The sequence below is a fragment of the Microcoleus sp. POL10_C6 genome (genome assembly GCF_036701585.1).
In the GTDB taxonomy this organism is placed as follows: Bacteria; Cyanobacteriota; Cyanobacteriia; order Cyanobacteriales; family Microcoleaceae; genus Microcoleus.
The window spans coordinates 1-41570 of the sequence record NZ_JAUBRB010000043.1 but is presented as its reverse complement, the minus strand read 5'-3'; the positions used below and the strand labels follow the sequence as shown (position 1 = coordinate 41570).

Annotated in this window: 33 protein-coding genes and 1 pseudogene; 20 read left to right on the top strand and 14 right to left on the bottom strand. The window is 46.4% G+C overall.

From position 1 onward, the window contains the following. The 9 genes and pseudogenes from QUA34_RS21490 to QUA34_RS21450 form a co-directional block, all read left to right on the top strand. A pseudogene (locus QUA34_RS21490) lies at nucleotides 1-400 on the top strand (ATP-binding cassette domain-containing protein); the annotation flags it as partial. Nucleotides 401-449: 49 nt separating this feature from the next. Next, on the top strand, nucleotides 450-1241 hold the full coding sequence (locus tag QUA34_RS21485) for an ABC transporter permease (protein WP_333389178.1): 792 nt from the start codon (nucleotides 450-452) through the stop codon (nucleotides 1239-1241). A 178-nt stretch (nucleotides 1242-1419) separates the two neighbouring features. Continuing rightward, nucleotides 1420-2322, top strand: a complete 903-nt coding sequence (locus QUA34_RS21480) for an Rpn family recombination-promoting nuclease/putative transposase (RefSeq protein ID WP_333328621.1) — start codon at nucleotides 1420-1422, stop codon at nucleotides 2320-2322. Nucleotides 2323-2367: 45 nt separating this feature from the next. Beyond that, nucleotides 2368-4461 carry a Gldg family protein gene (locus QUA34_RS21475; RefSeq protein WP_333389177.1) on the top strand — a complete coding sequence of 698 codons (2094 nt, stop codon included), beginning with the start codon at nucleotides 2368-2370 and terminating at the stop codon, nucleotides 4459-4461. Nucleotides 4462-4617: 156 nt separating this feature from the next. Then, nucleotides 4618-5283, top strand: a complete 666-nt coding sequence (locus QUA34_RS21470) for a DUF4340 domain-containing protein (RefSeq protein ID WP_333389176.1) — start codon at nucleotides 4618-4620, stop codon at nucleotides 5281-5283. A gap of 256 nt (nucleotides 5284-5539) precedes the next feature. After that, nucleotides 5540-6670: an ABC transporter ATP-binding protein gene (locus tag QUA34_RS21465; protein WP_333085091.1), complete on the top strand. Its 1131-nt coding sequence runs from the start codon at nucleotides 5540-5542 to the stop codon at nucleotides 6668-6670. 186 nt (nucleotides 6671-6856) lie between these two features. Beyond that, nucleotides 6857-7987, top strand: coding sequence for a spermidine/putrescine ABC transporter substrate-binding protein (locus QUA34_RS21460; protein WP_333389175.1), 1131 nt, complete (start codon nucleotides 6857-6859; stop codon nucleotides 7985-7987). A gap of 155 nt (nucleotides 7988-8142) precedes the next feature. Further along, entirely contained in the window at nucleotides 8143-9054 is a 912-nt protein-coding gene (locus QUA34_RS21455; protein WP_333389174.1) for an ABC transporter permease, read from the top strand. A gap of 135 nt (nucleotides 9055-9189) precedes the next feature. Then, entirely contained in the window at nucleotides 9190-10035 is an 846-nt protein-coding gene (locus QUA34_RS21450) for an ABC transporter permease (protein ID WP_333085094.1), read from the top strand. Between the two features lie 111 nt (nucleotides 10036-10146). On the opposite strand, the gene QUA34_RS21445 is transcribed toward QUA34_RS21450, so the two are convergent. Continuing rightward, nucleotides 10147-10962, bottom strand: a complete 816-nt coding sequence (locus tag QUA34_RS21445; protein ID WP_333085095.1) for a fatty acid desaturase — start codon at nucleotides 10960-10962, stop codon at nucleotides 10147-10149. 361 nt (nucleotides 10963-11323) lie between these two features. Continuing rightward, a complete protein-coding gene (locus QUA34_RS21440; RefSeq protein WP_333085096.1) occupies nucleotides 11324-12136 on the bottom strand; it encodes an acyl-CoA desaturase in 813 nt (270 codons plus the stop codon). A gap of 80 nt (nucleotides 12137-12216) precedes the next feature. Here QUA34_RS21440 and QUA34_RS21435 point away from each other — a divergent pair, with 80 nt between their 5' ends. Then, nucleotides 12217-13449, top strand: coding sequence for a methionine gamma-lyase family protein (locus tag QUA34_RS21435; RefSeq protein ID WP_333328639.1), 1233 nt, complete (start codon nucleotides 12217-12219; stop codon nucleotides 13447-13449). A gap of 189 nt (nucleotides 13450-13638) precedes the next feature. Here QUA34_RS21435 and QUA34_RS21430 read toward each other — a convergent pair whose 3' ends face one another. Together QUA34_RS21430 and QUA34_RS21425 are read right to left on the bottom strand one after the other, a co-directional pair. After that, complete coding sequence (locus tag QUA34_RS21430; RefSeq protein WP_333328642.1) at nucleotides 13639-13959, bottom strand: DUF2834 domain-containing protein; 321 nt, start codon at nucleotides 13957-13959, stop codon at nucleotides 13639-13641. Between the two features lie 46 nt (nucleotides 13960-14005). Beyond that, nucleotides 14006-14638, bottom strand: a complete 633-nt coding sequence (locus tag QUA34_RS21425; RefSeq protein ID WP_333328645.1) for a Vat family streptogramin A O-acetyltransferase — start codon at nucleotides 14636-14638, stop codon at nucleotides 14006-14008. 231 nt (nucleotides 14639-14869) lie between these two features. Here QUA34_RS21425 and QUA34_RS21420 point away from each other — a divergent pair, with 231 nt between their 5' ends. Together QUA34_RS21420 and QUA34_RS21415 are read left to right on the top strand one after the other, a co-directional pair. Beyond that, nucleotides 14870-15331 (top strand): GNAT family N-acetyltransferase, encoded by a 462-nt coding sequence (locus QUA34_RS21420; RefSeq protein ID WP_333389173.1) that lies wholly within the window; start codon nucleotides 14870-14872, stop codon nucleotides 15329-15331. A 49-nt stretch (nucleotides 15332-15380) separates the two neighbouring features. After that, entirely contained in the window at nucleotides 15381-15752 is a 372-nt protein-coding gene (locus tag QUA34_RS21415) for a DUF2237 domain-containing protein (RefSeq protein WP_333041417.1), read from the top strand. A 119-nt stretch (nucleotides 15753-15871) separates the two neighbouring features. On the opposite strand, the gene QUA34_RS21410 is transcribed toward QUA34_RS21415, so the two are convergent. The 3 genes from QUA34_RS21410 to QUA34_RS21400 form a co-directional block, all read right to left on the bottom strand. Next, nucleotides 15872-16987 (bottom strand): leucine-rich repeat protein, encoded by a 1116-nt coding sequence (locus tag QUA34_RS21410; RefSeq protein WP_333389172.1) that lies wholly within the window; start codon nucleotides 16985-16987, stop codon nucleotides 15872-15874. 215 nt (nucleotides 16988-17202) lie between these two features. Beyond that, the gene (locus QUA34_RS21405; protein WP_333389171.1) at nucleotides 17203-18237 is read right to left on the bottom strand and encodes a M28 family peptidase; all 1035 of its coding nucleotides are present in this window, start codon (nucleotides 18235-18237) and stop codon (nucleotides 17203-17205) included. A 98-nt stretch (nucleotides 18238-18335) separates the two neighbouring features. Next, complete coding sequence (locus QUA34_RS21400) at nucleotides 18336-19538, bottom strand: Coenzyme F420 hydrogenase/dehydrogenase, beta subunit C-terminal domain (RefSeq protein ID WP_333389170.1); 1203 nt, start codon at nucleotides 19536-19538, stop codon at nucleotides 18336-18338. Between the two features lie 404 nt (nucleotides 19539-19942). Between QUA34_RS21400 and QUA34_RS21395 the strand changes: the two genes are divergently transcribed. Beyond that, nucleotides 19943-20494 carry a hypothetical protein gene (locus tag QUA34_RS21395; protein WP_333389169.1) on the top strand — a complete coding sequence of 184 codons (552 nt, stop codon included), beginning with the start codon at nucleotides 19943-19945 and terminating at the stop codon, nucleotides 20492-20494. 159 nt (nucleotides 20495-20653) lie between these two features. Here the strand turns inward: QUA34_RS21395 and QUA34_RS21390 are convergent, their stop codons facing one another. From QUA34_RS21390 to psbZ, 5 genes are all read right to left on the bottom strand, one after another. Then, on the bottom strand, nucleotides 20654-20914 hold the full coding sequence (locus QUA34_RS21390) for a hypothetical protein (protein WP_333389168.1): 261 nt from the start codon (nucleotides 20912-20914) through the stop codon (nucleotides 20654-20656). A gap of 279 nt (nucleotides 20915-21193) precedes the next feature. Continuing rightward, nucleotides 21194-22660 (bottom strand): DEAD/DEAH box helicase, encoded by a 1467-nt coding sequence (locus QUA34_RS21385; protein ID WP_333389167.1) that lies wholly within the window; start codon nucleotides 22658-22660, stop codon nucleotides 21194-21196. Between the two features lie 775 nt (nucleotides 22661-23435). Beyond that, entirely contained in the window at nucleotides 23436-24746 is a 1311-nt protein-coding gene (gene rimO / locus QUA34_RS21380) for a 30S ribosomal protein S12 methylthiotransferase RimO (RefSeq protein WP_333389166.1), read from the bottom strand. 316 nt (nucleotides 24747-25062) lie between these two features. Then, a complete protein-coding gene (gene ribH, locus QUA34_RS21375; RefSeq protein ID WP_333094553.1) occupies nucleotides 25063-25653 on the bottom strand; it encodes a 6,7-dimethyl-8-ribityllumazine synthase in 591 nt (196 codons plus the stop codon). A 220-nt stretch (nucleotides 25654-25873) separates the two neighbouring features. Then, nucleotides 25874-26065, bottom strand: coding sequence for a photosystem II reaction center protein PsbZ (gene psbZ / locus QUA34_RS21370; RefSeq protein ID WP_190735314.1), 192 nt, complete (start codon nucleotides 26063-26065; stop codon nucleotides 25874-25876). A gap of 316 nt (nucleotides 26066-26381) precedes the next feature. On the opposite strand from psbZ, the gene QUA34_RS21365 reads away from it, so the two are divergent. Together QUA34_RS21365 and QUA34_RS21360 are read left to right on the top strand one after the other, a co-directional pair. Next, nucleotides 26382-29381 (top strand): CBS domain-containing protein, encoded by a 3000-nt coding sequence (locus QUA34_RS21365; protein WP_333389165.1) that lies wholly within the window; start codon nucleotides 26382-26384, stop codon nucleotides 29379-29381. A 308-nt stretch (nucleotides 29382-29689) separates the two neighbouring features. Further along, nucleotides 29690-29971, top strand: coding sequence for a DUF2127 domain-containing protein (locus QUA34_RS21360; protein ID WP_333389192.1), 282 nt, complete (start codon nucleotides 29690-29692; stop codon nucleotides 29969-29971). Between the two features lie 767 nt (nucleotides 29972-30738). Here QUA34_RS21360 and QUA34_RS21355 read toward each other — a convergent pair. Continuing rightward, nucleotides 30739-31083 (bottom strand): DUF4870 domain-containing protein, encoded by a 345-nt coding sequence (locus QUA34_RS21355; protein ID WP_333161840.1) that lies wholly within the window; start codon nucleotides 31081-31083, stop codon nucleotides 30739-30741. A 103-nt stretch (nucleotides 31084-31186) separates the two neighbouring features. Between QUA34_RS21355 and prfC the strand changes: the two genes are divergently transcribed. Both prfC and QUA34_RS21345 read left to right on the top strand, forming a co-directional pair. Further along, a complete protein-coding gene (gene prfC, locus QUA34_RS21350) occupies nucleotides 31187-32815 on the top strand; it encodes a peptide chain release factor 3 (protein ID WP_333247360.1) in 1629 nt (542 codons plus the stop codon). A 545-nt stretch (nucleotides 32816-33360) separates the two neighbouring features. Further along, a complete protein-coding gene (locus QUA34_RS21345; protein WP_333328670.1) occupies nucleotides 33361-33633 on the top strand; it encodes a hypothetical protein in 273 nt (90 codons plus the stop codon). Nucleotides 33634-33868: 235 nt separating this feature from the next. On the opposite strand, the gene QUA34_RS21340 is transcribed toward QUA34_RS21345, so the two are convergent. Next, nucleotides 33869-36805, bottom strand: a complete 2937-nt coding sequence (locus QUA34_RS21340) for a hypothetical protein (protein WP_333389164.1) — start codon at nucleotides 36803-36805, stop codon at nucleotides 33869-33871. A 265-nt stretch (nucleotides 36806-37070) separates the two neighbouring features. Here QUA34_RS21340 and QUA34_RS21335 point away from each other — a divergent pair, with 265 nt between their 5' ends. From QUA34_RS21335 to QUA34_RS21325, 3 genes are all read left to right on the top strand, one after another. After that, a complete protein-coding gene (locus QUA34_RS21335; RefSeq protein WP_333389163.1) occupies nucleotides 37071-39641 on the top strand; it encodes a zinc metalloprotease HtpX in 2571 nt (856 codons plus the stop codon). Nucleotides 39642-39663: 22 nt separating this feature from the next. After that, a complete protein-coding gene (locus tag QUA34_RS21330; RefSeq protein WP_333389162.1) occupies nucleotides 39664-39807 on the top strand; it encodes a hypothetical protein in 144 nt (47 codons plus the stop codon). Between the two features lie 986 nt (nucleotides 39808-40793). Continuing rightward, nucleotides 40794-41363, top strand: coding sequence for an RNA-binding protein (locus QUA34_RS21325; RefSeq protein WP_333389161.1), 570 nt, complete (start codon nucleotides 40794-40796; stop codon nucleotides 41361-41363). Nucleotides 41364-41570: the final 207 nt, after the last annotated feature.

Sequence of the window (41570 nt, the reverse complement as noted above, 5' to 3'; positions counted from 1 at the left end):
TTCTCAACCAGAACTGGTTCTCGAAAATCTCGAAGTTTCAGAAACACCAAAGTCGAACCAACCTTCTCAACCAGAACTGGTTCTCGAAAATCTCGAAGTTTCAGAAACACCAAAGTCGAACCAACCTTCTCAACCAGAACCCGAACCGATTTTAGATGCGCCAAAGTCGATCGAACGTTCTCAACCAGAATCCGAACCGATTTTAGATACACCAAAGTCGATCGAACGTTCTCAACCAGAATCTGAAGCAGTTGTAAAAAAACGGCCACTTAAAAAAAAGCCACAACCAACTAGCGATTCTCGACCAGAACAGCCAGCTATTACTAGAAAGCGACAAATAGAAAGAAAGCAACAGGATAGCGACGGCAGCGAAACACCACCTGCAGGCGACTCAGAATGAACCAATTACCAATGGCCAATTACCCATTTCCAATTCCTAAAGGTTAGTAATGCTTAGTAATATTATCGCAATTTACCGCAAAGAACTACAAAGCTATTTTGCCTCGCCATTAGCCTATGCCATCGCAGCAGTCTTTTGGCTAATCACCGGCTACTTTTTAATAGCTATCCTCCTCGCCCCCGACGGGTTAATTCCCCAAATCGGCCAGCGAGACCAAATGGGAATTACCGAACCTCCCATCGACGTAGCCTACGAATTCCTACAACTATTCCTGCGAATCATGGGTTCCCTTTCGTTGTTCGTACTACCCGCACTCTCAATGGGACTTTACGCAGAAGAACGCAAACGCGGCACCTTAGAACTATTAGCCACATCGCCCTTAACAAACTGGGCAGTTGCTACCGGCAAACTCCTGGGAGTTTTAACATTTTATACCACAATGTTGCTGCCCCTGCTGTTCTGCGAGGCGATCGCCCTCAGTTCCTCAACCCCGCCCGTACCCCCCGGAGTTCTTCTGCTAGGACACGGCGGCTTAATATTACTAGCAGCAGGAGTATTGTCGCTCGGAATGTTTATTTCCTCCCTCACCGATAGCACAATTTTATCCGCCATCCTCACCTTCACTCTAGTATTATTTCTGTGGGTGCTCGATGCAGTCGCCGTCAGTATCGGTGGCCCCTTCGGCACAGCATTAGGACATTTGTCGCTCCTAACAAATTACACCAATCTTGTCAAGGGAGTTTTCGATACCAGCAGTTTAATTATGTTTGCCAGTTACATCATTTTAGGAGTATTTCTGACCGCCCAATCCATCGATGCGCTGCGATATCAGCGTTCTTAAAAACATCAGGGAAGGCTTCGGGGAATAAAGAGGAAAGAGTGGGAAAGTAGGAGATTTGGATAGTTGCACATTAAAGGAAACACCACCAATTCCCAATTCCCAATGCCCAATTCCCAATGCCCAATTCCCCATTCCCATCCCCAATTAATGTTAGTTATTCCACTAATTTCTTGAAATAATGAGATTTATCAATCCAAAAATCGACTTTGCGTTCAAAAAAATATTCGGTTCCAGCGACAGCAAAGACATCCTGATTAATTTTTTAAACGCCATCCTTTATGAAGCACAGCCGGTCATCGAAGACTTAGAAATAATCGACTCCCAACCAGAACCTCAAACTCTAGCTACCCAAGACACACACCTAGATGTCAAAGCCACAATTAACGGCGGCAGAATCGCCCTAGTTGAACTTCAACTGATAAACGTGCCTTCTTTTGGGAACAGAGTTTTGTACAACGCTGCCAAAAGCTACAGCCAACAATTAACAGGCAAAGAACGTTACGAAAGACTAAAAACAGTAATTTCCTTGAAAATTGCCGACTTTGAAATGTTTGAAAATCAGCCGGAATTTATGTCACGGTTTGTTTTTCAAGAAAAAGAGCAACAGTTTGAGTGTCCAGATACTGCAATAGAATTAGTATTTATCGAACTGCCAAAATTTAACAAGGAATTAGCAGAATTAGAAACAACCGCAGAGCAATGGATTTACTTTCTCGAAAATACCAGCACTCTGGAGACAGTACCAGAAACACTCAGTGCCGTTCCCGAAATTCAGAAAGCTTTTAGAATTGCCAGCAAGGAAAACTTCACTCAGGAAGAATTAAATGAATTGCACCAGCAAGAACTGTGGATAGAAGACCAGCAGATTGCCATAGAGATAGCAAGAGAACAGGTGACAAAAACCGCTCAACTCTCGTTAATATTGCGTCAGCTAGTGCGGCGTTTAGGCACAATACAACCGGAAACCGAAAACTGCATCCGTCAATTAGGCGTAGAACAATTAGAAGAACTAGGAGATGCCGTGCTGGATTTCAACAAGCCGTCAGATTTAACAGCATGGTTGCAGGCTAATGCGATATAGAATAACATCCTCGACCCGGAAATTTTCCCCTCAATTATTTACGTTATGAAAATTAGCAAAACAAATTGGAAATATGTTTTTTTGCTGGGCCCCCTCCTCATCGCAGCGGGGGTAACAGCAGCACTTGTATCTGGAGTATGGGACCCCCTGACAGTCGGTTTAGTTATTGCCGGAGCAGTGACGATCGCACTTTGGCTGCTATATTTGAGTTACGAACAAAGCTTTTGGGGGCAGCGTTCCACTCAAGCCAGCACCAACGCGCTGATTGCCACCCTCGCCGTCTTTGTGATTCTCGGAGTAATTAACTTCATAGCCGTTCGCTATCCCGTCCGCATCGACTTAACCGAAAGCCAACAATTTACCCTGGCCCCGCAGACTCAACAAATACTGCGCAATTTGCAACAAACAGTCAAAGTTTGGGTATTTGACCCCATCCAAAACCCCCAAATTAAAGAATTGCTGCAAAGCTACAAACGCGAGGGAGGCGAAAAATTCCAATTTGAGTTTGTTGACCCGCAGGCCCAACCTGGAAAAGCGCGAGAATTTAGCATTACCAGCATCGGAGAAGTTTACCTGCAATCCGGCGACAAAAAACAAGTTCTGCAAAAAGGTGGCACTGCTTTTGGTAGCGACCCAAATCAAGGTCTTTCAGAGATCAAACTGACCAATGCCTTAGAAGAAATCCTGAGCACTCGCGTTGCTACAGTTTACTTTTTGCAAGGCAAAGGAGCCCGCCCGATAAAGGAAGGTCAAGGCGGAATTCAGCAAGCTGAAAAAGCTTTGAAAGATAAATACTACAACGCCCAAACGCTGAATTTGACCGAACGCAAAGAAGTTCCAGAAGATGCAGATGCTTTAATCATTCCGGGGCAGGACAAACCGTTTTCCGATACAGAAATTAAAGCACTAAGAGCTTATCTCGATCGCGGCGGCAGTTTATTGTTAATGGTAGACCCGGCAATTGATACGGGATTGGACAAATTGCTGCAAGAATGGGGCGTCAAACTAGACGCCCGTTTGGCCATTGATGCTTCGGGCACTGGTCAAAGATTTGGCCTGGGCCCCACGGTTCCCACAGTCAGGCGCTACGGCGAACATCCGATTACTCAAAGTTTTGGCAACGGTATTTCATTTTATCCATTTGCGCGTGCTTTGGAAACCTCGCCAGTACAAGGGATAGAGGAAAAACCACTGATTTGGACGAGTCAGGAAAGTTGGGCGGAAAGCGATTTGACGACTAAGAAATTGGAGTTTGATCAGAAGACCGATCAACAAGGCCCGCTATTATTAGGTGTAGCTTTAGTTCGATCGTCCACTGACAGCACTCCCTTAAAGCCCTCACCTTCACCAACACCAACTTCGCCCTCGCCTTCACCCCAAGCATCACCGGCAACGCCATCGCCTTCACCCCAAGCATCGCCGACAGATTCACTATCGCCGACCGACTCGCCATCGCCGACAACTTCACCATCGCCGACAACTTCCCCATCACCGACAACTTCCCCATCACCGACAACTTCCCCATCGCCAACAACTTCCCCATCGCCGACCGACTCGCCATCGCCGACAACTTCGCCATCACCGACAGATTCACCCTCACCGACAACTTCGCCATCGCCGACAGATTTACCATCACCGATAGATTCACCATCACCGACAACTTCGCCAACAGCTTCCCCCATCAGCTATTCGGTGATTGTCTCGCAAGAAGCAACGCCTCCAGCATTACCGACGACTTCGCCAACACCGGCAGCATCTCCCACAGCATCTCCCACAGAACCGGCAGAAAGTTCGCCAACACCAACACCCGCAGCATCCCCCACAGCATCTCCCAGTCCAACCGCAACTCCTTCCGCGCCTTCAACTCCTAGAAAAACATCGCGAATGGTAGTAATTGGCACATCTCAATTTGTGACTAACGGTTGGTTTGACCAACAACTCAATAGCGACGTGTTTCTCAATTCAGTCAGTTGGTTGAGTAAACCAGACCAGCAAAGCTTTTCTATCAGTCCGAAAAAAGCTACTAACCGCCGCATTAACATGACTGCCCTCCAAGTAGGATTGCTGGTGTTAGCTTGGCTAATGTGGCCTTTACTCGGACTGGGAATTGGCGGCGCTATCTGGTGGAAGAGAAGATAAGTTAGTTGACTGTTGACTGTTGTCAGTTGGCAGTTGTCAGTTGACTGTTGTCAGTTGACTGTTGTCACTGGTCATTTGTTAATCCTTTGCTGTGGCTAATAACAAATAACCAATAACATTAATCAACAGTCAACAGTCAACAATGCCCAATGCCCAATGCCCAATGCCCAATTCTCAGTTATTATGAAATTGCAGAAAAATACATTAGTATTGATAGCCGTCGCGTTGAGCATGACTGGGCTGGTTGCTTTATTCGAGATGCAAGTATCTCCGAAACAGGAAGCAGCTAAGGAAGAAAAACAGAAAATTTTTGCTTTTAACTCCGATCGCATACAATTCTTTACAGTCAAAACTCCCGAAAAAATATTGACTTTTGAGCGAGTTTATGCTACAAAAGGAGGCAAGTCTAGCTGGGAAATGAAATTGCCAGTGCAAGCACAGGCGAGTCAGGCATCGGTGGATTTTTTGCTAGACAGGCTGGCAACAGGAAAGAGCGATCGCACGATTAATACTACTGCTGCTCAACTGCCAGAATTCGGTCTCGACCAACCCCAAGCTACAGTCACAGTAAAACTGGACAACCAGGAAACTCACCGCCTAGTTTTAGGCAAAACAGACTTTAGCGGCCGCTTCTTGTACGCTCAAGCCAATCCGCCGGAAGCGCCCCCTCAAAATTCCGCCCAAAATTTGCCCGTGCTGCTAGTGCCTTTTGACTTTAAAAATGCCGTCCAGCGACCTTTGTCAGAGTGGAAAAAAGCAGAAGAACCCAAAACAGAGAAACCGCAAAAACCCTCTCCCACGCCAAGTCCAGAGAATAAATAGATGCCCAGTTGATCTGAGATGTTGCACCATTCTCAATAAGCCTTTTATGAACAGGCAAGATGCCTGTTTCACAAAGAGTGAATTTTCTTCTGAAACAGGCCCGGAAGCCTGTTGCTGACAATGGTGCACTCTGGGATAGAATTTAAAGAACAAATCCCAAAACCTGTTACATCCAACATTCCTCACCTAAAATACAGAAAAGTCTAAACTTAAACTGTATTTAAGTGGCGTGCATTACCCCCAGGAAAGGGCGAATATGTTTCAGACAGCACTCAACCAAGGTACGACAGCAACGGATACAGCGCTTGACGTTGAACTCCGCAAGGTATTTAAGGTATTTAATGGCGAAACCGCAGTCCGCGGAGTAGACCTCAACATCCGCCAAGGAGAATTTTTTAGCATCCTCGGGCCGAGTGGCTGCGGCAAGACTACGACCCTGCGCTTAATCGCTGGGTTCGAGACTCCCTCGGCGGGCGAATTGATGATTCGTGGCCAGTCGATGACCAACACTCCAGCTTACCGCCGTCCGGTAAATACTGTGTTTCAAAGCTATGCTTTGTTCGGACACATGAATGTCTGGGACAATATCGCTTTTGGATTGCGGATCAAAAAGCTGGGTAAAGCAGAAATTGAAGAACGGGTACGGGAAGTTTTGCAATTGGTGAAAATGGAATCTTTCGCCAACAGGTTTCCCGGTCAAATGTCGGGCGGCCAGCAGCAGCGGGTGGCTTTGGCGAGAGCTCTGGTAAATAGACCGGCGGTTTTGCTGCTGGACGAACCTCTGGGTGCCCTGGATTTGAAGTTGCGGAAGCAGATGCAGTTGGAACTGTCGAATTTGCATCAAGAATTGGGTTTGACTTTTGTGATGGTGACTCACGACCAAGAAGAGGCGATGAGTCTGTCTGACCGAATTGCGGTGATGCACGAGGGGAGGATTGAGCAAATTGGCTCTCCTGAAGAAATTTATGAGTGTCCGCAGACGGCTTTTGTGGCCGATTTTATTGGCGATACGAATTTGTTTGCTGGTACGGTAGAATCGATCGACCGATCGACTATCACAGTTCGCACATCAGCCAATCTGAAAATAGTCGTTCAGCAGTCGGATATGTGGAATGGTGTCACAGGCGACTCTGTTGTAGTAAGCGTTCGGCCGGAAAAAGTATATTTGAATCTCTACCAGCCGGAAGTGTCGGTCAACTGTTTTGAAGGGCGGCTCAAAAATACTATGTACATGGGCACGCACGTTCATTACGTGGTTGAGTTGGCGTCGGGCGATAAAATTACTGTGCGCCAGCCAAATACCGGCGGGTCTTTCCCAGATCCGCACACGCCGATTTACGCTTATTGGGGAACTACTGATTGTCTCGCTTTGACCGATCGGAATTAGTCAGTTGGCAGTTGGTAGTTGGTATTAGTCATTAGTCATTGGTTATTAGTTGGTGGTTGGTTTTCCTAACAAATAACATAGGACTATTCCCAATTCCCGATTACAAATTCCCAATTACCAATTCCCCAATCTTCAATCTCCAAATCTAAAATCTAAAATCTAAAATCTAAAATCTAAAATCGAACTGTGCCTCCGACTAACTTACCAATTTCCAGGATTTCCCCGGCTAATTCTACACGCCGTCAGTTCCTAAAAAATTCGGCGGCGACAATTTCCGGGTTAGCTGTTTCGAGTTGCGGCTGGCGACTTGCAGACGTACAATCCGCTCCTCCTGTCAAAGGTGCTGCCGACCAACTTTTCATCTATACTTGGGCAGGCTATACCGATAACGCTTTGCTTGATCGCTTTGCCGAAAAAACCGGCATTCGCGTAGTGGCCGACGTGTTTAGCTCCAACGAAGAGATGCTGGCGAGAGTTCAAGCTGGTGGTGCCCTCGCCTACAGCATAATTTACCCATCTGACTACATGGTGGTTCAAATGACGGAACTCGGGCTGTTGAGCCCATTAGACCACTCGGTTTTGGGCGGGCTCGATCGGCTCAAAAAACAGTTCCAAAACCCTGTTTATGACCCAGGAAACCGCTACAGCGTGCCTTTGAGTTGGGGAACCACAGGCTTAATTTACAACAGCGAACAACTCAAAGAAGAGCCAGAAGATTGGGACTATTTGTGGCAGCACAAACAGGAGTTAGCAAAGCGAATGACGCTGGCGAGTGATGTTCGAGAAGTCATGGGCGCTGCGTTGCGGATGCTGGGCTATTCTCTGAATTCTACGAACCAAGACCAAGTGAAACAAGCTTACGAAAAGTTGGTGGAACTCAAACCGGCGATCGCATCTTTTACTACTGATGCTTGGCGGCCTCAAATGCTGACGGGGGATTTGAAAGTAGCTATGTGTTATTCTTCTGATGCTAATGAAGTAATTGCAGATAACGATAAATTGAAGTATGTCGTCCCCAAAAGTGGTTCTTCTCTGTGGACTGACACTTTAGTAATTCCTCAAGGTGCTCCCAATCCCGAAGCAGCTTATAAATGGATTAACTTTTTGCTGCAAGCCGATGTCGCTGCTTCTTTAGTAGAACGGCTCAGTTTTTCAACTCCTTCGGAAGATGCTTTTAGTTTGTTGACGCCGGAAGTCCGCGAAAACGAGATTCTTTTCCCTTCGGAAGATATTTTGAAAAAGTGCGAAGGTGTGGCTCCGGTAGGGAAATTTATGGAAGTGTACGATCGCTATTGGACTCAATTAACCAGCGGCTAATCATCAAACCAAGGGCGGGTTTTACAGGATATCTCTAATTATAAACCCAATATTTACATAAACTCGCCCCCGCACAGCATATCGCCCTCTCTATCCGTATTATATCCGCGTTAATCCGCGTTCATCAGCGGTTAAAAACTCAAAAAAATTGATCTATGGCTGTTTCAACTAGAACTCCCCCTCCTATTCCTCCCAATTCTCCATTGAAGGCTGAAACTGTTTCCCCCTGGTCTGCTTGGGCGGGGCCATTGGCATTGCTCGGCCCTTCTGGCTTGTTGCTGCTTTTATTATTAGTCATACCAACCCTGGTGATTTTTCAGCTTAGTTTGGTGCCGAATATTAAGCCAGGAGATTTGGTGAATCCTTCGGGAATCGGCAATTACCTGCGAGTGTTTGAGCCGCTGAATTTACAGGTGATGGGTCGATCGCTCTATTTTGCAACGGGGACTACTATTCTGTGTTTGCTGCTGGGATTTCCCGTCGCTTACTGGATCGCCCTCAATGTCTCGAAAAAGTGGCGGAATTTAACTTTGTTAGGGTTTGTGTTGCCGCTGTGGACTTCTTCGCTGTTGCGATCGTATGCTTGGATTACAATTCTGCGTCCTACGGGGGTTCTCAACTCGCTGCTGGCACTTGTAGGCATTCCTCCTCTGGAATTGCTTAATCAAAGTTCCGCAGTTTTAATCGGCATGGCTTACAGTTATTTGCCTTATATAGTGACCATTCTCTACGCTTCTTTGGAAAAGTTAGACCGCAGGTTGCTAGAAGCATCTCAGGATTTGGGTGCGAATCCAGTGGAAACTTTCTGGAAAGTGACAGTACCTCAGACCATGCCGGGAATTGCTGCGGGTTCTTTGCTAGTATTTATTAGCAGTTTGGGCGATTTTGTCGATCCAGAGTTGCTCGGTGGAGCTTCGAGTATGACCGCAGCTCGTTTGATTTACAATCAATTTTTGGGGGCGACTCAAAATTGGGGGCTGGGTTCGGCTCTGAGTATGGTATTAATCTTTGCAGTGAGTATCGGAATTGCCCTTTTACTCAAATATGGCGATCGTAATGCAGTTTAGGATGTTTAAGGAAGAAGGAAGTTCGGCAACGGATTATATAACGGATGTAACGGATGTGACGGATGTCAGTCCGATGGAAGAAGGAAGAAAACAATCCTAACGAATTAACAATTACCAATTACCGATTACCGAGAAATGGAAAAGACAGCCGAAAATCCACAGGAGGAAATACAAGCCGATATGTACTTAAAACCTAAATTTAAGATTTCTTGGCAGGTGATATTTGCCGTTGTGATGTTTTTTTATATGTACCTGCCCATCCTGGTACTCACATTTTACAGCTTTAACAAATCGCGTTTTAGCGCCGGCTGGGAAGGATTTACTTTAGATTGGTACGTTAAATTATTTAGCGATACGCGGATTTTAGTTGCCCTGAGAAACAGTTTAACAGTTGCTGTTTGTGCAGTTGCAATCTCGGCCGTACTTGGCACTTTGATGGCCGTTGGTTTAGCCCGCTACCGCTTTCCTGGCAAGAGTTTATATCAGGGAGTCTCCTACTTGCCGATTATTATTCCAGATATTGCGACCGCAGTTGCTACTCTGGTATTTTTAGCGGCGCTGGCTATTCCTCTGAGTTTGTGGACAATTGTCGCCGCTCACATTGTGTTTTGTCTGGCTTACATCGCCCTAGCTGTTTCTACTAGATTGGCCGATTTAAACCCGTATTTAGAAGAGGCTGCCTTGGATTTGGGTGCAACGCCTGTTGAAGCTTTTATTCAGGTTTTGCTCCCTCAATTAATACCCGGAATTGTTTCAGGTTGTCTGTTGTCTTTTGTCCTCAGCATGGACGATTTTTTGATTGCGAGTTTTACCGCAGGTAGCGGGACTACAACTCTGCCGATGGAAATTTTTAGCCGGATTCGGACTGGAGTAAAACCGGATATTAATGCTTTGAGCGTGCTCTTGATAGTAGGTTCGGGAGGATTGGCCTTTTTAGCGGAATATTTGCGTGGCCGGGGCGAGCAAAAACGGGCTCATTAGGCAGTGGGCAGTTGACAGTTGGCAGTTGACAGTTGGTTATTTGTGAGTTGTTACCAATGCCCCATGCCCTATGCCCCATGCCCTATGCCCCATGCCCCATGCCCCATGCTGCTACTTGGCTGGTAATTTCACTTTAGTAGCCAAACCTAGTGCTTCCAAAACTTGAATTGTCATCCAAGTGAAGTCAATTTCCCACCATTTCATACCGTGACGCGCAGAGTATTGAAAAGCGTGGTGGTTGTTGTGCCAGCCTTCGCCGTAAGTCAAAACCGCAACCCACCAACAGTTAGTGGAACTATCTTCCGTTTCGTAAGTGCGATAGCCAAATTTGTGAGTGGCGCTGTTAACAAACCAAGTGCAATGATATACCGCAACTAAGCGGACAAAAATTACCCAAACTACAAAAGGCCAGCCTGCTGCTAAGTAAAGCAAGACGCCAAAGGCGATTTGAATTGGCAGAAAGTAATTTTGCAAAAATTGATAAAACGGGTCGCTTGAAATGTCTTTTGTGCAGCGAGAAATTTCAGCGTGAGCTGGACCTTTATATAGCATCCAGCCGATGTGACTCCACCAAAAACCCTTTTGGGCATTGTGAGGGTCGAGCGCATTTTGGTCAGAGTTGGTGTGGTGCAATCGGTGCAGCCCAACCCAATCAATTATTCCTCCTTGACAGGCAAGGGCTCCGCAAAATGCTAGAAAGTATTCTACGAATTTTGGTGTCTGAAAACTGCGGTGGGTGAGCATTCGATGCCATCCGAGAGTTATTCCCAGACCGCCGGTTATCCAGTGCATGAATACTGTTAAACCAACTGCTGTCCAATTGAAGTTACTGGGTAGCAGTGCGAACAAAGCGCCGATATGAAGTCCTGCTAAACTAATAACGTGCTTCCAATTGTATTGGAGTTTTTCTTGCGTTGCAATTGTCATTCTCTTTTTGATTTCTGATGAGATGCCGAGCTGAATTCACGCATACAAGTTTTGATTGAGGTAGTGAACTGTTTTGTTGAACACTTGCCCAAACTAATAAATAATGAATGAATGATAGATTTTGGATTAGAATTGAAAAAATTTACCGTTTTGTCTTAACAATAAAAATTTTGGATGCTAAACAAAATTTTTTGTTCCCAAATCTATTATAACTGATTCTGGTTTTGGTTGGGTCGATCGCACTAGATGATTCGAGCTTACTTCAACCCAACCTATAGCGCTCGCAAAAACAGGATGAGGCATTGGTCACGAGCCATTAGTCCAGAACTGATGACCGACAACCCATGACTCATTGCCCATGCTATTTTTCTGCTAATTTCACTTTGGTTGCCAAACCAAGTGCTTGCAGCAGTTGAATTGTCATCCAGGTGAAGTCGATTTCCCACCATTCGAGACCGTGGCGCGCCGAGTATTGAAAGGCGTGGTGGTTATTGTGCCAGCCTTCGCCGTAGGTGAGCAGGGCAACCCACCAGCAGTTGGTCGATCGATCGCCCGACTCGTAGGTCCGGTAGCCAAATTTGTGGGTAGCGCTGTTAACAAGCCAAGTGCAGTGGAACACCACCACGATCCGCATAAACACGCCCCAAACCACGAAAGACCAGCCGCCTAATAAATAAAGCAACACACCGAAGACGACTTGGATGGGGATAAAATATGCTTGGAGAAACTTGTATACTGGGTCGTCGCCGATGTCTTTAGTAAAGCGGGGGATTTCCACTCTGATCGGCAGATCCGAGAGCATCCAGCCCATGTGGCTCCACCAGAAGCCTTGATTGGAATCGTGGGGATCTGTTTCGGTGTCGGAATGTATGTGGTGTAACCGGTGCATTCCTACCCAGTCGATCGGGCCACCTTCACAGGAAAGGGTACCGCAAATAACTAGAAAATACTCTAGCCATTTCGGTGTTTGAAAACTGCGGTGGGTGACGAGGCGGTGATATCCGAGAGTAATTCCTAAACCACCTGTTACCCAATGCAGGAATACTGCTAGCCCAACCGCAGACCAGCTAAAATTACCCGGCAGCAAAGCAAATAAAGCACCGATGTGCAGAAAGGCCATAAAGCCTACGACAGGCCAATCAGGAGAAGTTTTTTTGGAAGTTGCAATCGTCATGAATATATTATGTTTACAAACTAGGGGCCGCATCTACGCCATAATGAACAGCGCGCACGCAAAGGGTGAGCGAGGTATAGATGAATAGCGTTTCACGGCTACAGGAAGCAGAACAGGCACTCTTTCAGATTTTTTCTGGTATTGACACTACAGTCAAGCAAAATCTTCAACGAGTCTTAAAAGCTTTTCGGAGCCACCGGGTTGGAGTCCACCATTTTGCAGGGGTTACGGGTTACGGCCACGATGATTTGGGTCGAGAGACTTTGGACGGGGTGTTTGCCGAAGTGGTAGGGGCCCAGGCCGCGGCTGTCCGGGTACAGTTTGTTTCGGGTACTCACGCGATCGCCTGTGCTCTTTTTGGCATCCTGCGTCCTGGTGACGAAATGTTGGCAGTGGCTGGTTCTCCCTACGATACTTTAGAAGAAGTGATCGGCTTGCGGGGGCAAGGTCAAGGTTCACTCATTGAGTTTGGCATTAGTTACCGTGAGTTGCCTCTAACTCGCGAAGGAAGTTTGGATTGGCCGGCATTGAGCTCTACTATTTCAGCAAAGACTCGCCTGGTTTTTATCCAGCGCTCTTGCGGCTATTCTTGGCGGTCGAGTTTGTCTATTTCTGAGATTAAAAAAATCGTCACCATAGTCAAACATCAGAATCCTAACACAATTTGCTTTGTTGATAATTGTTACGGCGAGTTTGTCGAGGATTGCGAACCTACTGCTGTGGGCGCGGATCTGATGGCTGGTTCTTTAATCAAAAATCCGGGGGGTACGATCGTCCCTGCTGGAGGTTACGTTGCTGGGAGGGCTGATTTAGTAGAGGCGGCAACTTGTCGCTTGACGGCGCCGGGAATTGGCAGCAGCGGCGGCGCAACTTTTGATTTGAATCGGTTGCTGTTTCAGGGTTTGTTTATGGCTCCCGGTTGTGTGGGGGAGGCGATGAAGGGCAATCATTTGACGGCTTATGTTTTTTATAAGTTGGGTTATCGAGTGAATCCTATGCCTTTGGCTAGAAGACGAGATGTGATTCAGGCGATCGAATTCGGTTCTGCTGATAAGTTAATTGCTTTTTGTCGGGCGGTTCAGCGAAATTCCCCCGTCGGTTCCTATTTAGATCCCGTGCCGGCTCCGATGCACGGCTATGAAAGTCAGTTGGTGATGGCTGGGGGTACTTTTATTGATGGGAGTACGTCGGAGTTTTCGGCTGACGGGCCTCTGCGGGAGCCTTACGTGGCTTTTTGTCAGGGGGGGAGTCATTGGACTCATGTATCGATCGCTCTTGAGGATGCGATCGAGGCTGTGGGCCCAGCTAAGTAACTGGTATGGGCGAGGCCTCTTGGGGTAGGGGGGCTCCCTGTTCTCCCCTGAGTTTTGAATTAAAGAGTAGATTTTTGCAAGAATCTGAGGATTTTTAACCGCAGATGCACGCAGATTGACGCTGATTTTGGGTTTTTAGATTGTGTAGGTTGGGTTTAGCGGAAGCCAAACCCAACAACTACAAAACTCTCAAGGTGTTTCTTCAAGTTTGCGCTGCCGCATTAGGAGAAATAAAGGCAAACCCAGGGAAACACCCACCAGTAAGTTACTGGCAATATAAATCCACAAGTTTTTCATTTTGAGACGCGAACCTTCGCTAAATACAAAAGTACCAAAAACTAGGGATGACACTATTACATCCATGCCGAAAAAACCGGAAATTTGATTGGCAAACAACTCACCGAAGAAAGCGTTAATATTCAACCCTTCTTCTAAAAGAAACGGGACAAACTGGGAGTAGGGCAAAGCCGTGCCTAGAATACAGAAAATTAAGTAGGCAATTTTCAACATTTTCCAACCTCCACTTTGTTAATTAAAAACCGTTGTATTTGAGAGTTTACTCAGCATTGCTGAGTGCTTGAATATCGTTTTGCATAATTATGCTCACATTGCGCGAAATCTTCTCGATTTCCCAATCCCACCACCGAATTTCTAATAGTTGTGCAACTTCAGAATCGCTAAAACGCTGTTTGATTGGATGGGCGGGGTTGCCACCGACAATAGTGTAAGGGGGAATGTCTTTTACTACAACGGATTTGGCGGCTATGACGGCACCGTCGCCGATTTTGACTCCGGGCATAATCAGGGATTCATAGCCGATCCAAACATCATTGCCAATGACGGTATCGCCTTTACTTGGCAGTTCCATTACTAAATTCATGGCTGTTTCCCAACCATTCCCAAAGACCGGAAAAGGATAAGTTGAAATTCCGTCGAGTTTATGATTTGCACCGTTCATTATGAATTTGACGTTGGTGGCGATCGCACAAAATTTGCCAATAATTAATCGATCGTTTCCGTAATTATAAAGTACATTTCTTTCAAAGTTTTCTGGTTCTATTGGATCGTCGTAATATGAGTAATCGCCGACGATAATGTTGGGGGATTTAATAAAGTTTTTGATGAAGCATACGCGCCGCTGATCGGCCATAGGATAAGGTCGGTTTGGATCGGGTCCAATTTCTGTCATAAATTTCAATATTTGTTAAGCTGCTGGATTAATGTAGTGTTAATTCGAGTGAGGTTTGCTTTTGTTTGACTAACATAGAGTAATAGAGTTTGTCAAGGGGTAGGGAAGAATTTTTTGGGCGATCGCCCTGCAAGAAATGAGACAAAATGGTAAAAGCCAACATCCATCCGCGTTGGGAAGCGCTTAAAATCCCCAATTAATATCAAAGAAGCGATCGCAGTGAGATAATTTATGAGAGTACGAACCTACGAAATCGGTGATACCCAACAAATTGTAAAACTTTTTTACGACACCGTACACGAAGTCAACATCCGCGATTACACACAAGCACAAGTAGATGCTTGGGCGCCAGCAGATATGGATATCGAAAGTTGGACTAAAAGTTTAAGCAGTAAATTTACTTTCGTAGCACAAGAGGGTGAGAACATTGCAGGTTTTGGGGAATTAGAAGCAAGCGGCCATATCGATTGCTTTTTCTGTCATCAACATTTTCAAAGGCAAGGAGTCGGCAGGCTAATTTTAAAACAAATTGAGTCAAAAGCCCAAGACTTAGGAATTAACAAGTTATTTACCGAAGCCAGCATTACAGCTCGACCTTTTTTTGAAAGCCAGGGATTTATTGTGATTCAACAACAGGAAGTAGAATGCAGAGGACAAAAATTAATCAACTTTGTCATGGAAAAAAATATATAAACAACGATTTGTGTAAAATTAGATCCAAGTGTTTTACTGAGGAGTTGCAATGGTGACGGAAGCTACAAATGTGCTGGGCGGAAAGTTAGAGACTTGCTGCACTTCGCCCATGACAGGATATTATCGGGACGGCAAATGCAATACAGGTGGTGGCGACTTTGGGGCTCACACTGTTTGCGCTCAACTGACAGAAGAGTTTTTGCAATTCACCAAGTCGAATGGAAATGATTTGAGCACTCCGGTTCCCGAATTTAATTTTCCCGGTTTGAAGCCTGGGGATTGCTGGTGTTTGTGCGCTTCTCGGTGGAAGGAAGCAATGGATGCAGGAGTTGCGCCGCCTGTGGTTTTGGCCGCGACTCACGCCTTGACTTTGGAATACGTTTCTTTGGATGAATTGAAGCAGCACGCTGCTGATTTGTAGGAGGATGTTGGTGTGCGATCGCTTTTAGTCAATAAGGGCGATCGGGTTTTTCTGATGAATTGCAAATTTATCCTTCGTAACTCAAATATTTAAGTGCGATCGGGCGTCACGGTAAAGTTTTATGGTTGAGTTTGTGGTTCCCACTTACAGATAGACTCTGGTTTGAGAGGGCAAGTTTTGGGAGCGATCGCATTTCCGCTAAGGTAGAGTTCTGTCAGTTTAGTGAAAGATGCTAGCGGTTTGATGTCGCCGATTTGATTGTTTTCGAGTGAGAGTAAAGTCAGCTTAGTCAAGGATGCTAGCGGTTTGATATCAACGATGTGATTGTTGTTGAGCCAGAGAGTCTCCAGTTTAGTCAAGAATTCTAGCGGTTTAAGGTCAGCGAGCTCATTCTTGTTAAGTGATAGCCCTTCCAGATTAGTCAAGGATGCTAGCGGTTTGATATCACCGATTTGATTCGAGCTGAGGTTAATCCCTTCTAGGTTAGTCAAGGATGCTAGTGATTTGATGTCACTAATCTGATTGCTGCTGAGGTCGATAAAAGTCAGTTTCATCAAAGATGCTAGCGGTTTGATGTCACTAATTTGATTGCCAGCGAGATCGATCCCTTCCAGGTTAGTCAAAGATGCTAGTGGCTTGATGTCGTCAATCTGATTGCTGCGGAGGAAAAGCCCTTTCAGGTTAGTCAAGGATGCTAGCGGTGTGATGTCATCGATCTGATTTTCGATGAGGACGATTTCAGTCAGGTTAGTCAAGGATGCTAGCGGTTTGATGTCGCGGATATGATTGTTCCCGATGTTGAGCACTTTCAGGTTAACCAAGGATGCTAGCGGTTTGATGTCACTAATTTGATTGCTGCTGAGGTTGAGCAAAGTCAGGTTAGTTAAGGATGCTAGCGGTTTGATGTCGCTGATAGAACAGTTGATAAGCCGGAGAACCTTCAGGTGAGTTAAGGATGCTAGCGGTTTGATGTCGCTGATTCCTTCCTTCGTAAAGCTAATTCCTGTGATACTAGAAAGTTGGCGATCGCCCTCATCGCACTCAGTAGTTCCTGCTATTTTTAACAGCATATCAACAGTATGTTTAGCTTCTGGACTCAAAGAATCTTTTTCGCGACACCATTGAGCAAATGTTTTGTTTCCCGATCGCACTTCTGCTGCTTTCGCGGACACTCCATTTCCAGATAATGCTAGAAGCACACAACAAGTAAGTGCGATCGACTTTGGTAACTTCATGTGTTTCTGTACAACTATGAGGATCATAATCTTGTACCTCTAATTTTTTCCACTATATACAACAAAGACACTGCCTTACCGTGTCCCTGCAAAACATCTATTAAAAACTCTCTTAATCACCTCACTCAGGCAACTTATACTAATTTATACGTGCGTCATTTTCCCTGATATTCTGTTCCGAGCGAGGATATTTCCCCGCTGGGCATCCTACGCAACTAATTAATATCAACTCCCACCAAATCTGCCACAACTTTCTCCAATCCAGCTATCACCTTCGTCGTCCGTTCCCAATCAACCTTATCGGGTGTATCTTGCGCCGTGTGATAGTAAGGATAGCGATAGGGAGCAGTATCTGTCACCATCAGCCCTGGATAACCATGTTGCCAAAAAGACCATTGATCTGACCAACCAACACCAGGAATGGCACCCGGAATTGCTGCACCTTCCGAGGGAAATTCAGCATGGCGGCGGAAAGATGCGATCGCCTCTCTAACCAGTTTACTTGAGGACGTATTGCCAATAAATCCGATAAAATTTCCCGATGTAGGATAAAAAAGGTTTAATGGTGCTGGATATTTATGGCTGTTTTTGGCATCTGAGTAATAACCAATTGTTTCTAAACTGAGCATCGAAACAATTTTTTCATTACGCTCTCTGCATCTTTTGGCATAAACCAAACTCCCCATATCAGCAGTCCAGAAAAAAGGTGGCTCCTCATTCACAAACTCAACAAAACGCACAGTCTTTTCAGGCTTTTTACCTGCAAACATTCTCGCTAAAGCCAGCACTCCCGCCGCCCCAGTTGCGTTATCATTTGCCCCTGGACTCCCCACCACAGAATCATAATGTGCTCCAATTACAACTATTTCATCTGCCTTTTTTCCCCCTGGAATCTCCACTTCTATGTTATAATAAAATTTATCATCAATTTTATATCCTTGCCGTTCAACTTTATAGCCAGCAGCTTGAAAAGATGCTTCGAGAAAGTCAGCAGCTTCTCCAAGTTTTTGATATTGTATAAAATTGCGCTCTCCGATTTCACCAGAGAGCTTTTCTACATCGCGCTGTAAAGCATCTCGGAGCGAGATTTCCTGTGCTGTTAAAGGGGGAATTGTCCCGCTGTAGCTTTTCCCTGGCATTGCAATCATACTCAACCATATCCCACTAATCAGACTAATTAAGATCGTACTAAGGATAGCCAGTCTAGTTAACGTTCTGCGATTCCATAATTCGATGTTTCCCAAGTGCATTTGTTTTCTATCTTTTGCTATCCTTGAGTACCAGGGTGCGTCAGTTAGCGTTATTTTTTCAATAATCCAACAACTCCTGACTAACGCACCCTAGAAGTTTACACATCTGGTAACTTATACTGCCCGACAATCCGCTTAGCATATTCCGGCACATGAGCCTCTAATTTCTCCGGGTAATTCCGCTTCACGTACAGATAATTGCGAGTGAAATGAGAATCAATCGAAAACCGAGCATATTCCAAACCCTTCGGCCCAATTCTCTCAATAAAAACTCCCATTAACTTCGCCGCCCACATCGGCAATGTCACTCCTTTTTCATAAGCCGGAATGCTTTGCTGAACGGCTTCTTTTCGGTTTCCCTTAGACATCACGGGCTGAGTATTAAGCTGATCCGTTACCAAATCTAACATTTCTTGCCCGGTGTCATTTCGCACTACAATCCACTGCCAACCAAAAGGTGCGCCCATGTAGCCCACAACTAAATCTGCTAAAGAATTGACATAATCAAAACAGCTCAAACAAGAAGGAGCAAAAACATCTTTCAATTCTTTAGTATTCAAGCCAAAAAACGGCACTTTTTCTTCCGAACCATCTTCGTGTTTGAAGTGAACGTTAAAGTCTTGCATAAACTCATAAGATACAACTGTTTCGGGAGAACGGCTAGTCGTATCTAGGAATTTCTGCAAGCCCGCGCGGCTGACATTATCAACACAGGGAGTTCCCAAAACGTAGAGCTTTTCTAAACCGAGTTTTTTCTCGACTGTTCGCAAGGCTTGAATTTGACAGCCGACGCCAATTACTAACAGCCGCTTCATCCCTGATTGTTCAATTTGTTCTAATACTGAAAGATTTGGGGAGAGAGTGGGTTTGTTTACTTTTGCAGCCAGAATCTCTTCACGATTTCTAGCAATAATCGGCATCGGCTGAAAGCGGTCTTCCTTAGTATTTTGGACGCAAACAACGCCTTCTACAATTCCTTTTTCGAGCATTTCAATGGCAATTGTGCTGACGATTCCCGTCCACTGAGCGCCCTCGATCGGCTCTTTTTTACGAGCCGCCATCATGTTTTGACTGACTCCGAAATACCAATCGTCGGGATTATCGAGATTGCGCGATCGCCCGTGAATCTCTTCTTCCAGTTCTGCAATATGCTGTGTTAAGAAAGCACAAGATTCCTTGACATAATGAATGTAATATGTATCGCACAAACCGCACTCGCTGCAAAGTTCTTTAGCGGGGCGACGGCTACCCGGTTTGAGGGCTTTGGATTTTTGGTGCTTAGTAGAATCTGTTGCGGTCATCTAAATTACTTATTTTATGCAGATATGGCTTTTGTTAGGATATCACAGCAATTTCCGTTGTTACCTACTTTATTCTTTCTTTCAGTCCCGGCAGGCGGACGCAAGTTTGTACGGGAGCAAATTCGGTTCGCCCGAAATTGGCGGTTTTCACAAGTTAAAAAATATTAGTCAGGACTTACCTAGGTTGCGCTAGAAACGGGGTTTCTGGCTGAATACCTCATTGTTAAACCTAAGATTTAGGGTAAAAACCGAGTTTCTTTATGTAGTTTTGGTAAAAAAAATCCAGTTTCAAAGACTCGCAGTGCTTCCAGGAGTGTTTGTGTAAGTCCTGTTAGTATCAATCCGGATCTAGCGGGCGATCGCGCGAATACATTGCCAAATAAAGCTATAAAAAAATGGTAAAAATGTTTGTGACAACAGCCGTCGCTGGTATCATGATGAATCTCGCAATTTCGAGCTTAGGATTTGCTGCTTTAGTTCGTCCGGTTCCTGCTATGAATCAAACTGTTGTGACTCTAGAAAGAATGCTCAGTGCGACACAAAAGCCGGCGGCGATTAACTATTCGCGCCTGGGGATTGGCGGCGTTCGGTTGGGGATGTCTGTAGAAGAGGCAAAACGCAAGTTGGGAAAACCGCAGCGCGACGAAACTAAACCTGCTGGGTCTGGCATCGGCGGCAATATTCGCACGCTAACCTACTCAGGATTGACGGTAGCTGCATGGGATGGCAAAGTTTATTTAGTTTCTACTACCAATCCCAAGTTTCTGACAATTGATGGTGTGAAGGTAGGAGATAACAGCCAAAAAGTTGTTAAAACTTACGGTTATGGGTCGCAATCTGTGCAAGGTGGAGTGACTCGGTTGACTTACAGCAAGGACCAAAAGGCTTCTAATTTGATTTTGGAAATTAAGGGCGATCGCGTGCAAAAAATTATTGTGAGCACGCAGCTAAACTGAAATATTAAACAACAGTACAAAAGTCCCGGTTCACAAGTTTATAGTAAGGATTTTAGCCCTTATTTATAAGGTTTTTTAGCTCTTCGGTGAGTTGACAGGAGGGCTTTTTCCTAATGTGCGTGAAGCGTAGCTATCCCGTAGGGAATCGCCCGCATCTGCTTAATCCTCTTCATCATCATCCGACAATTTTGTCATTTCCTCAGCAACTAGCGTCTGAAAGTCCTCTCCGCAGTGAACGTTGAGATGGATTGCAGCACTCAGGAACTCTGCTAGAATTTCAGCTTTTTGTCGATCGCTCAAATCAGGTAACTGAAGCTGATGGATTAAAGTAATCACATTTTGACACTCAGTACCCAATTCATCAATTAACGTTCTCAGTGTAGAATTAGTTACAGAAATTGTCCGATCACTAACTTGCATCTTTATTTACCCAATCGTTTTAAAGCTTGCTGAATTCCTTTGTCAAAAGCTCGAATTTCACTTTCCCAATGCCGGATTAAGCCTTCATCGGGAAAATCCTTCTCCTATTCCAGTCTAATCTTTTCTTCATGTTCTGCAATCGGCTTGTTCAACGAACGAAGAGCTTTTTTGTGATTTTTATTCCCCATAGAGTCTCACACCCATAAAAAAAAGTAGAGGTGCGATAGATCGCATCTCTACAGTAATTCTAAATAAGGTGCACATTGTGCACCCTACCAATTAGCGGTTCTGGGGAACAGGAGCACTCGGTGCTCCAGAAAAAGTCGCCTCACCAGTCTTAGCCCGCTTTTTGATCAAGATAGGCTTGACGCTGTTTTCTCCACCAATCGGGGGATCTTCTTGTTGAGCGTAATCAGCGCCCATCCAAGCAGGACGGCTTTGATCGAAAGCCATTTGCAAAGCAGCAGCGGCGATCGCGTGGGAGTCGTACTCCTCGGATAACTGAGACACCAGAGGCAAGAAAGATGCCATCCGTTCGCCAGCCAAAGCTTCGCGAACTTTACCCTGCATCTTTTCCAACTGACGTGCTTCAATTTGCGCCCGTGTCGGAATGTTTCGCACCGTCAAGCTCGATCGCACGTGGCGTTCAATCAAGCGCAGTTTGCGGCGATCGACCGGTTGAATCAGCGTAATCGCCGTTCCTTCGCGACCAGCCCGGCCCGTGCGTCCGATCCGGTGAACGTAGCTTTCCACACTGTCGGGCAAATCATAGTTAATCACGTGAGTCAAGTGATCCACGTCCAAACCCCGCGCCGCAATATCAGTCGCCACTACCCAGCGCACCTGACATTGGCGGAACCGATGCAACAAACGTTCCCGTTGTGCCTGATTCAAATTACCGTGATACTCATCAACGCTGTGACCTGCTGCTTGCAGTTGGCTGGTGAGTTCTGCAGCCGACTGCCGAGTCCGCACAAAAATCAGTGCAGATTCCGGGTCTTCCATTTCTAAAATTGGCTGTAGGGCTCTTGCCTTCGACCAGCCACGGGGAATCATGTACACGCCTTGGCTGATGCGCTTTGGCGTTGCTTTTGGCTGTTCTACGGTGACGTTGACTGGGTTACGCAAATGCCGCGCCACCAATTTGCGAATGGAAGCTTCCATCGTCGCCGAGAAAAATGCCGTTTGACGTTCTTTTGGTGCAGCATCCAAGATTTTTTCCACATCTTGGATAAAGCCCATGCTCAGCATTTCGTCAGCTTCATCCAAAACCAGCCACTTTACCTTGTCTAGTTTCAGGCTGCCGCGGCTCAGCATATCCAATATGCGTCCCGGTGTACCGACAACGACGTGAACGCCGCGCTTCAAACGCTGCATTTGACGATCGATCGATTGACCGCCGTACACTGTCAGAACTTGCAGAGAGCGACCCACTTTTACCGGGCCCTCGCTGCTGATGCCGCTCAAATCACGGATGGCTTCAGTTACTTGCATCGCCAATTCGCGAGTCGGCGTCAGCACCAGTGCTTGCACCGCAGTCACATCTAAATCAATCCGCTCCAAGATGGGCAACGAGAATGCTGCCGTTTTGCCTGTCCCTGTTTGGGCTTGGCCCACAACGTCGCGACCTGCTAACAGGTGCGGAATTGCTTGTACTTGGATGGGAGTAGGTTCTGTAAAGCCTAGTGTTTCCAGATGGAGAACGAGTTCTTCCGAAAGACCTAAGCCTTCAAACAATAAATTCATTAATGCTCCTAATAACGAGTCTTAGCCTTCTAAGTTGCCCAACTCGGATGCGGATTTCTGCTCTAGGGCAGGAACTCATAAGAGTTCTTTATGGTGCTGCGCCTGCGCGCACCTTCTTAAATAGCAATCGAGTATAGGGCAGCTCCGTCGATGGTGACTAAATTTACCAATTCGACAGCCGTCTTTGATTTTGTGACATCGCCGATACCAACCGCCAGGGGTCGGGTTATAGGCTTCCAACATTCTTAAAACAGGACATTGGACTTCCTTTGAGGTACTTGCAAGCTTTCCCTCTTAGGCATTTTATAGTGAGGATCATGACCAGCCCCACTTCACTACTCATGTAGTAACAGGTTGTTTGGTTCAGGCGCTATCCCGCAATCCGTCGCCTGCGGGATTGAGCGGGGGATGGGGCGACCGTTACCGCCTATCCATCTCAACACTCTTTCGGGATACCGTTGTGGTGTAGGGCGGACGGCGAAGCAATCTCAAATTATCCCCGCTTATTTCTGGCTTGTTATCATCATAACTCTTTACATTCAGAAACAAAACATTAAATTCGTTAAAATTTTCCGATGTTCTGTAGAGATTACCGCACCCCGACGGGGAGGGTCGATTGCCAGAGAGGGGCTAAAAAAGTTTATAACCCCTTTGCTACATATCTTTGCACAATTGTGTACTAACCGTTACTTTTGTTGCACAATCCGCTAATCATTTTTGGCTCGTGTCCGGTTTTTGTTCGCCGCACCGCCGATCGCGACAGTTCCAGCAATACTTACACTTGACCGTAGAGGTCGTAGACATCTGCACCAGTAATTTTCACAGATACGATTGAACCCAGCCGCGCTTCTCCTGTGACATAGACGAGTCCATCTACTTCTGGGGAAAACCGAGCGGATCTACCAATCAACTCGCCTGTCTCTGGTTGTTCTTGTTCTATCAGGACATCAACTACCTGACCGACAGACTCTTGATTCTTCTTCAATGATATAGGTTGTTGTGCCGCCATTACCGAATTTCGCCGCATTTCCATTATTTCTGCAGGTATTTGCTGGGGCAAGCTGAAGGCTGGGGTTCCTTCTTCTGGCGAAAATACAAAAACTCCTACGTGATCGAATTCGTGGCGCTTGACAAATTCCAGCAAGTGTGATGCGTGTTCGTCGGTTTCGCCGGGGAAGCCAACAATAAAAGTTGTCCGCATCACAGCGCCGGGAAGTGCTGCTTTGAGCCGATCGACTATAGCATCATTAATCCCAGCTTGAAAAGGCCGATTCATCGCCCGCAGAATTTCCGGGTGCGAGTGTTGCAGGGGTAAATCCAAATACGGCAAAACGTTGGGTGTTTCGCGGATGGCTGCCACAACTTGCGGAGTCAAACCTGTAGGATAGGCGTAGTGCATCCGAATCCAAGGTACATCTACTTCGCCCAAAGCGCGCAGTAGTTCGGCTAGTTTCGGTTCGCCATAAATATCTTTGCCGTAGTTGGTGGTAATTTGAGAAATTAAGATAATTTCCTTTACCCCTTCGGAGGCTAATTGCTTAGCTTCGGCGACGATAGATTCGATCGTCCGCGATCGTTGATTTCCGCGCAAGTGCGGGATAATGCAAAATGCACAGCGGTAGTCACAGCCTTCTGCTATTCGCAGATAAGCGACACCTTCCGATGTCGTGCGGTAACGGGGAGTAGTTTCGTCAGCGATGTAAGTAGGTTCTGAAGAGACGAGGGAAACTCGATCGCCCTTTTCCACCTGCTGCATAACATTGACTATTTTGTGATAGTCACCAGTGCCGACAATTGCGACTGCTTCGGGCAATTCGTCCAGCAATTCCTGCTGAAAATGCTGTGCCATGCAGCCCGTGATCACTACTTTTTTATTAGCTTCTGCCAATTCTACCAAGGTGCGAACTGACTCTTCTCGCGCAGCTTGGATAAAACTACAAGTATTGACTACAACATAATCAGCTAATTCTTCATTAGAATCCACTTGATAGCCCGCTTGAGCCAGCAAGCCAATCATGTGTTCGGTATCGATGCGATTTTTTTCGCAGCCGAGGTGAGTAAATGCGATCGTTGGCTTCGTTGCCATGCAGTAATAGTTAGTGTTGCGCTATTTCTAAGAACATTTTATGATATCACACTCATTGCCAATTGGCAAGATATTGGTCTAATTTGTCGATCGGCTGCGACCAGTGGAACTTTTACCTTGGGGGCGGGCATAATTACCACCCCACAAGAGTCTTAAGATTTTTCCCGATGCAAATCTTGATGTTTTTTGAGCTTAAAACTACTGCTAAGCTGTCGCGCATTTAAATTGCATATTCTGGGTGGGCGTCCCGCCCGCCCCACAATAGTTTTATTGTTTTTTGACATAGAATATAAATGCCACAACAGCTTAGCCGAACTTACGAGGGGATTTGATCCGATGATACATCAGGGGCGATCGCCAGATTGGCTTCGCCCGAAAGCACTTGAGCAGCAGATCCACTAGCTAAGTGACCGTAAGAGTGTGTTCCCAAACCCTTAACTTGGCGCATCAAAGTGCCCATTTCCAAAGCACTCATCGCATAATTCCAGCCCAAATTGCTTTTAATTCCAGCCCTTTCCAAAGCTTGCTGCATCGTGTCAGTCGTCACCACCCCAAAAATCACCGGCACCCCTGTCTGAAAAGCAGCAGCAGCAATTCCCTTAGCAACCTCACCAGCCACAAAATCAAAATGAGGAGTTTGGCCCCGAATTACCGCACCCAGACAAATTACCGCATCGTAGCGGTGAGAAAGAGCAGCTTGGCGCGCCACCAAAGGAATCTCAAAACTTCCCGGAACCCAAAAAAAGTCCACTTGAGAGCCATGAGGATTAATATCAACCCCGTGGCGTTTCAAACAATCTTGACATCCCTCCAAAAGTTTGTTAACCACCAAATCGTTAAAACGACCGATGACAATAGCAAATCGCAAAGATTCGGTGTGAGTAAAAGTTCCCTCGAAAACAGTCATAGTGCTCTAGTTTAGATTTTAGGTTTTAGATTTTAGATTTTTGTTTGTGAGAAGGCAAAAGTCAGAAAGCAGCAGCATCTCATCTGAATCTCAAGTGCAAAAACATACAGGGTCGCGCGGTCTGGAAAATTCCTAGCTTCTGCCGAATGCCTTTCAATCACTGGTGAATGCCTTCCGCCTTCTATCTTTTACCTTCTTGATTCGATAGACTTGGGTGAAATTAAACGACTAAAAAGTTCAATACACCCACTGCAATAACCAGCAAAAACCAGAGACCCGACCCGACATAAATCAGGGATTTAGACTGATTCCAGTTTTGGGGAGAGGCATAAGCAACTGGCACGCCAACGACCATCACAAAAGACAGCAGTACCAGACCCAGTAAAACCACTTGAAACAGAATTGATAACATCTTTTCTCCTTTCGATATAACCGTGCGTTGATCGGAAATAGTTTCCCAGAACCGAAAAAAATCTTCCAAATTCTAGTTTTTGACAGTTTCCCGATAGTCGATCGAGAAATTGTCGGTTGATTGATACGAAAGAACCCAGGCAAATTCGGGCGTTGCGCGAACAGGCGTCAGCGGCTCTTAAGATTTTTATCAATTTTATCATTGTTCGCTACAGCACAGAAAACTGGAAAGGTTAACTTAAAGCCCGATCGACACATCCGGTTTCAGAGGGCGAGAAATTGCTACTGTTTGAGTTAGAGATGCGGGATTTTCGGCTATGGACTTAGTTTTGTGCCACACAACAGCAGATTTTGACGCCTTGGGGGCGGCGGTGGGACTTTGCGTGCTGCGCCCCGGTAGCAGGATCGTATTGACGGGCGGGTGTCATCCGACAGTGCGGGATTTTTTGGCGCTACACCGCGACGAGTACCCGCTGATTGAACGCCGATCGGTCAATCCCCAACGAATTCGATCGATTACTATAGTTGATACCTCCCAGCGCGATCGCTTGGGAAAAGCCGCCGAGTGGCTGGATTTGCCACAAGTAAGCGAAATTGCTGTTTTCGACCACCACCTAGAGGCGCATTCCGACATCGCCGCTACAGTGACGCAGATCGAAGCAGTCGGAGCCAGCACGACATTAATTGTCGAAAAGCTCAAAAATCAAGCAGAAAAGAGCGACACACCATTCCGCCTTCTCCCTTCGGAAGCAACAGTCATGGCCCTCGGCATCCACGTCGATACAGGTTCCCTCACCTTTGAGGGGGCAACTGCGCGAGATGCAATAGCTTTGGCCTGGTTGATGGAACAAGGAGCGAGTTTGGGGGTAATAGCTGAATATGTAGAACCCGGTTTGTCTCCTCAATTGCAAGATTTGCTGAGAGAAGCGCTGAATAATTTGCGATCGGAAACTTTGCACGGTTACAGCATAGCCTGGGTGCTGCTATCTACCGAATCCTACGTTCCGGGGCTTTCTTCCCTGGCTTCTCGCTTGCTCGATTTGACTGAAACCGATGCTCTGCTGTTAGGTAATGTTTATAAATTTAGCGAAAACGAAAACAACCGCAACATCGATCCCGAATCGCCAGTTTCCAATCGATTAACTATTATCGGTCGATCGCGCATCGAAGGCACAAACCTCAGCGAATTGTTCAAACCCCTCGGCGGCGGAGGCCACGCCGGCGCTGCTTCCCTCGCCACCCGCGATGTTGACCCCCTGCTGACTTTAAATCAGTTAGCTGACGAACTCAAAGCTCAAATTCCCCACCCTCCGACAGCCCGCGAATTAATGTCGTCTCCAGTGCGGAGTATTCGCCCGGAAACCTCGGTGGGCGAAGCTCACCGTATCCTCCTACGTTACGGACATTCCGGGCTTTGTGTGGTCGATGCAGACGATCGACTTGCTGGCATTATCTCGCGCCGCGACATTGACATTGCCCTGCACCACGGTTTCAGTCACGCCCCGGTGAAGGGTTACATGACTTGGCAGTTAAAAACGATCGCCCCAGATACCTTGCTGCCGGAAATTGAATCTTTAATGGTGACATACGATATCGGACGCTTGCCAGTATTGGAAAACGGTCAACTGGTGGGAATTGTTACCCGGACTGATGTGTTGCGCGAATTGCACCAGCAAAAAGCGCGAGACAGGGGAAGCAATGCAGAATTTTCTAATTGTGCCGTACCCGAATCGGTTGAGCAGTTGTTGCGATCGCGCATCAGTCCCGAATTATGGCAGTTATTGTCGATCGCCGCCAATATTGCCCAAAACCGCGGCTGGCAACTTTATATTGTGGGTGGAGCAGTCCGGGATTTACTCTTAGCCACGGATGATACACTGGCGCTAACAGATATCGATTTGGTTGTGGATGGAAAGTGCGGTTCCGACGATTCCGGTGCTGGTGTCGAGTTAGCTTCATCGCTGCAAAAACTTTACCCCGAATCGCGTTTGGACGTTCACGGTCAATTTCAAACCGCCGCGCTTTTGTGGCACAAAGACTCTGCTTTCGGCTCGCTGTGGGTGGATATCGCTACGGCTCGTACTGAATTTTATCCTTATCCGGCTGCAAATCCTGAAGTTGAAGCGAGTTCAATTCGCCAAGATTTGTACCGCAGGGATTTTACAATTAATGCGCTGGCTGTGCGGTTGGGTGTTCCTCGCAGTGGCGAATTATTAGATTTTTTTTGCGGTTTGCTGGACTTGGAATCGAAGCAAATTCGAGTTTTGCACGCCAATAGTTTTATAGAAGATCCCACGCGAATTTATCGCGCTGTGCGGTTTGCGGTGCGGTTGGGATTTGAAATTGAGCCACAGACGGAAGGATACATCCGCAACGCTTTGGCCAGCGGGATTTATTACCGAATTCAGGGGGAAAACGGCCGAGCTCCGGCTTTGGAAACTCGGCTCAAAAGTGAATTGAAATACATTTTGCAAGCTCCTTATTGGAAAGTTGCTTTGCAAATGCTGGGAGATTTGCAGGCTTTGCGCTGCATTCATCCTAGTTTGGAGTTGGATCGGGAGTTGTGGCGGCAACTGCGTTTGCTCGATCGGTGTTTGAATGGAAGGAAGAAGGAAGGTTCGGCAACGGGTTCTGTAACGGATGTAACAGATGTCAGGAAGAAGGAAAAAGGAAGAAGGAAGAAGGAAGAAGGAAGTTCGGCAACGGATTCTGTAACGGATGTAACGGATGTCAGGAAGAAGGAAAAAGGAAGAAGGAAGGAGGAAAAAGAAAGAAGGAAGGAGGAAGAAGGAAGAGACAATTCCCGATGCCCAATTCCCGATGCCCAATTCCCCATGCCCAATTCCCCATTCCCGATTATCAATATTCCCGATTGGCAGATGCGGCTGGAAGTTTTGATAGCTTATTTAGCACCGGAATATCGCGGCAAGGTGGCTGCAAATCTTCAGTTACCTGCTGACAGCATTAAGCGGTTGGAAGTTTTGGAAGCCGGAAAGAATCAGTTAGCAGAGAATTTGCCTAAGTGCGAGTTGCCGAGTCAATTGGTGCTGCTGTTGAAAAATTATGAGTTGCCGGTGTTAATTGCGATCGCGCTGCAAAGTCCGCGAAGTGCCCGCCGCCAAATCTGGGAATATCTCACCAAATGGGCGAATGTTGAGCCGCCTTTGAATGGCAACGATTTGAAGGCTTTGGGTTATAAGCCGGGGCCTGGGTTTAAACGAATGTTGGATGATTTGTTGGCGGCGAGGTTGGATGGCGATTTGGGCGATCGGGCTGCTGCTATCTCTTTCTTGGCACAACGTTATCCTCAAGCTTAGTAAGGTGCGTCAGCAGCGCGTTATTTTTTCTCTAATTGATTAGCTAATTGCTGATGCACTCTACTAAATTTTGAGTTTTCAATCCCAAACAGCCTAACCAGGCGATCGCACATTATTGATATTTCTAGAATTAAGGTGAAGAAACATCACGCTCCTGCTTTAATCGCAATTGTCCTTTACAAAACATTTGTGGCTTCCCTCTTGACAGTAACTTCGATTGCTTTGCTTTTTGCATAAAAAATTATCAAGTATTAGAAGATTTTTCGCAATCTTATTTGTTATAAAGCCAACTAAAAGTTCTTGAATTCATCGTAGATAAACTTCTACTTATTCAGCCTAAAAACTTACTGTTTAGCGGACTTGTCGCAGCACTTTATGCAGTTTTAACTGCTGTTGAAGCCGTTGGTTTGTGGTACGAAAAAGACTGGGCAACAATCTTAGTTTTAGTGCTGGTAAGCATCAGTATCCCCCCTGAAATATATGAATTAGTTCACGGGGTCACGGTACTTAAGTTAGCGGTATTTATCACAAATGTAGCCATCTTAGGATATTTGCTCCACCATTGGCCGAAGCATGGTAAAGGAGCTTAAAGTTTTGATTATTCAGAGGAAACTCACTGGATTTTATAAATGTCAGCATTTTCCCTTTTAATTTCATAAAACGGCTGATCAGTCAAATAAAAACCTCAATCTTTACAAAAATTTTGTGATTGTAAAGATTCGATAAAGCTACGAGGGGTTATACCCCCTATGAGTTATACTGACATATATATAGATGCACCCTGATGGCTTTCCCGTTCCACAAGAGCGGGATTTTTATTGGAAAAATATTATATTAAGTTTTAAGACACCTGGTAGAGATAGAATTGGTGGAACATTTGCCTAAAACGATCGCCAGATGCAAAAATAGCACAGCTAAAGCAAAAACGATGGTTCGGAGCGATCGAACATCCGCCTTAACTCTGCGAAATAACCCAAAGGCGGTAGCATAGTGTGGGAAACTGCATCAACTGAATATGAACTTAGCCTCAGCAATAGCCCTGCAATAGGGTGAAGATACCATTGCGACTTTAGGCAGATGAGGTTTCGGCATCACTTACCGAGCTACCCACATTCATTTAAACTGAGATGTTGCACGATTTTCAATTACTTGTTTAGGAACAGGCTTTCCGGCCTGTTCCACAAGAGATGAATTTTATTGTGGAACAGGCCGGAAAGCCTGTTCTTCTTGACAATGGTGCAAGATGTAAGTTTAAACAGAGATGTTGCACCATTGTGAGTTAGAAAACAATTAAAAACCCGGTTTCTGGTTAAAGAAATCGGGTTGTAGAAATCAATGGTGAAGCGCGATTTGCTGTCTAAACTATTCGGAAAATAAAAGGGTAGCGGTAAGGTTGGTTAGGATTTTGCAAAACGTGGAGGATAGCCATTATTGTCAGTCCCCAGTGCAGCAAATAACCGAGGGGCACTAAGATAAAACCAGCAAGACCGAAAGTGACGACAGTTAACGCCACAATTACGGCGCTGTACACCCATACATTAAGGTGAAAATTGATCGCTTCTGTGGCATTTTCTTTGACAACGGGGTCATCTGATACTAACAATACAGCGATCGGCGCTCCGATCGAGAACAGTAACGTACTAAAAAAAATCGCCCCGTGGCACACCAGTGATAGCAGCTTCCGCTTGTCGGAATCGTACATATTAGTTTTCTTCCCTTGACTTTACTGATAATTTTACCTTTAATAGCAACTGTAGCACAGGCTATAATGGCGATCGGGTGATGATTCCCCTACCTAATTTGTGATGACAACAGAACTCGAAACTGAACTGCTAACTGCTGTTGAGCGCCGGCGCAACTTTGCTATTATCTCGCACCCCGACGCGGGTAAAACTACTTTGACAGAAAAGCTGCTGCTGTACGGAGGTGCAATTCACGAAGCAGGTTCTGTGAAAGCGCGGCGGGCTCAGCGACACGCTACATCTGACTGGATGGCGATGGAACAGCAGCGGGGAATTTCTATTACTTCTACTGTTTTGCAGTTTGAGTATAAAAAATATCACATTAATCTGCTCGATACTCCGGGACACCAAGATTTTAGCGAAGATACTTATCGAACTCTGGCGGCGGCTGACAATGCAGTGATGCTTGAGGATGCTGCTAAGGGTTTGGAACCGCAAACTCGGAAGTTATTTGAAGTTTGTAAGCTGCGAAGTTTGCCTATTTTTACTTTCTTTAATAAGCTCGATCGCCCTAGTCGAGAACCTTTGGATTTGTTGGACGAAATTGAGAAGGAATTGGGGTTGCAGACTTATCCGGTAAATTGGCCAATAGGTACGGGCGATCGCTTTAAAGGTGTTTTCGATCGCAGGGCGCGCAAAATTCACTTATTCGAGCGGGCTAAACACGGTTCTCGTGCTGCTGTTGATACCGTCATCGAATTGGGCGATCCGCGCATTGAAGATTTGTTGGAACAAGACCTTTACTATCAGCTCAAAGAAGAGTTAGAACTGCTGGATGAGTTAGGCACTGAACTCGATTTAGACTTGGTTCGGGCTGGAAAAATGACGCCAGTTTTCTTTGGCAGCGCCATGAGCAATTTTGGGGTCGAACTGTTTTTAGATGCGTTTTTAGATTACGCTATGAAGCCGATCGCCCGCAAGAGCAGCGCCGGAGACTTGCCACCAACTTATGAAGATTTTACCGGGTTTGTGTTCAAATTGCAAGCGAATATGGACCCAAGACATCGCGATCGCGTGGCGTTTATTCGGGTTTGTACGGGCAAATTTGAAAAGGACATGAACGTGACTCACGCTCGCAGTGGTAAAACGGTGCGTTTGTCAAGGCCTCAAAAGTTATTTGCTCAGGATCGGGAGTCGATCGAGGTTGCGTATCCCGGCGATGTGATCGGTTTGAACAATCCGGGGGTATTTGCGATCGGCGATACTATTTACACCGGTCAAAAACTGGAATATGAAGGGATTCCCTGTTTTTCTCCTGAACTTTTTGCTTTTTTGAGAAATCCCAATCCTTCTAAGTTTAAGCAGTTCCGCAAAGGCGTTTCGGAGTTGCAGGAAGAAGGCGCAGTGCAAATTATGTACTCGGTTGATGAGTCGAAACGCGAGCCAATTTTGGCTGCTGTCGGACAGTTGCAATTTGAAGTTGTGCAGTTCAGAATGCAGTCGGAATATAACGTGGAAACGACGATCGATATGTTGCCTTACAGTGTAGCTCGTTGGGTTGACGGCGGTTGGGAGGCGCTGGAAAAAGTTGGGCGGCTATTTAATACGGTGACGGTGAAAGATACTTGGGGAAGGCCGGTTTTGCTGTTTAGAAATGACTGGAATTGCCGACAGGTGGAAGGGGAGCATCCTGTGTTGAAGTTAAATGCGATCGCCCCTGTGGTTTCTGGTTTAGCTGTTAGCGAGGAGTGAGAGGGATAATTTGTTTGTAGGGAAACGGCATTGTCGTTTCCTCCAAAAAATCGGGATTGTTATTAACAAAAAACCCTGATTACCGCAGCCAAAGGACACAACAGTGTTGTGTCCCTACAAATGATATTTATTGTAGGAGTTGTAGAGAAACGACACTGCCGCGTGCTCAATGCCGCGTGCTTAATCGAGTAAGGTGCGTCAAATCTAAATCTTCAGCCCGATCGCCCAAAATCTCCCAATCCCCCTCTTCAATCCAAAATCCAAAATCTAAAATCGGTTGACGGCGGCCCCCCTCTGCGGCTACGCTTTGAAGTGAGAGGTTGCTTGCTTGTAGAGGAGGCAGCCCGCGTCGCCCAAAAATCTAGTTGCACTGCCCAAAGCTGTTGGTAGCAGCAATGGACAGCATAACCGCCAAACTGGTACAAGCAGTCTGGAGGCTAACGGAGTATCTTAACATCCTCTGTAGCCGCCCTGCTATGTGTTGAAATGCGGGGCGGCTGGGTTTTTGGGTTTTTCTAGAAAACCCAAAACCAGGAGAACATATTATGTCACAGGAATTCGTGCCTGACGACAACAAATCCGATCGCCCAAATGACGACTCAGCAGCAGTATGCGAACAGGAAGTGGTGCTGTTAACGGTTGTCGGTTCGCCCAAAGGCGTCAGGGAAACCATACTCACTTTGTACCGACTGGGATTTGCAGAAGTGGGCGATTGGAGTCCCGTACAGCGTGCCGCTAATCCGAAGCAGGTGATGAGCGTGCTGATCCGTCGTTCGCGATCGGCTGACAGTACATCGCCGAGAAAATCTGGGCGGTAAGCCGCAAGGTTAAATAGCTAAATTCGAGGGCGGGCTTTTAACACTCTGTCCCTGAGTCCGGCAGTCCGGCAGGGTTTGAAACCCCTGCCTCAAAGCAAAAGTCCTCTGAAGAGGACTGAAGAATTCATTAGTCCTCTTTAGAGGACTTTTGCTATTAGCCAGGGAATTCATTCCCTGGCGGGCTGTCGGTTTAAGGCAGGGAATGAATGCCGCGTCTTTACTCATTTCGATCGAGCTAACTGCTGACAGTATCCTCACCCAAATTATCGATAAATTCTTGCAGCCAATCGCGGCTATTGCGAGTCCAATCGCGATTAGGAGCAATGGCTAAAGAGCGATCGAACATTTCCAGCGCCTCTTGCCAATTCTTGAGTGCTTCCTGTCTCTCAGATAATTTTTCTTGCAAATCACCCAGACATCGCAGCGCATTCCCTTTGTTGTTGAGAGCAGCGATAAAATCCGGTGCAATAAGTAACACAGAATTCAAGGCAGCGATCGCCTCAAAGTAAGACTGTTTTGCCGCCTCAAATTCACTTAGCTGTGCTTGCAATTCACCCAGACCTCGCAGCGCAATCCCTTTGTTGTTGAGAACACCGATATCGTCCGGTGCAATAAGTAAAACAGAATTCAAGGCAGCGATCGCCTCAAAGTAAGACTGTTTTGCCCCCTCAAATTCACTTAGCTTTGCTTGCAAATCACCCAGACTTAACAGCGCCTTCCCTTTGTTGTTGGGAGCACAGATATCATCCGGTGCAATAAGTAAAGAAGAATTACAGGCAGCGATCGCCTCAAAGTAAGACTGTTTTGCAGCCTCAAATTCACTTAGCTGTGCTTGTAATTCACCGAGACCTCGCAGCGCATTCGCTTTGTTGTTGAGAACACAGATAGCATCCGGTGCAATAAGTAAAGCAGAATTCAAGGCAGCGATCGCCTCAAAGTAAGACTGTTTTGCAGCCTCAAATTCACTTAGCCGTGCTTGCAAATCACCCAGACCTCGCAGCGCATTCCCTTTGTTGTTGAGAGCATTGATATAATCTGGTGCAATAAGTAAAGCAGAATTATAGGCTGCGATTGCCTCTGAGTAAGACTGTTTTGCAGCCTCAAATTCACTTAGCTGTGCCTGTAAATTACCCAGACATTTCAGCGAAATCCCTTTGTTCTTGAAAACGTCGATATCATCTGGTACAATAAGTAAAGCAGAATTCAAGGCAGCGATCGCATCAAAGTAAGACTGTTTGGCCGCCTCAAATTCACTTAGCTTTGCTTGCAAATCACCCAGACTTTGCAGCGCATTCCCTTTGTTGTTGAGAGCATTGATATCATCCGGTGCAAGAAGTAAAGCAGAATTATAGGCTGCAACTGCCTCTAAATATTCCTGTCTTGCCTCTACATATCGAGCTAACCAAGCATAGTAATTTCCCTCCGATCGCGAAACTCTACCAAGCCAATAATCACTTTTAATCCACAACTCATCTCTAACTTCCAGCAGCGCCTCGCATTCCTTATAGCGACTCTTTCTCAAAGCTTCATCAAACACCTCTTTCCATTCTTCTACACCCCGCTGCCAATCCAAGCGATTAGCATGAAAAATTGCCTCCGCCGGATTCCCCACTTCTCGGTAATGCTGCTCTAAAATTTCATGAGCTTTGCGAGTTTTCGGATTATCCCGATCGGCATCCAAACGCCGCAATAAATCGTGAATCCGATACCAGTTATCCCCCCGCTTCTGCGATTTCCACACAAAGGAAAAACCCGTCAACATCTCAAAATTTGCACTGCTTGCCTGGAAGTGGCAACCAGCTCCCAATTTTACGTACAAATCATCATCAAAAGCGCGGCTAGCACTCAGCGAATGCACGGCATATCGCACTTCACGATCCACATAACTCAGCAACCGATCTGTTAATTCCGCAGTCTTGTTTTCCAACTTCGGAATTCGCGCAAAATCCGACGAAATCAACTCAATTCCCCGCCTTCTTTCTGCCAGCACCGCATCCGCGCACAAACCCAAATAAAACGGATGTACCTGCAAATTCTCCCAATTATCAGCGGGATTGACGCTGGCATATTTAATTACAGCATCTGCCAAATCTGCCTTGTCAATCTTCACTTTGTGCAAGTAATCCCTCGCATCATCCGGCGACAAATGCCACACCAATTGTGCATCTATATAATCTGCGGGAATCGGAAACCTTGACGCATTCGGCCACCGCAATTGCGTCACCGGACACTCTCGCCCCGCCACAACAACTACAATCCCCAATTTGTAATCCAATGCCCTCAACAACCGCCGAAACCACTCATCTTGATACCAAAAAGTTGCGCCTTGAGAATTGCGTTTTTCATCCCACATTTTCTCGTGAGTATCGAACAGCATCACGAGGCGATCGGGTTTATTTTTGCCAGCCATTGTCGCATTCAAATCCCCAGCAAACAATTTCGGCAAATAGTCGGTTAACTCAGTATCAATATCTAGACGGCGAATTTCCTCCGCCTTTTCATCGCTGACGCCCAAGCGATTTTGAATTAATTTCATCGCCCGCTTAATCCCGCCCAATTTATCTATCCCTTTGAGCACCGCTACAGCTTGCGCCACCACCGGAAAATCTGCAAAAGTTTCAATTATAGGTACCACCAATTCCGCCACATCATCGGGGAAAAGTTGGTTGAGAGTTGCCTGTGATTCGCCTTTGTTCAGCAAATACCAAAAGCAAGCAAAGTCATAATTGGGAAATTTAAATTTATATTTCTTAGTGGCTGCTGCCAGATTTCGGCGCAGCATCAGCAAGCCGTAAAATCTATCTTGCGGTTTATCTTCTTTAATCGGTATCAATCCGAAATCGTGTCTGACTGCGGGTATGGGAGTGTAGGTCTTAGGTTCAGCATAGCGGACAAAATCAGCAACTTGGGCGGCTTGTGATTCTGGGATGTCGTGCAATTGTTTCCACACCTGCGGCGAAAATCTTTTGCAGCAGTGAAACTGCAAGTGTTGTAGCAGCAAAGACTTGCCGTTGCCTCCATCTCCGTAAAAATACAAAATTTGTTGGCGCGCGGGGTCTTCGTTTAAATAAAAGGCAAATCGGCGGGTAAATTCGTATCTGTCGGTAAAAAGTTCCAGTTTGCGATCGCCGCTAATAGATTCGCTTTCAAAATCTTCGTCGTCAATTGGCATAAGTGTGCGGGTGAGGTGTTAATTTAATTATACAGTCGGCGATTGAAATCGCGTCTATACAAACCCAATTCACTCGGCGATTGAAATCGCGTCTACACATACGAAGTCCGCCTACGCGGACTAAGAGAACCATGATTGAACCGGCGATTTCAATCGCCCAATGAACCAGGAGGTAGTATAGTCCGCGTAGGCGGACTTGGTTTGTATAGCTGCGGTTTCAAACCGCCGAATGAATTGCAACAACTAATGACAGAGAAATAGAGCTGTGTTAGAACAGCTATCGATCGACCACCCAAGCTATCTTAGAAAGGACGCTAGCGAAAGCACAGTCATGGCACCTCCCACTAATCCAAATCCGGCGGATTCATCTGCAAAAAAGTCTCTAGAGGCTGGGCTAGCAGCTTTGAAACAGCAGGATTACCCCACCGCGATCGCCCTTTTAGAATCCGTTACCCAAACCGCCGCCAATCAGTCGTCGGGAATCCGCGCGCAGATGGGGTTAGTGGCTGCGTACAAAGCAACCGGTAATGTCAAAAAGGCGATCGCCCTGTGCTCTTCCCTCGCCAAAAGTCCCAACTCTCAAGTCAAAACTTGGGCCGATCGCGCTTTAAAAGAATTAACCCCCCCTCGCCCCCCAAAACCACCGGAAAATAAACCAAAATCCGCAGAAACTCCCCCCGAAACAGGCTTTGTCGCCTTTGATGCCGGAACTAAATCGCCGAAAAAATCGCTTGGGGGCGATCGACCTACCGTAGACAAAAAAACAGGATTTTTACCTTTAGAGCAGGCTGTAGAGCCAGAAAACGCTAAATCGCAACCGATTTCCCCGCCACCTCCACCCCCCACACCGCCGATTCGCCCGACATCAGAGAACGGGCACGGGGGCACCGCCCCTACAGAAACCGCACCCGATACAGAAATTAGCGGCGAAAATAGTTCCGGTTCCCCAACAGATATCCCCGGAGTCGCCAGCCCAGATATTTACCAACTCACTTGGCGCGAAGCAGGCCGCGCGAAAAGCCCGCGCCCGCTCAAACCGCTGAAGTTGCTGGAGTTTCGGATACAAGCCGTTGCAAGTGCGCTCGCCCTATTTTTCCTAGCCCGGTTTGTCCTGCAATTCCTGCTGACAAACACTAATTCTCTATTAGTTCAGCTTTACATATTCACTAGACTGCCTATTTTCGCGCCGATTCAGCTTTTTTACCGCGATCCAACTCCGTTTGTTCAGATGGTTTTTGGATTGCTTTTGGCCTCGTCTCCCTGGCTGATAGACGCGCTGCTGAAACTGTTTTGCGGCATCGAAACTCTGCGCGGGTCAGTTTTATCGAAGCACAGCAAGGAAGCTAGTCGCGTATTGCGAAGTTATTGTACCAAGCAAAATATGCCGGTGCCGGTGCTGAAACTCTTGCCGCTGAATGTTCCTGTAGCTTTCAGTTACGGCTGTTTGCCCCGTTTTGCTCGGATTGCTGTGAGTCGCGGGCTGTTGGAACAGTTGACGGATGATGAAATTGCTACTATTTTCGCGCGGGAGTTGGGCCATATCTCTCACTGGGATTTTGCGCCGATGTCGCTGGCGCTGCTGGTGATTCAGATTCCTTACTTGATTTATTGGCAGGTGGCGCACTGGCAAGAGCGGTTGTGTGATTTAATGACGATCGAGTTTTTGCGTTCTGCTGTCAAATTTGTGGCCGCTGCAATTTCTGCTACGAGTTATGGGATTTATAAGTTGTTGCGCTGGCCGATGTTGTGGCTGTCGCGCCGCAGGGTGTATTTTAGCGATCGCACTGCTGCAGAAATTACGGGCAATCCTAACGGTTTGACGCGGGCACTGGCTAAAATTGCGATCGGCATTGCTGATAATATCGAACAGCAAAAACAAACTAGCTTTTTTCTGGAAAGTTTCGATCTATTGTTACCTGTAGGTGTTGGACAGGCTGTAAGCCTTGGTTCTGCTGCATTACACGCGCCACTAGAACAGATTTTGCTGTGGGATGTCAGCAATCGCGAGCGCAACTGGTTGACGGTTAACCGCGCGCATCCTTTGCTGGGAGAGCGTTTGAAGTTGTTGGCTCTTTATGCTCAATTCTGGAAGCTAGAGACAGAGTTAGATTTGGCAAACGCGGGAGTGCAAGAACAACCCAGGAAAGGAAAATTGTCTCTGTTTAAGTCAATACTCGAATTTAAAGATTCAAAACTATTTTTACAGGGTGCGCCGTTTTTTGGAATTCCGATGAGTTTGGCGATAGTCGGGGTGCTGTGGCTGATTGGGGGGATTTTTTCGAGGACGAGTATTTGGCAGTTGGATTGGCTTTGGGGCGATAGATCGATTCTTTGGGGCTGTTTGCCGATCGGATTTAGCATCGGTACTTTGATGCGGATCAATTATTTCTTCCCGGACATTACACCGCGAGAAACCGCTTCGCCGAGTTTGCCGGAAATTTTGTCAAATCCCGAGAGTTTGCCGCTGGATGCTGAACCGGTGCGGCTGGAAGGGCAACTTTTGGGTCGATCGGGTATGAGTAATTGGCTGGGACAAGATTTGATTTTGCAAACGGCGACGGGTTTGGTGAGGTTGCACTATGTTTCGAGGTTTGGCTACATTGGCTCTTTGTGGCCATTTTTGTTCAAAGAGACTACTCGCCCTAGTGATTTGATCGGAACATCTGTTGTGGCGACTGGTTGGCTGCGCCGGGGTGCTACTGTGGCGATCGACCTTGAAAGTCTCCGCAGTCAAGGAGGGAAGGTTAGTGACAGCGGACATCCGATTTGGTCTGCGATTTTGGCTTTTGCTGCTGCAATTTGGGGCGCATACATCATTATCCAGGGCCCAAGGTGAGGAATAGTTGTCCGATTGTGGCGTGAGTCGCCAACAACGCGCATCCTCGATCGGTGTTGAGTTAAACAGGGGATTGGCGATGTTCTTGGTGCTGGTGGCGCTGTCTACTATTGATTGGTGTCAACGTAACGTCAAACGTAGTACCGGTCTGCTGTTTGACGATTAGGGCTCGATCCCCCCTAGCCCCCCTTAATAAGGGGGGGACAAGAAATATCCTCAAAGTCCCCCTTCTTAAGGGGGATTTAGGGGGATCTAGACTTAGGTAAAAGCGAGATTTCTCAGGGGTTTCAGCCTTAAGTTGACACTAATGCCTACAGTCTTCTTCCTTCTTGCCTCTTCCTTTGTAAAGAAAAGTTGCTTTTTTGCCAGCGATCTGTTACATTAGTTTACATAAATCGGATTGAATCAAACAGCGCGATAACTTCAGTTGGCTAAAATCCCTTAAGGCATTGCGTAAAAATTGTCAACATCCCAACACAGCAAGTACAGCCAGCCGCTTGTCGGCTGTTTTTTTTCGATCGCTATTTTTGCTGTGCCGGATGAATTCTCAAAAGTGATTCAGATGTGGTTTCCGTTAAATTCAGACTGAAATCTTCCTAAATAACTAGCTCTGTTACCAAGGCTGTGATACCTTTAAAGAATGCTCGGACTCTGCCGGGCCGGATTTAAGGGATAGTGGGTAAATGAGTAGTTCTCAGCATTAGGAGCGAGATTAGGATCGAGGTAAGATTACTGGCTGAAAAAATGTTAGCCATTTTATCCATCACTGTATTAAACTGAATACTGGCATTCCGATCGCTTACAATTGACATCCTTGGACATAAATTTCTAGACGGCGCTGGCTATAAACATTCTGAATCAAAACCGGAAGCAAGTAATACAGAATAGCCAATAGCTTAAACATTTGAGTGATGACTAAAAGTTTACACAACAACCTGAGATTTAAAAGCTCTCTGCATCGGCGGTTAAGTTCCGGCCTTATCAGAGTAAATCATCTTTTTGTTCTAAAAGGTGGGGGGAACTGTCAAGGTTGGTGGGAGGAATGCGCCAATTCTCGGGTTATGTGGTGTTTGCCTGAAGTAAATATTCAGTTGACTTCAGGTAATTCTGTTCGAGCAAATTAATTAAAACCCAAGTCTGGAGGAATTTTTCATGTCTATTCGTCTTTATGTTGGCAATCTACCGAAGGAACTCGATCGCCTAGAATTGCAAGAAGTTTTTGCACCGGAGGGCGAATCTGTTACCACCAAGGTAATTACAGACCGCAAAACAGGAAAATGCAGAGGCTTCGGTTTTGTGACGGTGCTAACCGACGAACAAGCCGACCAAGTTATTGAGAAATATAACGGCTTGATGTTTAAAGAAAACCCGCTGAAAATAGAGAAGGCATTGCCCCGCTCTAAGGGTAAATCTGAGAAGGGCGAAGACGATCAGCAGCAGTCGCAGCAGTCACCGCAGTTGGTGTCTGCGTCGGCGTCTGTGCCTATGCCTGTGCCTGCGCCCCAGCAACAGCAGCGCTCTGCTTCGGCTCCTCCTACCCAAGGTGGAGGCGGTTCCAGCAAAAGCAATCGCCGTCGGGGTGACAACAACAAGTCTCGCCGCAATCAGTCAGCAGCAACGGTGTCGAGCCCTGATTCCGGCTCGGTGCAGCCAGATCCGCGCTGGGCGAGTGCTCTGGAAGAACTCAAGCAAAGATTGGTGGAAGCTCAGACTACTAATTAGTCGAAAATGGCGGCTAATTGCTGCTGCCTCTCGACTGTGGTTGACTGAATGTATCTGGAAGTGCGATCGAGAATCGGTCAAAAAACCCTGTTCTCGATCGCACTCTTTTATAGTAAAAAACCTCTAATATCTAGGGCTTGCTGAATATATCGAGCGCATATTACGTGGGCTGGGTTAAGAGAGCGTGCGATCGAGAGTAAAGTGCAA

Coding starts and splice junctions, on each gene's coding strand:
- QUA34_RS21345 (WP_333328670.1), top strand. CDS start 33,361: ATGTCACAGGAATTCGTGCCTGACGACAACAAATCCGATCGCCCAAAT.
- QUA34_RS21470 (WP_333389176.1), top strand. CDS start 4,618: ATGCCCAATGCCCAATTCTCAGTTATTATGAAATTGCAGAAAAATACA.
- QUA34_RS21415 (WP_333041417.1), top strand. CDS start 15,381: ATGGTGACGGAAGCTACAAATGTGCTGGGCGGAAAGTTAGAGACTTGC.
- QUA34_RS21405 (WP_333389171.1), bottom strand. CDS start 18,237: ATGCACTTGGGAAACATCGAATTATGGAATCGCAGAACGTTAACTAGA.
- QUA34_RS21385 (WP_333389167.1), bottom strand. CDS start 22,660: ATGAATTTATTGTTTGAAGGCTTAGGTCTTTCGGAAGAACTCGTTCTC.
- QUA34_RS21395 (WP_333389169.1), top strand. CDS start 19,943: ATGTTTGTGACAACAGCCGTCGCTGGTATCATGATGAATCTCGCAATT.
- QUA34_RS21455 (WP_333389174.1), top strand. CDS start 8,143: ATGGCTGTTTCAACTAGAACTCCCCCTCCTATTCCTCCCAATTCTCCA.
- QUA34_RS21450 (WP_333085094.1), top strand. CDS start 9,190: ATGGAAAAGACAGCCGAAAATCCACAGGAGGAAATACAAGCCGATATG.
- QUA34_RS21475 (WP_333389177.1), top strand. CDS start 2,368: ATGAAAATTAGCAAAACAAATTGGAAATATGTTTTTTTGCTGGGCCCC.
- QUA34_RS21325 (WP_333389161.1), top strand. CDS start 40,794: ATGTCTATTCGTCTTTATGTTGGCAATCTACCGAAGGAACTCGATCGC.
- QUA34_RS21425 (WP_333328645.1), bottom strand. CDS start 14,638: ATGACAGAAATTGGACCCGATCCAAACCGACCTTATCCTATGGCCGAT.
- QUA34_RS21365 (WP_333389165.1), top strand. CDS start 26,382: ATGGACTTAGTTTTGTGCCACACAACAGCAGATTTTGACGCCTTGGGG.
- QUA34_RS21400 (WP_333389170.1), bottom strand. CDS start 19,538: ATGACCGCAACAGATTCTACTAAGCACCAAAAATCCAAAGCCCTCAAA.
- QUA34_RS21445 (WP_333085095.1), bottom strand. CDS start 10,962: ATGACAATTGCAACGCAAGAAAAACTCCAATACAATTGGAAGCACGTT.
- rimO (WP_333389166.1), bottom strand. CDS start 24,746: ATGGCAACGAAGCCAACGATCGCATTTACTCACCTCGGCTGCGAAAAA.
- QUA34_RS21340 (WP_333389164.1), bottom strand. CDS start 36,805: ATGCCAATTGACGACGAAGATTTTGAAAGCGAATCTATTAGCGGCGAT.
- ribH (WP_333094553.1), bottom strand. CDS start 25,653: ATGACTGTTTTCGAGGGAACTTTTACTCACACCGAATCTTTGCGATTT.
- QUA34_RS21480 (WP_333328621.1), top strand. CDS start 1,420: ATGAGATTTATCAATCCAAAAATCGACTTTGCGTTCAAAAAAATATTC.
- QUA34_RS21410 (WP_333389172.1), bottom strand. CDS start 16,987: ATGAAGTTACCAAAGTCGATCGCACTTACTTGTTGTGTGCTTCTAGCA.
- QUA34_RS21390 (WP_333389168.1), bottom strand. CDS start 20,914: ATGCAAGTTAGTGATCGGACAATTTCTGTAACTAATTCTACACTGAGA.
- QUA34_RS21355 (WP_333161840.1), bottom strand. CDS start 31,083: ATGTACGATTCCGACAAGCGGAAGCTGCTATCACTGGTGTGCCACGGG.
- psbZ (WP_190735314.1), bottom strand. CDS start 26,065: ATGTTATCAATTCTGTTTCAAGTGGTTTTACTGGGTCTGGTACTGCTG.
- QUA34_RS21440 (WP_333085096.1), bottom strand. CDS start 12,136: ATGACGATTGCAACTTCCAAAAAAACTTCTCCTGATTGGCCTGTCGTA.
- QUA34_RS21430 (WP_333328642.1), bottom strand. CDS start 13,959: ATGTTGAAAATTGCCTACTTAATTTTCTGTATTCTAGGCACGGCTTTG.
- prfC (WP_333247360.1), top strand. CDS start 31,187: ATGACAACAGAACTCGAAACTGAACTGCTAACTGCTGTTGAGCGCCGG.
- QUA34_RS21420 (WP_333389173.1), top strand. CDS start 14,870: ATGAGAGTACGAACCTACGAAATCGGTGATACCCAACAAATTGTAAAA.
- QUA34_RS21485 (WP_333389178.1), top strand. CDS start 450: ATGCTTAGTAATATTATCGCAATTTACCGCAAAGAACTACAAAGCTAT.
- QUA34_RS21465 (WP_333085091.1), top strand. CDS start 5,540: ATGTTTCAGACAGCACTCAACCAAGGTACGACAGCAACGGATACAGCG.
- QUA34_RS21435 (WP_333328639.1), top strand. CDS start 12,217: ATGAATAGCGTTTCACGGCTACAGGAAGCAGAACAGGCACTCTTTCAG.